The sequence below is a fragment of the Clostridium sp. AF50-3 genome, assembly GCF_003477445.1.
GTDB lineage: Bacteria > Bacillota > Clostridia > Lachnospirales > Lachnospiraceae > Otoolea > Otoolea fessa.
Map to the genome: position 1 here is coordinate 57,672 of NZ_QUDH01000012.1, position 44,794 is coordinate 102,465.

Genomic DNA, 44,794 nt, shown 5'->3' on the forward strand with positions numbered 1-44,794 from the left:
CCGGCGTTCCGGGCGGAATCTTTTTTCGCGCAAAAAAAGACCCTCCCGAAATTCCGGGAAGGTCTGTCATAGGATCATGCTTCCATGTTGACGCCAAGCTGGCGCATTGCCATGATGATGTCGCGTTTGCTGGTTATTCCGAGGCCCTGAAGCTCGTCCAGTTTCCCATGCAGAAGAGCGACTGTTTCCGCTGTCCGCGGCAACTGATTTCTGGTACAGTACCGGTGGATGATGTTATATGCCCGGGTGGAAAGTTCCAGATGTTCCAGTGGAATCTTCCGGAGTTTGCACCGGAGGGCGTCCTCCAGAGGCTGTTCGTCAAGCTCCCTGGTTTTTGCCTGCAGCTCCTGAGTACGTGCCTGCAGTTCCTGGACTTTTTCATGGATCGTACGGTCCAGCTCCTCTTCCTTTTTGAGGATTGCCTGGTCATATTCTGTCTGTGCCGTATGCAGCTCCTGCAAGGCTTTTGTATAATCAGCCCCCAGGCATAATTGCCATCTGAGGTACGGATTCCTGAGTTTCCGGAGTGTAGCCGCGAGGATGTGACGGACTTTGTTTGCCGTAATGCCCATCTGTGCTGCAACTTCTTCGAGTGACAGCATTTCTTCGTACTTCAGCCGGACCACCTCCCGCTCTTCCTTGGACAGGCATTCCGCTGCGATCTTACGGTAGATCTCATCGAAGCCTTCCGGTACCGGGGTGATTTCGCCGACCGTATTACGTAAGAGCTGCTCCTGCCAGGTGCTCCAGTCATCCCAGGTGACCGTGACTGCCGCTTTCTGGCCATCGCGGTCCGCGTCGATATCCTGGCTGACGAAGCGCCGGAACCATTCGTACTGCAGGTTTTCCTTTGCGCATGCCGCCGTAACCGGCACTCCATCTTCCGTGACCGCGCGCAGCGCGCGCTCCAGGCGCCTGACCTTATCAAGCCCGTTCACATAAAGCTGCATCTGTATTTTTCCCATGTCTTGCTCCTTATCTTTTCTTCTTTTAGTCAGGACCGGACTGTTACATGCGGATACGGGATCTCGATCCCGGCCTCGGAAAAGTCCCGGATGATGCGCAGACGGATATTGCTGGCCGCGCGGAAACTCTCGTCCACTGTCTCGGTCCAGATGGTCGTCTTGACCGTGCAGCCGGAATCATTCATCGCCGAAAGCAGGACGGAGATTTCTTTTTCCCCGTTTCCCTTACTCTTATCGACGACTGCCGGCTCCGCAAGGACAGCTTTCTCAACAATCTCGATCGCACGTTCTAAGTCACTTTCATACGAAACCGAAACTTCCAAAAACGTTCCAACGACATTGCCATCAAAGTTACTGTTCCTGAGGACCTGTTTGTTGACCACACTGTTTGGTACCAGGATTCGGCTGCCGTCGTATGCGCGGATCACGGTATGACGCATCGTGATCGTTTCCACGATGCCTGCGATCCCCATATCTTCCAACACGATCCGCTCCCCGGTATCAAACGGTTTCGCGAAACTTAAGACCATACCGGCGATCACATCTGCCAGGACAGCCTGCGCCGCAAATCCGATCACGGCTACCATCAGGCTGGCACTCTGGAAAAGTGTCAGGGCAAATTCCCGGGTCATGGAAAACTGCATACAAAAGGCCGCGACCGCAGCGATTGCAATGAGACCCTTGGCGCAGGATACCGCAAAGCGGACGTGCAACGAATTCCTGCGTTGTTCCAGGCGCTTGCCGGCAACCCTCGCGACATTCCAGGAAGCCAAGAATACTGCAAGGATGAGAACGCTTCGTAGCGCCGTCCTGCCGGCAGGGGACATCATCAGTTCGTGCACGGCGTATCCCCCTCTTCTTCTGTTCTCTTTGTTTTCTCAAGTTCCGGGATTTTCGGGATCCAGTCTTCCTCGCATGGTTTCAATAATCCGTCCGGTATATATTCAGTCAGCGCAGAGTGACTGGCCGGCGCCATGTCGATCAGGTGCATGTCGTCACTGCCGTCCGGGTTTACCCCGTTGAACATGACATCTAAGGACCACTGGCCTTCCAGGTCCAGATATGGCAGTAATGCTTCTACCTTACTGACGACTTTTTCCTTATACTTTTCGTATTTTGCCATCAGCACCGGCTCATGTGCGGCGTACACGATGTAATCGTGGACCTTATCCGGATTACGGTAGTCATCTTCCAGAGAAAAGCGTTTTTTCATGGTCTTCGGATCCCAGTACGGGGCGATTCCGAGGACCTTCTTTTCCGTTGCGTCAATAAAAACGCGCATCTCCAGCCTGAGTGGCAGTCCGAAATAGATTTCCGGTACTGTCTCTTTTGGCTCAATATATTCCCGTACCGCCCATTCGACCGTGGTCTGCATGCCGTAAATACATGGCGTGTTTGTTGAACCGGCCAGTGAAACTCCCTTGAAATGATTATACAGAAGATACTCGCCGAGTTCATGCACCTCTTTCGGTCCTGCTACCCTGGCGTTGCGGAAATCGAATTTCGAGGACGATGTCCCGGTGCGGACAAAATACGTCTCATTCTCATCCAGCCGGAACACCCTGTAACAGTAATCATCCACGATCTTTAACGTGGTTGGTGTGTGAGTGGCATATTCTATTCTGGTGAGCTGTAAGAGCGTTAACGGTACCTTGATCACGGTCGTCTTCGGGATCTTGAAATAGTTCTGTTTTTTTACTGCCTCCACCAATGCCGGCAGCCAATGCCCCATGGAATCCTGATTTCTGTCGATGATGGCGTACATCAGGCCGTCCAGATCCAAAAGGTCAAGTCCTTGCCGGAATTTGTTATATGCGTAACGCCTTGTTTCCAGCGGAAGTTTCTGGGACTTGGATCTTAAATACATGGAACACAAAAACTTTCCGTTTTCATCCTCTTTGACGGCACAGTCCCTTTTCATCAGATTTGCGGTGCATTCCGGGCGGAGCGGCGCCGGCACGGCCATGACTTCTTCCTTCGTGACCATTTCATGGTCCGGCAATGCTGGCGGGTCGGATATGGACGCATCTTTTCCATCATAGCGGTAAACCGGGGTCAAGGAAACTAGCTCCGTTACAATTCTTTGAATCAGTTCTTCCAGATCCGCCGATACTTCCCGGTCCATTCCTGCTGCCGTCTGCTTTGCATTTGGCAGTCCGTCGTAAGAAACGTTCCAGCCGCTGATCACTTCCCTGTGATAAGCTTTTTCGAATGCTTCCAGCGCCTCCGGTGTTGTCCTCAAAAACGCAGCCAGGTCATCTTTTCCGGTTAAGGATTCGTCCTTGTGGCTCGAAAGAACCTTTGTGGCCATGTCGATAAATCCTTCCATCCATACCTGCAGCCCGCCGGATGGCGGTGCCTGTTTCTTCTCTTTTTCTCTATTTTCCCTCATGATTTCTTCTCCTTATTATTTTCCCCTTGCGTATGAGAAAAGACTCCCGGGACTGCGGCTGCGGTCCTGGGAGTTCTCTGTTTTTCAGTTACAAACGGATTGTGGCAAAGATCATATCAATTCTGCATCCGCACCAACATCCTCCATAATCGCCAATGCTTCGTCTGTATCGAACTCATCGACCATGTAGCGGTTATCACTGTCGAAGTCGTACTCGATTCCGGCTTCGTCCAAACGATCATTGATCTCCTCTAACAGTTCTGTTTCTGCTTCTCTGACATAAATTCTATCCATGTTATTCTCTCCTTTTTTAATGTTCAACAAACGTAAAATCGGTCGGTATCAGCTTCACTGGCCAGCGGTAATGCCCGTCGCTCCAGATAGTACGGGAGCCGGCGCTGCGTTTCTGCAGCGTGATGGTGTCTCCCTTATGGATCGTTCCGCCGCCGTAGTCATCGTCGGACTGAAAGCGTATCCATGAGAATGCTGGCAGCCCGTTTAAGATTTTTCGGCTTTTCTGCCTCCTATTTGCCTCTTTGGCATGCTCCATGCATGATTTTCTCCATGCAAGCGCTGTTGCATTTTCCGTGTCACTCAAGCATTTCAAAATCCCGACCGGACACTCGTTTGCTGCCGGTCCCACACTCTCGTCCATATCCTTATAAGAAAAGTTATAATAGGTCCTGTTGTTTGAGAGTGTTAAGAAAACGACCGCGTGTGTCTTCTGCTCTTCTTCCGGGATCAACTCAAACAGATCGCCCTTTCCTGTCCTTCGCATTAACGGACGGATCGCCGCATAATACGTGGATCCGACCATGGCAGATCTTACGACAGCAAAATGGCCTGCGTTTAATCCTTCCAGCCAGTATGCATCACATTCCCGTTTCCGGTCGATCTGCCCTCTCCTGTCATAATATTTTGCGTGGTAACTTGTCCATCCCATTTTTTTCTCCTTTCTCGATACCTTTATGAATGCTTACGCGTTCAGTATGTAATTTTGATTGACGGTTTGCCGGTGTATTTGATACGGTTTGGATAGGAATGCGTCCGGGTCCGGCACACCCAAGGAGAATTGTGCGTTTTGCGTCCAAAATGGACGAAAGACCCGCAGAGTTGGTGTTCCGCGGGTCTTTTTGCTTATGGAGTTGGTGTTTCGGGCTTTTTTCCTTCTTTCGGATGTTTTGCGAGTGCTGCCGGCTCTTCCCGATGTGTTGTGTCAGATGCCGGGACCGGTTCTCGTCTTTCCTGTTTTTCTTCCTGTTCTTCTTTCTCTGCTTTTCCGGCCAGGGCGCTCACGACCATGGACATTGCGTTCAGTAAGATGACCCAGAAGATTGCCACAAAGGTGACTTTTGATTTCTGTGCGAATAAACGGCCCGCATATGGGATCGAATAACGGTATGTTCCGACGATCTGCTCCTGTTTTACAGAATTTGCATCTTCCACTTCATTTGCATCACCCTTTGTAACATATCCGTCCGGTCCTTCTTTTACGATGCGGTGGGTGACGTATTTTTTTGAGCCGGTCTCGCCAATCTGATAGGTAACCACATCGCCGACCGCGACGTCTTTATCATGGGTGTCGATAAATGCCACCGCTCCCGTATGAATCTGCGGTTCCATGGATCCGGATTCCACGATATACGGCATAATGCCGGCAAATTTCGGAACGATAAAGGCAGCGGCAACTATGAGCACGATAACGCTGACAGTTAACCCCAGTAAAGAAAAGATTTTGGATAATAGTTTCACGTTTTTTCCTCCTCTTATCGATCGCTACAGTCGTTGATAGCGCCCAATATGACGCCGTCCCCGCCTGATACGATCTTCTGATATATTTCATCGTCCGGCAGGTCATTCACCTCCGGTCCCAGGAAATAGATCAGATGCTTCCGTCCGGGCTTCCATTCACACCAGACGCTTCCTATTTTTTTATCATACTCTTTTACGATATAACGGGGCTCCTTGTTGGAAGCATAAATCGCGTGTGCGAGCGGCGCATTGCGGACCGCATGCTGCTCTGCGTTCCGGCATGTGATCTTAACATAGTCATCCAGCATGTCGAAGGAATATTCCTCGTCAAATTTTATGCAGGCCTCCTCTAAGGGCATTTCATATGCCGCAATGGTTCTTCCGAGGAGAAAATTTGCCGTTTCGCAAAAACGCTGCGGCGCATCCGGTGCCTCCGCTTTTTTGAGATCAAAATATGCGTCCGGAAGCTGCCTGTGTTCCGCTTCATAAAGCGTTCCCTCGATCCAGCGTTGCTGGCTTCTTTTCCGGATCCCGAACAGATCCAATCGTTTCTTGCCTTCCAAAATTCAGACCTCCTTTCATCCAATACAGTATGTCGCACGTAGGATTTGGTCTGCATTTTTGCGGATAACACTTTTTGGTCAAAAAAAGACAGGCAGAAATAAAATCTGCCTATCCTCCATAACATATTCTATCTGGTAATTTGCCTTATCGCTTGCCAAAATGCGCTTGATTTCCGGTAAGCGTGGCAAACGCATCCCCGTACCTACGGGGCGGATCTGTAAGACTTGCGGCAAAGAGTGTCGCACGCAGGTTCATCCCCGTGTATACGGGGCGGATGTGGATATGAAAAAGAAAGACTTGCAGAGATTAGGTTCATCCCCGTGTATACGGGGCGGATATACAGAAGCCTTAATCTGGTCTTGTTCTGTGTGGCTCATCCCCGTGTATATGGGGCACATCATCCTGTGGTATAATAGGATTGGCTATTTGTGAGATACATCCCCGTGCATACGGGGCAGATTTGCGTAGTGTTATCACTATCTGAGCGTGCCAAGGTTCATCCTCGTGTATACGGGGCAGATTCTCCCACAACTGTACACCCTGTTCCTTCCATGGGTTCATCCCCGTGCATACGGGGCAGATGCGACCAGCGGTCCGGACAGGCAATAGTCCTCCGGTTCATCCCCGTGTGTACGGGGCAGATACTAAATTTCCCAAAAGTCTCTGAGCTACAAAATCGCCAATCCCATCTTAAACGCCCATGGTAGAATCAGTGTGCGTCATCTTTTCTGAATATGTTTTTGCGGATAACACTTTTTGGTCGAAAAACGGACAAAATGATAATCTCAGCCTTCCATACATGCTCCATCACAATAAGATGACCGATTCACTCAGATTTTCTGATAGCAATACATTTTTTCTTTGGCATCTGCTCGAACAGGCTTTCATCTCCAGTTTTCTCAAATTCGTCAAGCATTTTGCAGATTGTCTTTTCTGCGCTTGTGATTCCAGTACTACTATCCGCAATAATACCTGCATCACAAAGCTCCTGTAATACTTGGATCTGTTTGTCCGTATAGTGATGCGGTAGAATGAACTGATCATACCATACAGCGCCATATCCCGTATGTTCGATCAGCCAATGCAATGGTGCCGCTCTCATTGGCATCATGCGGTCAAGTTTATCCCTCGATTCGTTGGCAACTTCGATCAACTTATAAACATGCCCTGGTATAGCATATTCGATGTTTCCATCTGGAGCGATTACTGCCTCGCAATAGCAAATTCCGGTGTGTTGCGCGATAAATTCGCTTGCTGTCATAGCCGGCCTCCTTCTGATTTTTTCACTGCAATTTTCGCAGGCTCGATAAGACTTCCAGCAATAACTTCTGATGGGTATATCCATGCTTTTGCTGAATTGCAATCCATGTTTCGATAAATCCCTTAGGAAGCCCGAGATGTCTGGAGTAAGTATTCAGGATCTTGCCTGATGGGTGCTTCCTGCCATTTTCTACTTCGCTGATGTACGAGGCTGAAATTCCAAGTGTTGCTGCCGCGTCCCGTATGCTCCAATCCATGCAGATTCTGAGTATTCTCAAAACGTCTGCCTGTGCCCCTGCGGTAATAAATTCTTCGTGCGTCATAATTATTTCCAATTCCTTTTCTCATCTTAGTGTTTCGCGATCAATTGGCATCAGTATGTGCGATAAATCCAATATTATTTTTTGCGGATAACACTTTTTGGTCAAAAAAAAAGGCAGACGGGAAACCGCCTGCCTTGGTGTTGTAGTTGTTCAGGGCCATTTAATCTGTATCAGTTTTAGGATAATATGGACCATACCATATCCAATCCCGGAGAAAAATATCAATCCGTCAGTTGCGGATATTCTCCCTTTTTTCTTCTGGAAAAGGCTTAACCCTATTACATCTACAATGATCAAACAAACATATAAAATCACATCCGTAGTCACCGCTATTTTCCTCCGCGTTTTTGAGAATGTTTAATTTTCCAGATATGCGTCGATTTTTGCAACCAACAGATCGCAAAGACTCAGAATTCCTGCAGTTCCATGGTTTAAATCGTCGTCGTCATACACCTCATCAGAAGCCTGGTTTGCGAGATCGGCAAGGTTCTGCAGAAGCATTCGCATGTCTTTTGTTACACAATTATCTGGAGTTGATTCTACGCGTTTTTTTGTATTAAATGTCTGCTCTGTATTGGTGTTCATCTTTTTTCTCCTTTTTAAAAATGGCTCTCTTGGTCCAATTCCGTTTTGCACAGCTATCAGCCAAGGATCTGCATCTGGAATCCACCATGACAGAATCCGTATTCATTGGAGAGCCAATCGGACACATCATCTGATAAAGCGTGTTCGTTAATGGATCCATCCTCATTTTTATAATCTACTACTCGGAATCTATCAAACACGGTCACTGTTTCCGGAAGATCCAATTCATCATCCTCATCTGGATCGTAGTCATCATCGGACGTATCCCATTTGATGTCGTGGATATATAGGTCCAAGTAAGCATGCTGCGGATCGGTGTGCGAATTAACTGTCTTTTGGAACAGTAACTTGATCGTCTCACCTAAATCTTCCGCACTCATTTCATCCACCTGGATGGTAACATCCGCGGAAACGGTATGAAGAGCTGCCCGCTCGTGATGAACACAAATAAAGGCTTCTGTTTCCGTGCTTCCGCGCTCCATCATTCGCTTTATCAAGACGCCGTCCGCGGCGTCAGTCATGATGATATACAAGGGTCTGTCATGATACCATTTTCTTAATATCTGGCAGCCGATCCAGTCAGTCACATATAAATCTGCCATGCCAAGCTGTAATCTGGTCACACAGTACTGACGTCCTTCAGTCTCCGCGTAAGACGCAACTTCCCATTCCGGAATCAAACTCATTTCTTTTTCCGTGAAAACGTTATATGCGTCTTTGTCTTTCTGGTCGCACGGTTTTGTTGTATAAGGCCGCGCCAGCTCCCAGCTGTACTTATCGTGCAGATACTGTGCTGCTTCCACATACGCGACGCCTGACCGTTTAACTAAAACAACCAGAGGTCTTCCATTGTGATAATGCATAGCACTTAATTTGTTCACAAGTGGCTGGGTTTCATCGAAATGATACTGGTAATGCTTCATCAGCATTTCTTGAAATGTCGTATACGGAAATGCCGCCGCCGGGAAACTATCAGGGGTATGCAAATAATCGCCTTCCACGAATTCTTCTCGTACCGCTTCCAAAAGTCCGTCGTCCGGATCCTCGCTCAATAAATCATCGACAACCCACTGAAGTTCCTCCAATACGGACTCCGGGTAATTTTCCTTTGCGAATGCCATCCGCAGGAAAAAATATGCCATGGATGAAAGTGCTTGCTTTGTCATTCCTTCTTTTCTCATTTATTTTTTCTCCTTTCTCAATACCTTATATATAGGTTCAATGACAGTATGCGGATAAGACAGGCTAATTTTATGCGAAAATGGCGCTAAGCGGCTCCGGATTTGCATTGTCGCACACATCGCATCCGAAAATATATAGTGACGCCCTCTCATGGCTAAAGTCACGAGCATTCTTGTGCCATGCTGGTAAAGCAAAAAACAGGACCGTCAAATGACGATCCCGTTCTGGATGGGTAAAATTTCTATTCTTTCTCCGATTCCGGAAGCACAGCCTGGGCCTGTGTGTCTGCAAACATCTGCTGCATTGTCTTGTTTCCACGCGTCAGACGTTTAATTGTCAGATCATCCAGCTTATTATTTGCAAGCCGCAGATTGTTCTCTGAGGACAACAGATTATCCTTTACTTTCTGCAAATGATCGATCGTTTTGTCGATTTCATCGATTGCCTTAGAAAAACGATCGCTGGCAAGTGTATAGTTACGACCGAACTTGTCCTTGAAATCCAGAAGTTTGGCTTCGAAGTTTGTCACATCAATATTCTGCGCTTTCTGCTCCTCAAGTTCCCGCTTATAGGCGATGGAGCTTCGTGCCGCATTACGGATGATAGTAATGAACGGAATCAAGAACTGAGGACGGATTACATACATCTTCGGATATACATGGCTCATATCCACGATTCCGTTGTTGTAGAATTCATTGTCCGCTTCCAGCATAGTTACCAGGACGGCATATTCGCAGCCTTTTTCCCGGCGGTCCTTATCCAGTTCCTTGAGGAAATCTGTGTTTTTATGCTTGCTGGCTGTGGTCTCGTTTTCATTCTTCATCTCCATCATGATGAAACGTATTCCATTCCGTTTTCATCATAGTCACGGAAAATAAAATCTCCCTTACTACCACTGGCAGAGACTTCGTTGTCTTTCTCGAAGTATGCATTCTGGAATCCGATGGCGCGCACCTGATTAAACGCTGCCTCACAGTGCTGCTCCAAAGTCTCTCCGATCATCTTAGTGGACTGACGGGCCTTTAAATCACGGTAATATTCCACAAGCGCGTCCTTATCTTTCAGCTGTCCTTCATAGCGTGCCACAAGCTCCTGCTCATGCAGTTTTGCCTGTGCTTCGGCTATTTCATTTTTGGCCTTCAGATTGGCAACCACTTCCTGCTGTTTTGCGAAGCGTTCATTCGCTTCGGCCTCGGCTTTGGCAACTGCCAGCTCCGTGTCTGTTTTTGCGGAGCGGACCTGTTCATGCAGTTTTGTAATTTCCAGTTCTTTCTCTGAGAGAATGGCACCGTATTTCTGCTCCGCTTCATTGGCAGAAAGCTTCGCGGCAGTTTCTGCATTTTCCTTTGCTGCTTTCAGATCGCTGCGCAGGTTCTGCATCTGGGAATCCAGTTCATGCTCCTTTTCACGGAATTCCATGGCGGCCTGTGCTTTTGCAAGCTCCACAGCTTTTTCACGTTCTGTTTCCATGACGCGTTTCTGCTCTTCCAGATCCGCCTGGAACGCGTCATCACGGATCTGCTTAATGATTGCTGCATATCCGTTCTCATCAACCTCAACAGCTTTTCCGCAATGCGGGCAGATAAATGTATATTCCTTCATTTTTTTCTCCTTTCTCAATACCTTATATATAGGTTCAATGACAGTATGCGGATAAGACAGGCTAATTCTATGCGAAAACGGCGCTAAGCGGCTCCGAATTCGCATTGTCGCACACAATGTATCTCAAATGCTTATTTTTCAAATATTTACATATCCGTAATGCCATATTGAATTATTGATATATGTTATTGTACGTTTACAAGGAACTATAAATGAGTTTAAAAATGAGTATTCTGATATTAAATATGTAATACAGACTATACATTGATTTTTTGTGCAATGACAGTCAATTATACCCCCGTTTTTTCAGGGCTTTTTCCGTTTTAGATTTGTTTCGTAAAATAACTATTTTACGAAACAAAACACCCAGTTTTTGCCCGGAATCCACTTAATTTTTGCTATTGTGTCTCGCTACCCTCTTATTTTCTGATAATTTTCCTGAGCGATTTCTGGTGTTCACAACGTCCATGAGCCCATTCTGGCCTCTAAAAATCGCTCTCAGCGTTCTATGTATAGACAATCATTGTATAGCATTGTATAGAATATATTTTTCTTACATTTGACTCCAAACCCGGCTTATGCTATAATATAAAAAAAGGAGGGCACCCCCATGGCAAATACAGAACAAAAACCCGAAAAAGAGTTAAAACAGGTCAATTTCCGCGTCGATCCGGACACAGCGAACGCATTCCGGGAATTTTGCACGTTAAACGGCATGAATCAGGCGCAGGGCTTCGACCATGTCATGCAGGTATTAGAATTAAACAGCGCAAAGACGGTATGTGCAGGACGCGCAGTGGAAATTGAGGATTTTGAGCAGCACACGAAGGCACTGCTCTCCTCTTACTTAAAGAGCTTGGAATTATGCGACCGAGCGGAAACACGTGCAAGGGAACGGTTTGACGGGGAATTAAAGCAGAATGCCCGCACGATTGCAGACTTAAATAGGCAGAATGAGGAGTTACGCGCATCATTGCTGAAAAGCCAGGCTGATCAGACGGAAGCTGAAAAGAGAAATGAAGAATATAAAGACCGGCTCCTTTACTCAGACCGGGCGCTTGCGGAACAGAATCAGTCCATGCAGATCTTAAAGGAACAGGTGGAACAGATGAGGACTCAGGTGGAGGACCAGAAACAGCTTCAGGCGGAGCTTTCTGCCCTGCGCAGTGAAAAGGAAGGTCTGGCTGCAAGGACGAGTGCCGCCATATCCCAGGTAGAACGACTGAATGAGGAAATTACTTCCCTGCGTAAGGAAAAGAATAAGTCGGACGTTACTCTCAAAGAGCAGGCAGCAGACGTTTTAAGGCTCACGAATGAGTCTGAGCGTCTGAAAAAGGCCCTGGCAAAAGCAGAGGGAGAAAAAGCAGCGGCGGACAGTTTGTTAAAATCCATGGAAGCTGATAAGAAGAATGAGATGGAACGGGCAGCCCTTCAGGCTCAGTTGGAAAAGGAGCGCGCCGTGGCAGCAAAGGAAAAGGAACTGCAGAAAGAAATGATGGCATTAAGGCAGGAGTCCATGCGACTTTCCGCGGAGCTGGACTATATCAAGCAGCACGGGAACCATCAGGCGGCCCGGTAACAGATGTCATGGATCTTAAGGGAAAGAAAAGGAGGTATGGCTTATGAGCCACTCCCGGTATTTTGCCGGACGTGATGAGAAAAACGAGGAAAAGCTGGCACACCTGTTAGCTGCTCTCCCACCCTACTGCAAGGATTATTTCCGAGGCATCCGTCCCGCCACGACCTCGATGACCCGCGTGGCATACGCGTATGACCTATCCATGTTTTTTACATTCTTAAGAAACAGTCCGGATGCGTCCCTGCGCGCCATATGCGAGGCTGAAAGGCCGGAATGCCTGTCAGCCATTACCAAGCAGGATGTGGAATGTTACCTGGAATATCTGGAAGGGAATGGCGCATCCCCGAATGACGGACCCCGTAACCGGACTCAGGGGATCCGACGCAGATTTTCCTCTTTAAAAAGTTTCCTTTCGTACTTCTGCGAAGCTAAAGCGATTCCTGTAAACCCAACGGATGCGACCAGAATGCCAAAGCTCCGGGAAAAAGAGATTATCCGGATGGATCAGGATGAGATGCGGGAATTCTTAACAGAGCTGGAAAATGGCACTGGGCTTTGCGGGAAGGAAATCGCGTACCATGGGCGGTTCCAGGTGCGAGATAAAGCGATGTTATCCTTAATGCTCGGGACCGGAATCCGTGTGTCGGAGTGCGTCGGCCTCGACCTTGAGGATATCGACCTGACGAAAAATGCCGCCCACATCCAAAGAAAAGGTGGCAGGGAAGCAACGGTCTATTATAATGACGAGGTTAAGAAAAACCTTCGGGTGTACCTTGAGGAACGCACCGGGCAGCAGGCCGCGTCCGGGCATGAGAGTGCCCTGTTCTTATCAAGGGAACAGCGCAGAATCTCCGTGCGCGGTGTGGAATATCTGGTCAAAAAGTACGCGTCTGTCGTTACTCCGGATAAGCGCATTACCCCGCATAAATTAAGGAGCAGTTACGGTACGGCCCTGTATGCGAAAACTAATGATATTTACCTGGTCGGCAGCGTTCTCGGCCATAAAAACATCAATGTCACTGCAAAGTTCTATACGGATATTGAAGAAAAGAAGAAAAAGAGCGTGAAAGACCTGGATCTGCTGAATTAATTTTTGACGCTTTAGCGTTTTAAAGTGAAAGACACAAAAAATGGGCATTGCTCATTTAGGATAACCAAGCGGGAATCCTCGGCCATTCAATGACCGAGTCGTTCACCAAAATCAGGCAAGAGTCGCAATACCATTGCACACAAAAAGACCCCCATCTGACATAGTCAGGTGGGGTTAGCTTATTGTATAACCGTTGTAGTTACTGGAACGTATAATAAATATTCGGTTTTCAGGAGCATTCCCGCAAGATTATAATTTTCTGTTATTTCTAATGCGTAATCTTCTCTGCTTACATCTTCCTTCACCGGAATATCTTCCATATCTTTCCCGTCAATGCTAACGATATACTGCGTATCTAATTTTAGGATGTGGCAGTCTGTCCGCATCGTTTTCCTTATCTGATATGGCTCAGCAAATACAAATAACACAGAGCATATCAGAAGAAATAATCCTGGGAAAAAGAATGCCGCAAAATACACAGATTTCTTCTTCCGAATCCCAAGCAACACCAAAATAATGCCGATTACCATGACTGTTATAAGCATGATCACATTTTTCCAGATTATAGTTCCCATGACGATATCCGCCTCCTTTCGAATCATTGTTGTACAAACAGTATGTCGCACGTTGGGAAAAATATTTTTTGCGGATAACACTTTTTGGTAAAAGTTCAATGTACAGCAGCTTTCCGTACGGGACAGCCGGCTGGGCATAGCCCTCGATCAGTTCTTGCCCGTTTCCCGGATCGGTGTACGGTCTGGTCGGGCAAGAACGAATGTTCGCGGGTATACCTGCGCCACCATAATAGCACACCATACACAAGATTGTCTACTCCCCCCCATTTCAAAAAAAGGAAAGTCTCTTGACGAAACTTTCCTTTGTATGTGATTGCTTATGCTTTCTGATTCGTCCGTTCTTCCGAGCGTTTAAGACGATTATCGTAAAACTACGGACCGGAAGAATTCATCCAGTGTTTTTAAATCTCGCTTCTCCTGTTCCGGATGGTTGTTCAACCACAGCCGGATCCGTTCATCGATACTGGAAGCCAGCTCGCAGGTCAACGTATATGGTGCATCCTTATGGCCACTTTTGCACAGCTCCAGCAGCTTCCTGCACTCTTCTGCGTCCTGCGTGCCTGGCAGCACAGTCTGATTGATTAATGTCACGATATCGACCGGTGGTGCCGCATGGTACTGCATCGTATAAATAGCCTGCATGGCGGTCCGCATGATACCGAGGCAGTTCTTTGTCTGTTTCCTTCCGGATCTTATTTCCTTCCGGAACGATTGGAGCGTCCCCATCTTCGCATAAAGGATTGGTTTTTCCGCAAAGTACGGACGTGCGGCGTTTTTTAACTGTTCCATAAATCCGAGACGGTCCAGGATCACAGGCGACTGTATCCATTCCCAGAACGTGGCATTGGACTTTGCAACATGTGATAAGGTGCGCTTTAATTCCCATCCGCTGATGTCAAGATCGCCCTCCATCACATCAATGGAATCTTTCGGCGATGAGAGACTTAAGTACCGTTCCATCGGATATACGTAGATCAGCCGGATATCGTGATCGCTGTCTTCGGATGCATAGCCATATGCATGACTTCCATATTCCACGGCTGACAGGATCCGCATCTGATATTCGGTTTCCAGCTCGCTCAATCTGGCTAAAATTTCCTCTTTCTTCTTGCTTTCCATCAGCATTCTCCTTTCTTTGCGGCATCTCTCATGACGCTGCCCAATTCCAGTGAGGTGCCGATCACAAAATCCTCTTTTGACCAGAATACAGATTCCTTCAGTCTTTCATTTTTAAACATGGAATCCAGTGCCTGGTCCAGCTGCGGTTTTGGAATTTCTGCCTTAACAGCTTCCACTGTACGGGCTCCGCTTTCGTACAACCACTTGGAAAGGTACCACGTTTTGCAGTGGAATCCGTCCGCGATTTCAAACAGTCCGACATATCCAGCTTTGACCGCCTGCTCCCAGGCTTTTTCTGTTACCATCAGGGAAAGCAGATCCGTCATCAGGGATTCCAGCTCGTAATCAAGCGTATACGGTTCTCCATTCTGCGCGATTTTTTCTTCGTGTTTTTCCGGATGTGCTGCAATGATCGCCTGACGGAGTTTCTGCTCGCTGTATCCTGGCTCCATATCAAGGTTATCCTCGACACAACCATTGGCATCCTGGCTCCAGAATGCGATCTTTTTGTTTCCGAGGTACAGATCACCCTGCGCCGCGGCTCCTTCCTTTCCTTCAAAATATTTTAATTTTTTGACTGTTAATCCGTTAATACTTGCCATCTTTTTCTCTCCTCTTCTTTTGTCCTTTTTTGCTCCTTACCAGTTCTGTTCCGCACTGCACGCATGATCTGGGATCATTTCCACGTTTTTGCCGCAGTCATCGCAGACCCAGTTACCGTTCTCATCTTCTACCAGGTATGCGCAATCCAAACAGCGTTCTTTTCGCTGTTTGGTGACTTCCTCCGTCAGGATGATGTCCGGATTTAAGATAACGATGGAGTCACAATCCCATGACCGGAGCGCATTTCCGACAGGACCGCTGCCGGCCTGTCTGAACTCGTCCCCGTACCATGCCAGTTCCACAGCATCAATCCCGAGCCGGACACATTTTTCGAAGTCCGGCAGGTACATTCCGTATACCGCTGGGTTCGGATTCTCGCGCATCGGGAGAGCGGTAAGGTCTTTCATCGAGTGGATTGTGTATACACTCGCATCCGGCAGGAGCGTAAAATCAAAATGCTTCCGGAGGGATTTTGTCTGGTAGTGCGCACATCTGCAGAACTCTTCCCATCCGTGGCTTGCATCCACGCGTGATGCCCACAACCCGCCATATGGCTTGCTGCGGCTCGGATCATTTACGATCTTTCCAAAATATTCCGGATGAAAGGTTTCGGATCCAAAATGTCTGTATGTGATATGCTCGGTTCCCATTTAGTTTTCCTCCTTGTCTGCAAATTCCTGCGTAGCTGCTAAGAAACTCTGTACAAATGGACCAGCCAGGAATTTTTCTGTGGCATCATCGTATTTCCCGTTGCCATAGTCATGCCAGTAGTCTTTGTGCCTCTTCAGTAACTCCGTTCCGGTTTTCCGCGACAGCAGGTCACCGGCAGAAATGTACAGGCTGACGTCACAGTTATGCTCTGCCTTTTCCGGATTTTTGATGAAAATGAGATCCTGCTCTTTGTCGTAAATCCCGTAGATGCTGACCGCGAAATCCTTTAAATACGGTAATTTCTGCAGCAGCAGCTCCTCGATGACTTTTCCGGCAAATCTGGACTGATACGGACTTGTCATCAGGACGATGGTTCCATTATCCATCACGGTACGTGACCAGCCGCTCCTATTTTCTGTAAATTCCGTGCGTGTATGCTTCACAAAACGAATGCCTAAAGATGTTTCATCCCGGTGTCCGCGAACTGCAATTTCTTTTGCCATATCGGATTTTGCCGCATGGTGTTTGCACGCAATCAGGATCTCTTTGTCCGAGAAGTAGTCATGCAGATAGTTGTAGCTCGCAAAGAACTCCCGCATGAATGCGGTATTGTAGGTTTTATCCTGCATACGTTCTTTAACGATTGCCTGATGCTCCCGTTCCCTCGCTTCTTCCTGCAGTCCGACCGCGTCTTTGACCAGGCGCTCCATTAATTCCTCATCGGAAATCTTCATCCATTTTTTGATATAATCAAGATCAATTCTCATAATATGTTTTTCTCCTTTGTTCGTTTGTTTTTCTTACTGCAACAGTGCCTTATCGATGATCTGGAAATTGGCCCGATGGATATACAGGGCTTTCCCGTCAACCATGAGTTTGGTTGTCTTCGGGAGGTCATCGCAAACCTTCCAGTACACCTCATCCCCGGAATATGCACAGATCGGGTCGCCAAGCTGGGACTGGATGACCACAACCCGGGATTTCCCGAACAGGTTCCGGTACCGGTTTACGATCCCGGCGACCGCGGTGTTATCCGCGATCCCGGATGCCGTACTGGTGATCGTCTCCGGAGCCTTAAAATCCACCTCCGGTTCCAGTCCGTCTTCCGCAAAGATCATGGTGCTTCCGCAGCTTTCCACTTCCCGGCCGTCAATAATGACGGTCACGACGCTGGACAACGTCTGGACATAACCCCAGCCACCCGATGTATACGTGTATTCATCCACGATATTCGACTTCAGGTTGATCTTCTGCCCGCTCATCGTCATAAACTTATCTCCGTCGTTGGAATAAAATGCTGCCTGATAGGTGTTTCCTGTGATGGTCCCGTCCAGCTCATTCTTTTTCTCCTTGAATAACGCGCATCCGGATAATCCGACGCAGGTTAATGTGAATGCCAGAATGAGCAGCCACTGTTTCGTATATTTTTTCATGCCTGTTTCTCCTTCTTTTTCTTTTTTTCCTGAAGCTTTTGAAGCATTGCCTCCACGGAACTTAAATGCGCTGCGTCCATGCGTTTTCCTGTACGGTTCAACATCAGGAAGCACCGCAGGATCGTTTCCTCATCCGGGCGGATCAGGTCCGCAACCGGAATGGTACGTTCTAAGAATACATGCCGGTCACGGGCGCCAAGGTCATTAAAATAATAGCCATGGTACGGGTACCGGTTCTCGTAATAACCGCGGAGCGCATCCAGGCGCTGCTTGCCGTCCAGGATCTCGTAAAGGGATCCGGATGACTGGCATACTTCGTAATCCCGTTTAGCAAAAACCAGCTCTCCGATCCGGATGTTGGAAAAGATGCTGTCGATCAGAAGTTCCTTATCCTCCTGCTCCCAGACATACCCTCGCTGATAATATGGGTCCATATCCACACCGAAATGGTAATACCTGGTCAGGACTCCTTCTATGGTATACGGGCTGAAAGACAGCCTGATATCGCGGTTTCGCTCCAGTGCGGTGACGACTTCTGTCAGCGGGCGGATCTGCGTCCACGGAACCGCATAACATACGGTCTCGCCCGTTTCTGTCCCGGTTTTCTGCTTGGTACACCGGATCACGTAGATCTTCCCATCCGATAAAACTTCTTCCACAATGCTTTCTTCCATGCTCCCGTACCGGATCCTCTCCCCGACATCAAACCGGTAGGACGGTTCACCAAGACGGGGAAGAACGTCCTGCAATCGGGAAAGATCGGTTTTGATCTGGTCCGCACGCTGTTCCTTGAATGTTCCTGTTTTCGCTTTTGCCATAATGGCCTCCTTTTAAAGTCAGGGGCGTTCCAAAGAGGCGCCCCTTGCATTCGTCTGCTTCCAGCATGAGCCGGACCGTTTTTTAGTCGATCACCGCTATATACCGTTCGCTGACTGCGGGTCCATACAGGCTTTCCCTGATGGGCTTATGCCGCTCGCGGTAACGCATATTTCGGATCGCGCTCTTTTCAGAAACCGCCCAGGTATATCCCAGGCTTTTCCTGGATTCGGTGACTACGCCGTCCCCGTAATGGTACACAAGGGTACGGAAAACCTGGTATCTTTGTTTCTCCATGCCGGTTCCTCCTTACGTATGCCTGTCTGCTTCCTCCCTGCGGTCAAAAAAACCGTGGATCAGGCTCAGAACATAATTTTCGCGTTCAATGTCCGATCCCGCCTGTTCCAGATTATCTTCGATCTCTTTCGTGATACGAAAACCGAAATCTGTTAACAGCTTTTTCTTGAGTCGGATATCTTTCGCTTTGCTTTCTTTCTCTCCTTTGCTCATAAACTCCTCCTAAATAAACGGGAAGCCCTGGTCTGCCTGTATACCGCTTTCCGGTGCTGCCGTAGCGATCGTAAGCACGAACGCACCGGCCAGACTCTGCTGCAAGGTGTGGTGCACGCAGTTAAACGCGCATAACTCCTGATAGAGCCTTTCTTTTCTTGGCAGTCTGCAGTCATCCTGGAAATACTGGAACCTTGGTTCCTCTCTAAACGGCATTGGAGAACCTGCCAGCTTGTCGAATGCTTCTTTTAAGGCATCGAAATGCTCATAAAAATATCGCTGGGAGGCGAGGTTTCTCTCATCCCAGTGTCCGCCACGCTTTTCATCGCAAAGATACGTATACGCCATGGAGATGGCGCATGCGCAGGATAAGATCGCAAAGTTATATGCGGCATTCGGGTTCGCATTCACAGTCTCCACCAGTTCCTTTGGGCGGAAGCTGAAGCTGTTTGAGATGGTTTCCAAGGCAGGAATCAGTACGGCCGGATGTCTCCAGCCTGTTTCCTCATGCCAGTCCACCTGTTCCAATTGTTTCGTGAAATCGTTTACTTCCATATCATTTTCTCCTTTCTCTTTTCCTTGTTTGATATGTACGTCTTCAGTATGCGGATGCGGGTGATGAAAAAATGGTAGAAAGTAGGAAGAGGCGTTCCGGGAACGGAATGTTGCCTGAATTGGCATGGAAGAAAAGCTGAGATGAAGGCAGTTTGTCAATTTGGCAGAAAAAGAGAGGGCTGACGGGTGCCAGTCCTCTCTGCAAAATCGATTGTGTTATGAAGTTGGAGTAAAGGTTCCATAGCTGTCCCATGTGCCGGCACGTTTGGTGAACGTCGGGTGGGATGGGCTCTTATCAAACATATGATAAAAATCTGTAACATTTGCTATTTTCCAATCATTAATAGCAGACGCATTTACCAAATTCTCGCATTGATTGAACACGTAACGCATGTTAGTAACACTACTCGTATTCCAATCTTTGATAGGTGTCAAATCAGTAATGCTTGTACAATTCTCAAACATACCAGACATGTTAGTGACATTTTCTACATTCCATGTTGCAAGCCCTGTCAAGTCTGCGAGCTTGCTACATTGAGAGAGCATAGCACTCATATTGGTAACATTACCTGTATTCCATGTTGCAAGCCCTGTCAAGTCTGCAAACTTGCTGCATTTAAAGAACATATAACTCATATCGGTAACACTATTTGTATTCCAGTTTGCCAGAGACGCCAGGTTGGTAAGCTGGCCGCAGCAATCGAACATAAAGCTCATATTGGTAACATTACCTGTATTCCATGTTGCAAGTCCTGTCAAGTCTGCAAGCTGGCTGCATCCGTGGAACATATATCTCATGTTGGTAACATTACCTGTATTCCATGTTGCAAGTCCTGTCAAGTCTGCAAGCTGGCTGCATCCATAGAACATCGAACTCATAGTTGTAACACTATTTGTATTCCAGTTTGCTAGAGATGCTAGGTTGGTAAGCTGGCTGCATCCACGGAACATATAACTCATATCGGTAACACTATTTGTATTCCAGTTTGCCAGAGGCGCCAGGTCGGTAAGCTGACTGCAACCCGAGAACATAGAACCCATCTGAACAACATTGCCTGTATTCCAGTTTGCCAGAGGCGCCAGGTCGGTAAGCTGACTACATTGAGAGAACATAGAATACATCTTAACAACATTGTTTGTATTCCAGTTTGCTAGAGATGCCAGGTTGGTAAGCTGACTGCATCCATAGAACATCTCACTCATATAAGTGACATTATCTGTGTTCCAATTTGCAATTGGGGTCAGATCGGCAAGCTGGCTACATCTACAGAACATGTCATTCATATGGGTAACGTTCCCAGTTTGCCAATTTGCGAGTGGAGTTAAATCTGCAAGTGCTCCACATCCATAAAACATAAACGACATTACTTGAACATTTTCCACGTTCCAATCAGCAAGCGGTTCCAGGTCTGTAAGAAGGGCACAAGAAGCAAACATTTGATTCATATCATTGATCTTATTAGTCTGCCAGTTCGATAATGATGCGATATCTTCTAACGCAGTACACCCCATAAACATAGATGACGTTTGAATTAATTTATTAGTATTCCATGTTGCTAATCCGCTTACATCAGAGAGATTAGAACAAGCGGCAAATAAATATGGCATGGTAGATACATTTTCAGTATTCCAATTTTTAAGAGCATTTATGTCCGTTAATGACTCACATTGATGAAACGCACCTGACATAGTTCGCAATGTTTTGAAATTCCAATCTTTTATCGGTGTGATATCGTTAATACTGCTGCAGCAATCGAACATATTATCTATATATTCCGTGTGCTCAACATCCCATTCAGACAATCCACTTATATCCCTTAAATTTGGATATGCATATTTTGGAGTCGATGAATATTTGCCAGTTGTCATGTTCATTCCGCCACTAGACGAGCTACAAAATAACTGTATTAAATTTTGAGCATAGACTTTTTCTGCTTTTGACCACCACTTTAGCGCCGTTCCGTCTCTCCATAAATAAATTGGAGCTTCAGAGTCTTCCGTAGATATAAGATGCGCTTCATCTGCCATGACATCTTCGTCCGGCATCACTAAAGATCTTTGGAATGCTGTAATTTCTTCTGTCGCAATGGCAATATCAGCCATCTTTTTGCCGAGACCTGTGTTTCTGCTGGATGTCAGCAGAGTCGCTGTCAGAGCTTCCCACTTTGCGTATACGGTTATATCTTCCGAACAATCTTCCAGTACGAATTCTTGTCCGTCACTGCACGCCGCATCCGTATACCATCCCGCGAATTTCTTGGTTACATGGCTCGGTTTCTTTTCTTCGCCTGTCACGATAGCATTGCCGATTCCTTCTCCTTCTACGACAGCGTAGAATCCATAATAATTGCATCCGCTGTTATCCGACCGGAAAAAGATCTGCACCGTATCTCCCTGGATGGTAAATTCTTTTGTGGTCGTTGTCGTCCCACCCAGTTTTCCACTTTTAGACTGGCTATAGTTGCTTTGAGTCGGTGTGATATCCGAGCCTTCGTATAAGCATACCCAGTCGTAGTTGGGGCTTTCTGTCTGGTACGTGATAGTCACTTTCAGGCTCTCTGCTCCCGGGATCGTGGCAACCTGATTTTTCGTCACGTTATTCCCGTACGATCCGGAAGTCTGCACGCCGTCTGCGTCGACATTATCCGTTTTTACTGTCTTGGTGATATGCGCCTTATCACTCTGCGCGTAAATCACCTGGTTTAACGCACTGGAGGTATCTTCGCCAAAATATCCCCCATTTGCGTTATAGGTTACCGTAAACGGCTGCGGCGGGATCTGTAAGTTTACTTCCACGCTGAAGCTTCCGGATACTGTCATGCCATTTTCCGTATAGGAAACGTTTACGGTATAACCGGCACCCGAAGAGTTGTTGTTTCCGGTCACCGTGGCTGGGTCCAGCTCCAGATCTGAAAAGCGAATGGTCTTACTGCTTCCGTCATCATAAAATGCTATTGCTTCCACGTCATCTGCAGTGAATTTGTAACTGTTTTCGGTCTCGGACTCGATCATGGCAGGTCCTTTATAAGCCACCTGCAGTCCGGTCAGCTTCGTCTTTGCATTTACTACGTTTGTGGTATTGCCGGTATGACTGAACTTCTCGTACTGTGAAATGCTGTTAGCAAACGTTACTTCCGCCTCCTTTTCGGATGTGAGGACTGCGGTTGCCGTATCACCGGCTACCGTTACGTTTGCTCCTGCGGTAATGCCATCCAGTTTATAACGTTCCGTATCCCGTTCCCGGATTGTATAAGTTCCGGCTGGAATCCCGGAAAGAATGACGTTTCCAGTGGTGGCGCCTTTTACCAGTGTGATGCTCTTATTCCAGGTATGGGCAGTGCCGTTTACATCCGTGCCAGCGATCTCAAAAAGGAATGTCGCGTTTCCAAACGGCTCATACCATTCATTGATCTCCTTCCGGATCGTGATCTGCACCTGTTCCGCCGGATCATAGCAGGTCAGCGCCTGCGTGGTCGTACAGTTTGCTTCATTGACTGAGAAACGGACCTTGTCCCGGCTGATTCCGTATCCGGCTGGTGCCTTGGTTTCTTCGAAGTAGTAGCTGCCCCACTCCAGACCCGTTACCGTGATGGCACCGTCTCCGTCCGTGGTAAGTCCTTCTTTTACCAGGCTTCCGTCGTTTTTATACAGATTAAACTGCGCATCTTTTAACTTCTTCGTCTTTGTGGCTTCATCCATCTTGGTTAAAGTCGCGGAGCCTAAAATCTTTTCATCTGCGACCCGCACGGTCTGGACCGTGTCTGCATTGGAGGCATCCACCGTAAAAGATAACTGCGCATCTGATTTCTGATAACCCTGCGGGGCTTTCGTCTCCAGGAAATAATAATCACCCCAGGTCAGCTGATCGACGATAGCCGTGGCTCCGTCCGCCCCGGTTACCAACCCATCCTGTATCAGGGTGTCTGCGGTTGCGTTTCCCGTCAGCCCTGTATCTTCTGCCTTCTGATAGAGAGCAAATTCTGCGTTAGAAAGCGGCATGCCGTCCGAAGACAGCTTGATCAGTTTCGCGGAGCCGGTTTTTCTGTCATCGGTCTGGCTGATCTTTACTACGGTATCTGCGGTGGTCGCATCCAGGTCCGTTTCCACCGGTTCTGCCGCCAGGGTGTATCCAGCCGGAGGCACAACCTCGGTGAAACGGTAATGGCCAAACTTTAAGTTTCTACCGTCAGTTCTCCGGCCGCGTTGGTCTTTAAATATTCGTATAACTTCCGGTAACTGCCGTCCGCTTTTCTTACTGCCACGTCGTAGTAGGCATTTTTAAGCGTCTTGCCGCTGACTGCGTCATACTTGGTCAGACGGATGGATGCGGCCTTTTCTGCGTCTTTTGCGGTAACAGCTGTATGGATCGTATCAGTTTCCGCGTCATACTGGGCCTTTCCGATCTCAAAGGATACCGGGGCTTCATCCATTTCGTAGCCTGTCGGTGCCTCGGTCTCTTTCAGGTAATAGCTTCCCCATGGGAGTCCGTTTACGGTCAGGGTTCCGTCTGTGCCTGTGATACAGGAAGATTCCTGTCCGGAGGTGCTGTAGGCATAGCTTCCATCCGAACCGGTAAGGAATACCTGGGTACCGTCTGCCTGGTAAAGCTGGTATACTGCCCCGGCGATCGGTCCGCGGGTCTCATCGTCCGCGTCCAACTTGGTCAATGTCACGTTTCCCGGGATCCGGCTGTTTTTGATCTCGATCGTCTGTGGGATGTCGGTCACGGTAAAGGTATGCTTTCCGGTGATCTTCTGATATCCGGCCGGTGCCTGTACCTCTTCCCATGCGTATGTCCCCGCGCGCACGTTGTTCATCACAATGCGGCCCATGGAGTTTAAATCCTTTTCTCCATCGTCAAACAGTGCGGCACCATCCGGTCCGTAAACCTGGAACTTCGCGCCGGTTAGGGCAGCGAAATGCTCGGTTCCGTCCTCATCGGTCTTCGTGAGATTATCCCCGTCCACCTTCTGGAGGACCAGTTTTCCGATGTTGTCCAGGAGCTTTACCTGCGTTTGCGCAGAGCTTAAGGTATAGGTTGTCTCATACTGCCCGGTCAGTCCGTACGCGTCGTACTGCACCGTGTACTGGTTAACGGCACGTTTTTCGATGAGGTTCCGGTCTTTCGGCGCGCGCATGTTGATGAGCACGTATGCCATCTGCCTGGTCTTCATCAGTCCGTCCGCCATATTGGAAGTGTCCAGAACGACAGCGATGCTCTTTACGGTCGAAAGATCCACCGGTGCGTCTGTACTCCAGCCGGAAGCACCTAAATCAAATTCCTGATTTTTGTCCGTAGAATAATATACGGTCGGGACCAGCCCCATCTTTTCTGCCTGCGCGGTATCCACACTCCGGAAGGTGCCCTGCCAGCCGCTGGCGATGGTCTGGTAGCTGTCCTTATTTTCCCCTGTCTGCGCGATCTTTGCACCCTGCTCGATCCGGTCAAAGAATACGATATTCTTTGCGTTGGAAGAACCAAGGCCGAAGTCCAAGCGGTAGGAGTAATCGGACTTTTCCTGTTTGACTGCATCTTCCGCGTCATTATAGAGCCTTGCCACGGTATCGGTCACGAAACCGGTGGAATAACCACTCTTGACATATTTGGATACGTATTCCCTCCACTCAGTCGCGTCTTCCTTGATGGTCACGCGTGTGGCGTAGTAGGCATGCTTTTCTTCGGTATCCCCATCCTCGTCCAGGTCATAGTGATCCGTACGGACAGAGCTTCCACTGATCTTTGCGAGGCCTTCATCGTGCGCGATCAGGGCCGATTCCGGCATATAGCTGTTTCCAAGGGATAGAAAATCCGCGTAAGTGAGGCTTACCGGGAATGCCATGGATACGGAAGTAAGCTGCTCTGATGCGAGCGGGGCATCCGAGAAATCAAAATCCGCCACGATCGTGGTCTTCCCGTTCCACTCCGTCTGCCGGATGGAAACATGGGATGCAAAATCATCCGTCTCCCCTCCGGTGTATGCAGTGCCGCTTCCGGTCACGGTAACCTCATCCTCATCCGGGTCTGCTGTCAGGCCTTCCGGGAGTACCGCATAAAGTGAGAACTTCTTTAAGGTACCGCTCTCATCGGATTTTAAGGTGCCGGATGCATGGATGACGCTCTCAAACCCGTCTCTTCCGCCTCCGGCGAATTCATCGGCTGTTACCCCGGTTTCCAGTGCTGTTACCGGGTCTCTCAGCCAGACATTGGAATAATCACGCAACATCCCTTCCCCGAATACATCCAGGTCACGGTCTGCCAGGATTTTTCCATAAGTGCCGCCATAGTCATCGACCGTCTTAGCACAGTCATTTTTTAAGACCCCGTTACCATCCCGGTACAGGGACCGCATGTAAGTGAAGTTCACCAATCTTGCAGAATGGTCCACACGCTCGGATTCCTCTTTTGCCTGCTCTTCTTGCCAGTTTAAATGCAGGCGCACGCCGGTCTGGAGCTGGAACGAGTAGGAGCCGTCGATGTCCTTAACAAGGACGTAGACTGCCTTGACACCGTCCGGAAGCTGATGGACCGTGCCGGCATCCGTCGTTCCGGTCGCAATAAGCTTATACTGATCCGGTGCTTCATCCTGGCTTTCAGCTCCGTATACTTCGTAGTCGTATACGGTCTCGCCGCCATTTGGTAAAACCCGCACAAAAGCCATGTCATATTCGTGGTCTTCCAGGGCCCGCATGGTACCGTTCTTTAAATAGACAGCGATCTTGTCATCGCCAAGGGCTAAGCCATAACGCTGACTTTCGGAAATGCCGCTTCCGGTGACCGTAGTCTCCTTGATATCCTCATCTGTCTGTGCCGCTGCTTTGCGCGGCGCATTGGAGACGGTTGCCTTTCCCACGCTGTCATCAGACACGGTAACGTCTTCTGCAGCATCCGTTTCCGCCGCAAAGCTCTTGATGGCAAAAAGGCCCATAACCTTGCTCCAGAGGGAAGTGTCCGCCTGGCTTAAGGTGATATCCGGCAGGTAGTCCTCCTCTTCCTCCGCATCGGAATCCGTCGCCGTGATGACGTCCGCCTCTTCCGGATACTTCTCGCCGAATGTGACGGCGTCAGAAAAATCCGCATTTTCGGAAACCAGATCATGCTCATACCAGGAGAGGTCATTCCAGTTTTCCGGAAGTTCTTCCGGATCCGTTTCCGGTTTCTTTCCCATCAGTTTCCGGTACCACGGTTTCCAGAATGTATCATCCTGTTCCGTAGAGGATGACTCCTTTTCGTCTTCCGGGTCAGGGTCATCATTTTCCCCTAAACGGTCCTCTCCAGTTTCTGACGCAACGGCTATCTGCGCCTCCGATGCGCTTGCAACAGCCATACGTCCACGTCTTGGTGCGCGGGCACTCCGTCCGGACGAATAACTCCGGTCGGAAGTGCCGGACAGGACGAATGGAATGACCGCGCCGCTATAAAGGCCGGTCGCGTTCATGCGGTCGGTTTCCTTTACCGGAGCGTCATGCCGATTCGTCCATTCGTAGATCTCATGCTGATAGTTAACAGACCACTGGTTGTAGACATAACCGGCATGACTGAAGCTGTAGCCGTGCAGGGTAAAGGTATCGTCCGCATCGACGCATTCATTTTCTCCCGCGTCCACCGTCCAGTTCTCATCATCCTCATATAACCGGTCCAGATGGGCATGAAGGGTCACCTCATTGCCTTCCAGAGTTTCTTTTTTAAATCCGATCCGGTAGGAGACCGTGTAGGTGTGCCGGTTTCCGGATGAAGTCAACTCCACCAGATTTCCGTACCGTTCCGTAAAAAGGTCGAAGGTCAGGTCATCTCCGGATACGGATACCGGGATTTCCTTATACCGGGTTCCTTCCTTGACGATCACATCATCACCAGACGTACCGGCTCCGGATACCGTCATGGCCAGGGTAGATTTATAAATCCCTCTTGCTAACCAGTCGTTATCAAACGATACGGAACAGTCGTACCAGATGTAGTCCTTATTTTCTTTTTCATACGCCGAGCCGCTGATGGTCTGCCGGGTCATGTTGATCCGGTAACGGTCCGGCGTGGACGTGAAAGCAAAGGATAACGGTTCCATCTGGATGCCTCCCGCATCCGCAACGGAAAAGTACGGGGATGACTCCATGGCGTACCCGTTCTCACAGTCTCTTGCTTCCAGGGTCCATAAAAGCTCAAAACCGCCGGACACGGACTGTCCGGATGATACGGCAAATTTGTTGGTAAAACGGTAGGTATCACTCATCGGATCCCAGTCATAGTTCCATTCGGAATCGCCCTGGTCCGCCGCCAGCTTATCTGCCTTGACGGTGCCGGAGCGTTTCACGCCGCCGATTCCCGGGATCACGAAGGAAAGGCTCCCGGCCGGATAATCCTTTGCAGCATGATCCATCCGGTAGGTTACCACGATTTTGGGCTGCCTCATCTCATCGGACGTGGCGTTCCATGTGTAGTCTTTGGAAAGTGTATTCCAGGCGACGTCAACCTTCCAGCCATTCAGGTAGTTCTGGTAGACCGGTTCTTCCGCGATGGATTCCAATGAAAGGTTCATCAGGATCATCACGACGGAAAGGATCCAGGCCAAAAAGCGCCGGAATTTCTGTTTTGTTCGGAACATTTCTTATCCTCCTTATTTTTGTAACGGCGGTTTTCCTGCCGCCATCTGCAGGCGCATGCAGCCGGATATGCAGTCCGCACCGGCATCCGGCTCACCCGTATGGCTCTTTGATCGTTGGCATAACAGCACCCCTCTTTCCCTGTCATATAGCAGAAGCTTCTCATTCAGTATGTCGCATTTTGCGATTTTTCCTGGCGCATCAAAAAAAGAGCACTCCCGGATTTCCGGGAATGCCCTTTCTTGCTTCTTTTCTTATTTTTTGTTTTTTCTTATGCTAATAACAATTTGAGTCGCTTCTTTTCTGTTATATCTTCTGATTGTGAGCGCCGGATCTTGACAAACTGTCTGACGATGTCCGGCATCCGTTTCGCACAGTCGCGGATCTCTTCCTCGTGTCTTGCGGTCACGACTGCGTTAGAAAGAATGGACGTTAAGTCTGTAAAGGCCGGCACGTCGGATGTGTCTGCTCTTAAGATGACATTGATCAAATACCATTCCGCTTCCGGGTCTGTCATTTCTTTGTTTTCCCGAATCTTTTTCCGGATTTCTTCCTCTTTGCCAGACCACGCGGCATCCGCCGCTTTTGTGGTCTCCCGCAGCCGGGCAAGGTCCGTGGACAGTACCGCAGAAACCTTTAAGATCTCAAAGGTCCCGTACGTTCCCTTTAAGCTCATCGGCTGGAGGAAGGTAAGGCGCGTTAAGATCTTAACCATGCCCTTGATCTCGTCGGCATTGACCAGCCGGTACCGGCCACAACCATCCGTCTTTTTGATCGCCGTATCCAAAGCAATGGCGGTGCCACGCATGGCCTGTGCGACTGCGTTGGCCGTGATGTAGTGCTCATTGGCAATGATAAATTCCAGGATGTCACGGGCCAGTAGGGAATCAAAAAAGATCTGATACCGGGTCCGGAATTTTCTTTCCTCCTCTTCTGCCAGACGGTTTAATTCCGCATCGATCGCTTTTATGTGTTTTTCCAGGTTTTTCTTCCATGCCGGGACGGAAACCTGGAAGGGAGGTGTCTTAAACTGGTATCCCCATAATGTAACCCGTCCTTTTTTGATGGTCAGCGTGGTATCCCCGTATAGGATGCCGGCACAGCCCTTTTCACATTCCACGCTGTCATAGGCCGCGAATACTTCGCGTGCGTAATTGCGGCACCGGTCCTGAAGCTTGCTCTTTTGGCATTCCTTAAAGTGCCGGTATCCATCGCTGTCGGTAAGCTTCGCGCCGGATGTCTGAAACGCGATAGATCCTGTCGCGTTTTCCATGACCGGGTATCCGTCCGAAAACCGGAAGGTGCACCGGACTTCTTTACTTTTAAAACAGGGATTGCCGTCGATCCACGGGATCAGCCATGTCCGGTACTCTTTTTCCCGCTCTCGTAATAATTTCGCATCGTCGTTTTCTGGTTCTGGCGTTATGGTAAACGCCACTGCTTTTAAGGCGTCCGAAAGTGCTTGTTGTCGCCCGGAAAGTTCCTTTAACAGATGCTTTTCCGTATTGGCCGTAAAGGGATCGTCCAGGGCGGCCGGGTTTTTGATGGTAGTAAGCTTTGTGGCAATACACTTGACATCCTTTAAATCCTGGTAAACAGTTACCTCCGGCATCCCGGTCTCCGAAAAGACCCGGTACTGGAAGTCCATGCCCTGATAGGATACCACAGCGGTCACATCCCCGGATGCGCGGGTAACTTTGACCTGCATGCCCTCATACCCCTTGGATAGTTCCTTTAATTCCGAAAGAGTGCATTTTGCGATCTCTTTTCGGAGAATGGATTTCTGGGACTTTAAGAAGGATTCCCGTAATCCCTGGCTCCGGCGTTTTTTGATCTCATGGACCCGGTCTGCCAGCCGCTCTGCTGCTTCCATAAGAACAGACCGTAAAAGTGGCAGATTTCCTACGCATGGGCGCAGGCGGTCCGCCTGCAGAACGATGGATGCCTTATCATCCTGACATTCCTCGGAATGGAGCACCAGCCGGCGCTCCTTGCCTTGCTTGATCACAGCCAGGGTAAACGGCCACTCCGGCTTTTCAAGTTTTTCCCGGATCTTCGCGCTTGCTTCGTCAAACGGCTCCAGGCTGTGGATCATCTCTGCCACTTCCGCCTGCCACCCATTTTTGTCCGCATTCGCTTGTGCGGTCGCAACGGAGATATTGCGGAGTTCCCTGACGGCCTTGCCTTCCCGCAATTCACTCTTTGGCACAACAATCATAGGTCCGCCTGATAGCAGAATCTTTAAGTTTCCGCTTGAAGACTTTCCGGCTCGGATATCTGGCCCCAGTTCTCTCCCCTGCTCCCGTAATTTCCCCTCAACGATCCGGTAAAGTTCGGATAAGATTGTTTAAACTGGTCATCGACAGCCAGTATAAAATGTTTTGCCATATGGTCACCTCATTTCCATGATAAATCCCAATAACTGCTGAATGTTGACCGTTTCGTACATCCTGGCGTAATGTCCGTACACGGACGCAATGGAATCGCCCTGGTCCCATTTATCACTCACATCCGTATTAAGCCAGTAGGCATGCTTTGCCTTCCTGCAGATATTGCGGATGTATTCCTTTCCCGGGTCGTTCTTGTTATTCCTTGCGTCCCCAATGAAGATCACCATGCTGTCCTTCGTGATGCGGTTGCGGTGGCGCTCCCACATGTCCCGCAGCGGGACTTCATAATTGGAATACTGTCCGGCGCGCGGAATGAGATCCAGAACCTCCCGCACGCTCTCTTCCACATTTCCCGTCTCAAAGATCCCGGAAATATCATAAAGGGAGTTCACGAACGCGAACGCACTGCATCCGCGCGGGAAGATTTCCTTTAAGATGCCGATAAAGGTCAGCATGAGCTCCGATGCCGCTTTGCAGGAGCCTGATACATCGAGGATCAGGACAAGATCTGCCTTTCCGCGCCGTGGGAGCTTATAGATTAAGTTCATGGGCTTTCCGCAGGTCCTTATCGCTTCCCGGAGTGTCTCCTCCAGATTCATGGAAAGCCTCTGGTGGTTGTTGATATTCCTGGTCATCCGGGTTTTAAACGCCAAGAGGTTCTGTCTTAGATAATCACGGACCAGTGCCTTATCGGCATCACTTAACCGGTTGAACGGTTTTTCCGCGATCTTTTCCACTTGCGGTGCCAGGACTTGCACGCTTCCGCCCCCGGTGAATTCAGCCCGGTGCAGGATGGACTTGTCTTTGACCGTAAGGCTGTCTTTACTGGTTTCTGTTTCCTGCTTTTGCTTCCTTAATGCGTCATCGATCCTCTGGCAGGCGGTTCTATATTCCGCTTCCGCCTTCGTGATCTCTCGTCTCATGGTTTCAATCTGTTTTTCCGTGCTTTTCTGCGCGTTTTCAATCGCTTTTTGCAGGTCTTCCGCTTTCTTTGTCTGTTTCGTCCGACAGGCTCCGGCCTTTTTCGCCAGATCCATGGCTTCCTGCGCCTGCGCCAACTTCCCGGCAGCCAGGTCTTTCCCGGCTTGGTCCATGAGACTCTTCGCAAGGGCTTTTAAATCCTCATCCGCGAGTTCCTTTCCAGAAAGGAACGCTTTTAGGATCTTCTTTTCCGGGTCCGGAAGTCCGGATACTCCGCATTCCGTCTTTTTCGTGCCCTTTTTGGCTGGCTTCTTCTCCTGCTGTGCCTTCGCGAGGACATCTTCCCGGATCCGCTCTTTTTCCTTTTCCAGGTCACTGATCTTTTTTAACCGGTCCTGTGTGAGGACATCCAGGGCTTCTTTCCGCTCTTTTTTCTGCGCTTCCTGTTCCTGTTCCGTGACCGGCAGGATCTTCTGCATGACATATTCCCGGAACAAAGGTCTTATCATGCTTGCTTGCTCCCCGGTTTTTGCGAGACAGACGGTGGAGGCTGTCACGACCTCCTCTTCTTTTGTGATGTCAATGCCTGCTTCCCCGATGGATTTTACCAGTCTCGCGAGCTCACTTTCCGATACCGTGAATCCGTGGTCCTGTAAGTACGAGCAAAACCCGGTGAAAAATTCAAGAATGCTTCCATCCATGCCGCATCCCTCCCCCGTTAAAACAGGTGTGCTGCGATCAGCCGCTGCTGGTCCTCACGGTTTTTGGCGATCATGCAGTAGGAAGCCGGGATCACGGACTTATCCAGATGCTCGTCTATCGTGGATAAGTATTTGGCCCAGTTACTGTATTCAGAAATGGATGGCTGCTGCTTTAAGGAGAGACCGCGGATCTTTTCTGCGCAGTTTGCCACAGATGCCGCAATCTCCGGAACGACGCCGGCCTGCATACGCAGGATCTCCAGTAACTCGTCCGGGGTCTTCTGCTGGATGAACAGGTAGTTACAGCGGCGTTTTAATGCCTGTGACAGGTCACGGTAGCAGTTGGACGTCAAAAAAACGACTGGACGCATATCAGGCGGACAGATTACCGTGCCGTACTGCGGGATGGAGATACTGAAGTTTTCCAGGACCTCAAGCAGAGTGTATTCGATCTCCTCGGAAGCTTTCTCCACCTCATCCAGCAACAGGACATAACGCTTTTTCCCACTGATTGCCTTTAAGACCGGGCGTTCGATCAGGAAATCCTTCCCGTAAAAGTTGATGGTGCTTGCGGTATCCAAGGATTCCTGGAGCGTTTTCCGGAAAGGCATCCGTCAGCGCGCCCTGGATCGCCTGAATGGAGAGTAACTGTTTCTGGTAGTCGTAATCGTACAGGATCTTATCATATGTCAGACCGTCATAGAACTGGACGCGCAACAGTTCCAGTCCCAGCATGTCTGCGGTGGCGTATGCAAGGGACGTCTTTCCGACGCCCGGATCCCCCTCCACTAATAACGGGGTCCCGCTCATCGCGCCGGATACCGCAAAATCAATATATGGATTTGATATATAGCCGTGCTGCTGCAGGGCTTCATGAATTTCAGATAATGTCATAACATTTTCCTCCGTAGTGCTTATGGTTTTTAGTATATCATTAGTATGGCCCCGGTTGGGAGTGGATTTTTTGCGGATAACACTTTTTGGTAAAAAACCACAAAAAGGACGCTACTGCGTCCTCAGTGGAGCTGTTCTGTTCCGAATGTGGAAGTTCTGGCGCCGTGCTTCTCGTGATGTCATGGATAGTTTTGTGCCGCCCATGCTGCGGTTATTTTCTTTTGGCTGTTCAGGCATCCCTGTGTGTACGGGGCAGACTATGATGCATGAGATGCCAAGGAAAAAGCCGTGGGTTCATCCCCGCGTACACGGGGCAGACTATTCTCCAAGTACATTACTGGCAAGTCGAGCCGGTTCATCCCCGTACGCACGGGGCAGACCTACGAATTTTCGATAATGGCAGTTTGGGTTCTTAGACTCATCCCCGCGTACACGGGGCAGATACACTTTTTGGTCAAAAAAGCAAAAAAACGCCAGACTCATCCCCGCGTACACGGGGCAGATACTAAATTCCCCAAGAAAATCTCTGCTACTGATGATCAGTTGCTTCCACCTTATAGTTCCATGACGGAATCAGTATGCGTCATCTTTTTGGAATGTATTTTTGCGGATAACACTTTTTGGTCAAAAACAAAAAAGGACGCCGCTGTGTCCTCCGGTGGAGCTATCCTGCTCCAAATGCGGATATTCTGACGTGGCGTCTCTCGTGGCAAATGTCATGGATATTTTTGTGTCGTTTCCGTGTTGCGGTGTTTTTTTGTTGGCTATTAAGGTATCCCCGTGCACACAGGGCAAACTTACCGCTGCGTCCGACAGTACCGGAGGTCACCGGTTCATCCCCGTATATACGGGGCAGACGCTCCCTCCACAAAATGAATGGCTTTCTTCATAGGTTCATCCCCGTGCATACGGGGCAGATTTTTCATCCTAAAATACAGGCGTTATGTTCTGAGATTCATCCCCGTACGCACGGGGCGGACGCACAGGAAAAACTCAAATTGCAGCAGGAGATAGGTTCATCCCCGCACACACGGGGCAGACACTAAATCCTCCAAGGAAGCCTCTGAGGCTGTGGAGCAGCTGCTCCCGCCTTAAAATCCCATGACAGAATCAGTATGTATCGTCTTTTCGGAATGTATTTTTGCGGATAACACTTTTTGGTTATTTTTGATGTTTTTCCAAAAAAAGAGATGCCAACGGCACCTCTTTCTCGATTTGTTTTCTGATCATGACATTCTTTTTTGTTTGTGTTCTTCCAAAGTGTCCCTCTATTAGCGCATGAGCGTCTCCATGCGACAGTACGATTCTATGCGCTTGCTGCAATCGAAGATTCGTACGTTTAACGATGGCTGCAAGCGTAAGAGCTTGTATGCTTCACGTCTTGCTACATCGATCGTATCATAGTAGCCCAATAAGGATGCCTCTCCATCATCTCCGACGACATCGACCCGGTATCCTTCCCACTGGAGATCGTCCCAATTATTCTGTATGAAATCATTTGCGACGTATACAAGATTCGCAAGCAGCTTGCCCATGTCTGTCATTGCCTGCAGGCTGGTATCTGGCGTCATAAAGCATCCAAGATTGATGATTTCATGTTTTGGCTCGAAATATTCCAGCCCGATCTCCAGAAAAATATTTCCGTCTCTACCAAATTCCAGACGATTCCAGAACAGTCCGTCTGCCTGCCTGATCGATCGTATGTTAATAGCCGGCATCACAGACCGCAGACACTCTGGAAACTCGACCAGCCCACATAGTACATTAAATAACTCCTGATTGGTATATGGCTTTTTTCTATCACTCATACTATTCCCCTTTCTTTTTTCTCATTCTCTGTGATATCACCCGGGTTTTTGTATCGCCCTGGCATGACTTTTCATTGCTACATTTTCATGGTTTGTTTTTCCATTCTTTTTTTCCTCCTTCGATTCCTTTTATTTTTGTGACATATTCAGTATGGCTTTGTTGGAGCGAGGAAAGGACGTATTTTTGCAAATGAAAACCGGGCCCTGTTGGGACAGGGTCCGGTGGTATGGCGAGATCTGGAAAGGTGTGCGGCTGGGAGAGAAAAGCCGCCAGAAACCTGCTGGCGGCAATACGTTTTAATGATTACTTTTATCGTTGTTACATCTCTGGCAAAGCATCTGCAAATTGTCATCTACCGTTCTTCCGCCCTGAGACCACGGAATGATATGATCGCCCTGCATTTCATTGTATGCATATTCCTTATCGATGCCATTTTTTCGCAGTAGGGGCACTTATGATGCTGATGTTCATAAGTTCTACGTTTTTGAGCATCTGTGAAAGCCCGAATGGAAAGATACTTCTCGTCATATTTTGTGCGATCGGACAGTACATATGGGACGATGCCCGCATTCTTTGTTACGTCATCATTCATGAGCAGACGTTGTACATCTGCCTTTAAAACATTGGAATTATACTGCTTGCCATGGAACTTGTTGTAAAAGGTACTCCATTCCTGTGCATCCGTAACTCCTTTGCGTTTAACGGAGAATAACATTTTGGCCCAGTTGATTACCGTTTGGAAGTAAAGCCACAGGTCGTTTGCATCCACATCATGCTGATAAACTGCCATATACATCTGCCCAGATTCCAGCTGATCTCTGTCCGCAATCCATGTAAGTGCCTTTTCCAAATATTCCTGGCGGATCGGATTTCCCTTGATACAACCTTCTGCCATCGCTCCAGCTACGCAGTTTCACTTAGAAAGGTAGTTTTTTTACATCAGCAAGCCACGGGCCGGTGTATGCCACATTCAGAAGCTCCTGGTTTGTTAAAGTCTCGCCTGCAATATTGATGATCTTGAATCATTCTAGCTTTTCTTTTTCCGTACCTTCGCAAATGTATACTGTTAGTTCATAATTAAGGATCTGGTCGCGTTCCGTATCCGTAAGGTTCTGAAAGAATTTATCTATTCTGAAATTTTCTTGTGGCCTCATCGAAATGCTTCCTTGATTTCCTATCTTGCTTTCGTCTTTCGGCTTTCAGCATTGTTTTGGTTATGACAACATCATATTTAAGCCGATTTGTATGCGAAGTGAATGTGGCATTCGTTTTGCCATTTTTATGCTCTATTTGAACCTCTGTAGAGATTATATCAGTAAATCCAAACGAAAAAGCTGGGTACATTCGAGGTTTTGGCGTGTTGTTATCAAAATATTGTCCATAATGTTCTGTAGGATGTTTTTCGTCGTAAGTCTCAATGATAATAAAATCAATCTCTTCAAATATATTTAATTCATTCCAGATCTCGTTTGTTATCGGAAGTCCGTTAATTTTTTGATGCGAATATGCTTCATTAAATCTCCTTGGTATCCGCTCAAATCCTTGCAACTTTAATGGAAAGTGACATAATAACGATTGAAATCTTGACATCTTTTGCGACCAGTCTGTTTCAAAATAATAGTCAAATGAAGGTATAGGAATTTCAATTAGAAATCCCATCAAATTGTAGCTTTCTCGGTCAGGATAATTCTTACTTTTCCGAATATGTCCATTCCATTTAGGAGATCTGCCATGAAGGCCTACGCGAAGATTGTCAAGGAATGCCTCGTACTCATAATGCTTCGCATATCTATAAAATCTAGGAGAAGTTCACTCGCTTCGGTAGCTGCCTGTTCTACCATTTCATCATTCCACGTACCATTAACAGCGAAAGGATGGTATTTCTGAAATAATTCATCTTTAGAATTATTCAGAATAGTATGTCCGCCACTAATATGTGAACTATTTTTATCTTGTACTCGATAAACGTCTGCTCTAAAATGTTCCAAACCAATTTTTCTATTATTTTTATCTTTTAGGACAAAATCAGGACGATCATTATGGGATACCAATTCTAAATGACTCAAAAATGGAATATCCTGTTTCGCCATATTAAAAATTTGCAATTCTTCCTCTTGCTTATCCATCATCCACCTGCTTCTTACGAATGAATAATCTGCGATACTTCTTTTTCCCATTAAGTGACGGACCACTACCGTACCATCTAATGGCATCAGTACCATCAAGCCAAATAATTTCAAATTGGTCAGGATTATAGTTGTCTAAAAATGTAATTGGTACACCCATAATACCATCGAAATTAACAGGAATATTTGCTGTTTTATCAACGTTGATAGCGTCAAATTCATATTTGTATTCGGGCTCTTACGCCACAGCCGTAGTACCGGATACACTCTTAACTTCGCAATCAGTATGTCGTACACATGACAATTCCTTGCTACGTTTTCCTTGCGTGGACCTTCCGTATAAATTACGAAAGGTCATATGGAAATTCAGATTGTTCAGCGGGTATGGATAGTGACCAATTCTCCGCTCGCAGGCAAAAAAACCTCCTCTGATTATTCAGAACTTGGATTTATTTTTTAAATCGTTATCAATTCGTTCCATTAAAAACTTCTTTGTAGTTGCGTGATAATCGGCACATCCAGTTTTCATGTCAATGGCTTCCCACCATATACAATGGTCAGGTTCGTAATAACCACAATTACTAATTCTGAATCCTTTATACTCATAGATACCTTTTGATATTTTTACAGCTCCCATACTTTTATTCTCCTAATAGATTGCATATGGATAATGATATTTTTTCGCATAGACCACTACACGCCTTCATCTCCCCCTTCGACTTACTCCAATTCTTCCCCCTCTTTTTCTCTCCTCAGCGCTTCCAGCCGCTCAAAGACATTCTTATTCCCGAATCCACCCATGACAGGCAACATTTCGGAAGGTGCCTTCCATGACTCGCTGAATACGGGAAGCGCTTCTCTTTCTTCTTTTCCTTCCAGTTTTGTAGAAAGGCTTTTATCATCATCCTCCGTGGATGTAGCCAGCGTCAGTCCGGCAAGGAGTCCTTTCTGCGTCTCTCCAAACAGAGATCTCGCCGGCAACGTTCCGGATAACAGCTCCGGTTCCTGTATCCGGCGCTCGATCACGCCGCGCTTTCTGACAGCCATGTTCTGATTGGAAAGTTTCCTTAATTTTGACTGGATGGCGATGGTTGTTTCGCTTAATTCCTCCGTATCTTCTATCTTCGTGTCCTCTTCTGGTACCAGATGGTACGTCCAGTCATAGTGACAGATCAAGTCAAACATCAGGGTCAGGTTTTAGAGACGATGCCCTGGTCATGGAGCCCCGTCGTCACGTACCGTCCTCCGTCATCCGTATGGATGTAGTTGTTGTGCCAGAGGTGCATCTTTCCGTCTTCGTCAACCCGGATCATCCAGGAATCTTTGTTGCAGGAAGCCTGGTATTCCGTTAAGGAAAGCACGTGAAGCTTCAGTCCCTCGTCCTCTACGTAGTGGATCCACCGGCTGATCCCGATGTGGTGTCTGCGAACTAAGTGTTCCACCGCATCCACTTCTTTGGAGATCGGGGCACACGCGACCCTTGCATACAGGCGGTACGCGCAGCGCGGGCAGTATCCCAGTTCTTCCGGCCCGGTCGCGGATGCCTGTAAGTCCTTCGGGTTGATCTTTTTCAGTTCCGGACAATCCCGGTCATGGATCACCCCGTTTGTTCCGCCGTAGTAGAATAAATTTCTTGAGTCATCTAAAAGGCTCTGTTTTCTTCTGGTCCATACATCAACCGGCTGTATTTTTTTCTGTTTCGCTTTCGGACTTGGCATGAATTGCAGGTCCAGGCATGAGCCCGGGTTAACCGGAAGACCGTGTTCTGCCATGGCGCTTGCAATACTCTTTTTTATTTCTTTCCAGAATTTTCTCCAGACCCCTTCCGTGATGTATAGCCGGTTTCCTGCTACATCCGCCCGGCATTCCAGGATCCGCACTTCCTGTATGGTATGCATGACCACGATGAGTCCGTAAATTTCCAGCCGGTCTTTCATGTCCGCGTAATGCGGGAGCTTCCGGATGGAGCCCTGGTACGGGACGATCGTGATATCAAACAGGTCTTCCGCCCAGATGATATTCGGATAGCGTGTGTGATTCAGGGCCCATTCTGCCTGTGTTTCGTAGAGTTTCTTTTCCGATATCAATTGACATCTCCTCCTCTCTGATTTCTTTCAGTATGTCGGATGTTGCCGTGAGGCTCTTTTTGCGGATAACACTTTTTGGTCAAAATCGGCAAGCCGGAATTCGACTTTTCGTCCTTTATGGTATTTGTTTGGCCGGATCTGCCTGTTCTATCGCCTGTTCATACGTGGGAATTTTCGGTACGCACGGGAAAGCCATCAGCGTTTTGCTCCGTGATTGCCATACTGAATGGGACTTGAAACGAACAGGAGGGGTTTCCAATGAACTACATTATAAGAACTGCCGCCGTCCTGGCGTGCGCTGTCGGTCTGTGTGCGACACCCTGCACAGCTTACGCAGCAGGGACGGCAAATTCCGCGGTCGGACCCGGCCGGGTTGCATCCGTGGAAACGAACTATCCGGATACGGAGGAAGCGAAACAGGCCCTTGCCATCTTGACGGATCTGTACGCAAATGAAACGGACGAAACCATGCGCCGGATCGCGGTGGATACATCCTTAGCTGCGATCTGTGGGACTGACCCGAGAAACGGCACAGTCAACACGACAGACGGTCGACTCGGTATCATCGGAGTTTATCCCAAAGATCCGTCCTACTTTTACCGGGTCGTGTACTCTGCCTTAAACGCACGGACGCCGTATCTTGTATCAGGCGAGCGTCTGATTATTTTGGAGGGCGAGCAGCCGACCCACGACATTGCGCCCCTGGCACAGTTTTATGAGAGTGCCAAGGCCATGAAAGCCGCTACTGCCGGTATGGGTGACTATCAGAAAGCATCCTACATCCATGACGCGATCCGGAACCGGCTGACCTATGAGGTGTCAGAACAACGGCAGCTGGCTGTGGATGCATGGGCGTCCGGGAAAACGGCCTGTTACGGGTACGCGGGGCTCTTCTACCTGCTCGGTACTTACTGTGATCTGCAGGTAGATCCGGTGGTCGGGATGACATTGGATAGTTACCATGCGTGGGATACCGTTATGATCGACGGGGTCAAGAAGATCATCGATGTGACCTGGGATGATACGGCGGAAACGAGCGCGTATTTTCTACTGGATGAGCACGCCCTTGACGGACAGCGCACCGCCTACACCGGTGATTTCGAGACTATGAAAGCGCTCTGTGTCTCAAAAAAATGATAATGTTCCGTGCGCAAACTCCGAGCCGGCATCGTCGCCCGGGGTCCGCCCGCGGTGAAAGCGCGGCCAACGGAGTTTCTTAATCGGAAGGTTCCCTTAACGGGAGCCTTCTTTGTTTCTTTTAGGGCGGGGGTTCCGTTTGGTCTTTTGTCCGTACCAATACCCAGAACGTTTTTCATACTTGCGCTGGTGCTCGTCTGTTCGCTGGGCTTCAATGTATTGCCTGACAGTCTCCATGGAAACGCTCCCTGTGGTTGCCACAAAATAGCTTCCTGACCAGAGTGGTGCATCTCCATAGAGATATCGTTGTATCACCTCGTTGTATTCCGGAACAGCTCTGGTTCCCTTGGACAGCTGTGTTTTCAGATTCCGGAGCACCAGTGATACTGTCTGCTGGGGCGGCAGGGAAATCAGCAGATGAATGTGATCCCGATCAGTTTCCCCGGAAACCAGTTCCCCACCATATCCGAGACACAACCGTTTTGCATATCCGACCATGAAATCCCCGATCTCATCTGTAATGACCGGTTTACGGTACTTCGTCACAAAGATGACGTGATATGTCAGCATATAGACGGAATGCCGTGTTTTGATGTAATCATCCATAGAAAACCTCCCAAATCTTATATTTTCATAAATATGTTCATCGAACTTGTGTTTGGTATCATTATAGGGTATAATAAATACATAGTCAACAAGGCATTTCGGCGATATGCCGCAAATGTCGTTCGATAATCTGTTTCGGAAAGGAGGACGCCACATGAAGATCATTACCAGTTACAACATACCCATCCTGCAACAGGCCAGGGTCACCGAAGATAACCCCTGTGTTTACGGGAAAGTCGATGACAGACTGATGGCTGTCTGCAGTGCGTGCTGTCTGGATGCTCTGAAATACTGTGTGGATGTTTTCCTTACGGAATGGGATTACCTTGCCGCGTTTCCTACGACAGCGAAACCAGGGAAGCCTCACCGCAAACGGATTGCGGATACCCTCATTCATTCCACAAAAGACAATCAGGCAAAATACCCGGAATTCGACCGGCGGTTTTTGAACATGCCGGCCGGAGTCCGCCGTGCGCTCATCGCGGACGCGCTTGGTGTCGTCAGTTCCTACCGGTCGAATCATGATAACTGGGAAAAGACTCCGGCAGATGAGCGGGGAGAAGAACCATCCATCGGCTATCCGACCCGTTACGAGTTGACCTTCTATAAAAGCGAACGCGGCATCGACGAACTCCCGGATGGAGCTATCCGCCTGAAACTGTACAATGGAACATCCTGGGAATGGTACCGCTTCCGCATGAAGCCGTCAGACGCAAGGTATATCCATGCTTTGTCACAGACTCGAAGCATGATGTCTCCAGTTGTCATCAAGAAAAACGGGAAGTTCTTCCTGCGTTTCAGCTTCGAGGAAAAACAGGAACTGGTTGACGACAGCAACCCGCTGAATTATCTGGTGATGGCAGTAGATCTCGGAATCAACGCTGCCGCATCCTGGTGTGTCATGGATAAAGTTGGTACTGTCTTCGGCAAAGGAGTGATCCATCTGCCGAATGAAGAAGGCCGGCTGAACCATGCCATTAACCGGAAGCGCCAGTATCAACAGGCTGGCAAAAAGAGCCATTGCGTTTACCGGTGGGTTGATCAGGCAAATGAGCGTCTGTCCATCGAAACCACCAGAAAACTGATGGAAGTGGCAGCACTCTATAACGTCGACTGTATTGTGTTCGAACATCTCGATACTTCCGGCAGAAAGAAAGGCGGACGGTACCGGGAGCGGATTCATTTATGGCGCGCGAAGGATGTCCAGAAACGCGTCGAACTCCAGGCGCATCGCAACAGCATGCGGATTTCCCGCGTGTGCGCATGGGGAACTTCCAGGTATGCGTATGACGGGTCCGGTGTTACGGACCGGAAAAGCGTATACCGCTGGGTTCATGGGGAAAAGAAGTACAATTACAGTATCTGTACGTTCCAAAACGGCAAGATCTACAACTGTGACCTTTCCGCTGCCCAGAACATCGGGGCAAGGTTTTTCCTCCGGGAATACGCAAAATGCGAAGATTGTCCGAAGATACCAAAAACCCCACAGCGCACCATGAAGACACTGTGGGATCTTGTAAGAGTTTATAAAGGCTGCCAAGCAGCCTAATCCATAAATGGAACTGTTCATAAAATCCTATGGCTCATATAAACCTGGTAACCGGAATGAAAGAGTCAGGTGTCCGGGACAAGGCAGAAGTTCCTGTCCCGGACTGCGATGCACCAGCACCTGCCTGCCATTGACCATGGTGTGGGTTCTGCTTCTTTGGAACAGACACCTAAGCTATGGCCGTATTGGTTGGCAATGGAACTCCCGTCCCCTAAAGGGGCAGGAAGCCACTGATCGTTCACGGGGTTCACCGGAACGCTCAGCGGAGGCATCACGGATAGAGCGAAAAACGGTTAGACGAACGCAAAAAACAGGCCGTCCCATTCGGGATCAGGCCTGTTTGTCTGTTATTATTCCACTGCCAGTCTCATCTGACCGATCTGGAAGCTATTGTACGGGTAGAAGAATCCTTCTCCCCATCCGTCGCAAAACTGCGCGCTGATATAGTCATCGAGAAACGCTCGGACCTTCTTAGTCATGACCAGTGTTCTTGGATGCGTCTCAGTGATGATCTTAATGTACGGATTGCCATCCTCATCCTTTTTTCCTGCAAACTGCATACGAATGGAACGGATCTTATCCTTGACTGTATACCCTAAGCATTTTTTCGCCATGTCATCGTCCAGATACTGTTCCAGACGTGCTTCATTGAAGCTTTCGATCATTTTTTCGATCGCTTTTTCGAAAATCGGATCATCTGCCTGAAGCTGTCTTTCGATTTCTCCATTTTCGTTCAGACAAAGAACATGGTAGTCACTGGATAGTGTGATGTATTTGCTCATATTGTTTCCCTTTCTGCCGCGCTTTTTTAGATGCGCGTCATCCTTTCTTATATGTTTTTCATCCTATCCCTTGTATTTAGCAACCGCATCTTCCCAGTTAGCTATGATACAAACCTTGTCTGCTTCCTCTGCAATGCGTTCTATTTGTTTAGAAGCAATACAAGGAGTATCCTTTAAAGCTCTACCTATTATTAATTTAACATCATCTAAGGTTTTCCCTTTTCTGAGCTTTAAATTACATCTTCTCAATTTATCCGGCAATGTCTTTTTACAAACATTACCGTAATTAAAAAACCACTCTGCCCATAATTCTTCTGCAAATATTTCTTGTGGCAATCTCATTTTGCACCTCTCATTCTACTTTCTTTTTCAATATACCATTTCCCAAAAATGTAATATAATGTCATCGTCCAGATACCGCTCCAGACGCGCTTCATTGAAGCTTTCGGTCTTTTTTTGTTTCTCGGGAGTGTTCCAGGCTTTCCCTTTGCTTTTCTGCTATCAGCTTAATTCTTCGATGAGCTTGTCTACTGCCGCGCGAAAGCCGCTGATGGTATATTCAGCTTCCTTTTCGATCCGTGCATAAGACATATCGCAGTTTCCCACGATTTTCCCGTCAGCCGCAACATACAGCATCTCCACTTCGATCGCTCCGGCATCCGGGTCGGAATTTCCGGAAAGAACGATGTGCGCCGATGTTGGATGGATCATCTTTTTCGGATCGATCGCCAATTTTACTGCACGTCCTTCCGGGATCAGGCTATAGCCGTCCGGCTTTTCCTTGCAATCGCTGTAGAATGACAGGCCCTTCAAGATAGACCGGTCATAATCCTGCGGATCGTGCCACTCATCGATGGATAACGCTACGCCGCAGAATTCCTGCTCTTCCATGTCCGGGTACTGCTTTAACAGTTCTATGGCCAGTTCCTCCTGATTTGCTTTCCCGTTGGTTGCGACAAAGAAAGAGCGCGGCAGTTTCCCGTATTTCCTTGCCTGCGCAAAAAAGTACCGGATGGCATCCACATTGAGGGATGGCTCCCCGCCGGTAAAGGCAACCTGTCCGATTACATCTACCTGGCCCAGGACCTGTTCGATCGTCTCATGGCTCATATCCAGATCTTCAGCATTGCCCCGTAGACAGTGTGCGCATCCCATATTGCAGCGTCTGGTTACTTCCAGGCATAAATTTCCTACAAAAATTTCGTTTCTCTTCATGTTTTTTCTTTCGCCTCTCATTTCCTTTATTTGTTTTTTGGGTACGATAACAGTATGTGTTTCCGGTGCGCTGTTATCTGGGCGAAAATACATTTTCAATTGGTACTAGCGATTTCCTTTCATAGAAAATGCCCACATAAAAACTGGCATGCTTCAGCTCAAGAAAACGCCGTAAGCGGTCTTTCCTATAAAAAAAGTGCAATCTTCACTTATTTTTCAGTTATACCGCATTCATCGCCGTCCGACTGCATCGGACGAGGTTTCCTGTGTGACGTCCTCTCATGACTAAAGTCACGAGCTTCCCTGTGAGAATTCCTCACGGAAAGGTATCGTTCCCATAGATTGAGACTTCCCTTATTTTCCGGGCATCACCATTCCCTAAGAATGGATATAGACCGGGTTTTACGGGTTTGGGGGATGCGTTCG

Annotated in this window: 45 protein-coding genes; 4 read left to right on the forward strand and 41 right to left on the reverse strand. The window is 48.3% G+C overall.

Going from position 1 to position 44,794, the window contains the following annotated elements:
* Positions 1-74 precede the first annotated feature (74 nt).
* The 13 genes from DW085_RS13245 to DW085_RS20640 all read right to left on the reverse strand — a co-directional run bounded on the left by DW085_RS13245 (position 75) and on the right by DW085_RS20640 (position 10,625).
* On the reverse strand, positions 75-965 hold the full coding sequence (locus tag DW085_RS13245) for a sigma factor-like helix-turn-helix DNA-binding protein (protein ID WP_118493100.1): 891 nt from the start codon (positions 963-965) through the stop codon (positions 75-77).
* A gap of 29 nt (positions 966-994) precedes the next feature.
* Positions 995-1,807: a mechanosensitive ion channel family protein gene (locus DW085_RS13250; protein ID WP_118493102.1), complete on the reverse strand. Its 813-nt coding sequence runs from the start codon at positions 1,805-1,807 to the stop codon at positions 995-997.
* Positions 1,795-3,357: a hypothetical protein gene (locus DW085_RS13255; protein ID WP_118493104.1), complete on the reverse strand. Its 1,563-nt coding sequence runs from the start codon at positions 3,355-3,357 to the stop codon at positions 1,795-1,797. The genes DW085_RS13250 and DW085_RS13255 overlap by 13 nt, the downstream gene beginning before the upstream one ends.
* Before the next feature lie 111 nt (positions 3,358-3,468).
* A complete protein-coding gene (locus tag DW085_RS13260; protein WP_118493106.1) occupies positions 3,469-3,651 on the reverse strand; it encodes a hypothetical protein in 183 nt (60 codons plus the stop codon).
* A gap of 16 nt (positions 3,652-3,667) precedes the next feature.
* A complete protein-coding gene (locus tag DW085_RS13265; protein ID WP_118493108.1) occupies positions 3,668-4,300 on the reverse strand; it encodes a hypothetical protein in 633 nt (210 codons plus the stop codon).
* A 194-nt stretch (positions 4,301-4,494) separates the two neighbouring features.
* Entirely contained in the window at positions 4,495-5,109 is a 615-nt protein-coding gene (locus DW085_RS13270) for a signal peptidase I (RefSeq protein WP_182430880.1), read from the reverse strand.
* 14 nt (positions 5,110-5,123) lie between these two features.
* On the reverse strand, positions 5,124-5,672 hold the full coding sequence (locus tag DW085_RS13275; RefSeq protein WP_118493112.1) for a hypothetical protein: 549 nt from the start codon (positions 5,670-5,672) through the stop codon (positions 5,124-5,126).
* Between the two features lie 827 nt (positions 5,673-6,499).
* Positions 6,500-6,934, reverse strand: a complete 435-nt coding sequence (locus DW085_RS13280; RefSeq protein ID WP_118493114.1) for a hypothetical protein — start codon at positions 6,932-6,934, stop codon at positions 6,500-6,502.
* Positions 6,935-6,956: 22 nt separating this feature from the next.
* Complete coding sequence (locus tag DW085_RS13285; RefSeq protein ID WP_118493116.1) at positions 6,957-7,256, reverse strand: helix-turn-helix transcriptional regulator; 300 nt, start codon at positions 7,254-7,256, stop codon at positions 6,957-6,959.
* Positions 7,257-7,613: 357 nt separating this feature from the next.
* On the reverse strand, positions 7,614-7,841 hold the full coding sequence (locus DW085_RS13290; RefSeq protein ID WP_118493118.1) for a hypothetical protein: 228 nt from the start codon (positions 7,839-7,841) through the stop codon (positions 7,614-7,616).
* A 56-nt stretch (positions 7,842-7,897) separates the two neighbouring features.
* The gene (locus DW085_RS13295) at positions 7,898-9,022 is read right to left on the reverse strand and encodes a hypothetical protein (RefSeq protein ID WP_118493120.1); all 1,125 of its coding nucleotides are present in this window, start codon (positions 9,020-9,022) and stop codon (positions 7,898-7,900) included.
* A gap of 242 nt (positions 9,023-9,264) precedes the next feature.
* Positions 9,265-9,855, reverse strand: coding sequence for a DUF2130 domain-containing protein (locus tag DW085_RS20635; protein ID WP_347475092.1), 591 nt, complete (start codon positions 9,853-9,855; stop codon positions 9,265-9,267).
* Complete coding sequence (locus tag DW085_RS20640) at positions 9,852-10,625, reverse strand: DUF2130 domain-containing protein (RefSeq protein ID WP_347475093.1); 774 nt, start codon at positions 10,623-10,625, stop codon at positions 9,852-9,854. The genes DW085_RS20635 and DW085_RS20640 overlap by 4 nt, the downstream gene beginning before the upstream one ends.
* A 610-nt stretch (positions 10,626-11,235) precedes the next feature.
* Here DW085_RS20640 and DW085_RS13305 point away from each other — a divergent pair.
* Both DW085_RS13305 and DW085_RS13310 read left to right on the forward strand, forming a co-directional pair.
* Positions 11,236-12,204, forward strand: a complete 969-nt coding sequence (locus DW085_RS13305) for a hypothetical protein (RefSeq protein WP_118493121.1) — start codon at positions 11,236-11,238, stop codon at positions 12,202-12,204.
* A gap of 43 nt (positions 12,205-12,247) precedes the next feature.
* Positions 12,248-13,294, forward strand: coding sequence for a tyrosine-type recombinase/integrase (locus tag DW085_RS13310; protein WP_118493123.1), 1,047 nt, complete (start codon positions 12,248-12,250; stop codon positions 13,292-13,294).
* A gap of 179 nt (positions 13,295-13,473) precedes the next feature.
* On the opposite strand, the gene DW085_RS13315 is transcribed toward DW085_RS13310, so the two are convergent.
* The 24 genes from DW085_RS13315 to DW085_RS13435 all read right to left on the reverse strand — a co-directional run bounded on the left by DW085_RS13315 (position 13,474) and on the right by DW085_RS13435 (position 39,079).
* A complete protein-coding gene (locus DW085_RS13315) occupies positions 13,474-13,869 on the reverse strand; it encodes a hypothetical protein (RefSeq protein ID WP_118493125.1) in 396 nt (131 codons plus the stop codon).
* A gap of 360 nt (positions 13,870-14,229) precedes the next feature.
* A complete protein-coding gene (locus DW085_RS13320; RefSeq protein ID WP_182430881.1) occupies positions 14,230-14,988 on the reverse strand; it encodes a nucleotidyltransferase domain-containing protein in 759 nt (252 codons plus the stop codon).
* Entirely contained in the window at positions 14,988-15,590 is a 603-nt protein-coding gene (locus tag DW085_RS13325) for a hypothetical protein (RefSeq protein ID WP_118493129.1), read from the reverse strand. The genes DW085_RS13320 and DW085_RS13325 overlap by 1 nt, the downstream gene beginning before the upstream one ends.
* A gap of 36 nt (positions 15,591-15,626) precedes the next feature.
* Positions 15,627-16,241 (reverse strand): hypothetical protein, encoded by a 615-nt coding sequence (locus tag DW085_RS13330; RefSeq protein WP_118493131.1) that lies wholly within the window; start codon positions 16,239-16,241, stop codon positions 15,627-15,629.
* Positions 16,242-17,009, reverse strand: a complete 768-nt coding sequence (locus DW085_RS13335) for a hypothetical protein (RefSeq protein WP_118493133.1) — start codon at positions 17,007-17,009, stop codon at positions 16,242-16,244.
* A gap of 33 nt (positions 17,010-17,042) precedes the next feature.
* Positions 17,043-17,675, reverse strand: a complete 633-nt coding sequence (locus DW085_RS13340) for a DUF5052 family protein (RefSeq protein ID WP_118493135.1) — start codon at positions 17,673-17,675, stop codon at positions 17,043-17,045.
* Positions 17,672-18,493, reverse strand: a complete 822-nt coding sequence (locus tag DW085_RS13345) for a DUF262 domain-containing protein (protein WP_118493137.1) — start codon at positions 18,491-18,493, stop codon at positions 17,672-17,674. Before DW085_RS13345 ends, DW085_RS13340 begins: the two co-directional genes overlap by 4 nt.
* Before the next feature lie 82 nt (positions 18,494-18,575).
* Positions 18,576-18,788, reverse strand: a complete 213-nt coding sequence (locus DW085_RS13350; RefSeq protein WP_118493139.1) for a hypothetical protein — start codon at positions 18,786-18,788, stop codon at positions 18,576-18,578.
* A gap of 12 nt (positions 18,789-18,800) precedes the next feature.
* The gene (locus DW085_RS13355) at positions 18,801-19,001 is read right to left on the reverse strand and encodes a hypothetical protein (protein WP_118493141.1); all 201 of its coding nucleotides are present in this window, start codon (positions 18,999-19,001) and stop codon (positions 18,801-18,803) included.
* 9 nt (positions 19,002-19,010) lie between these two features.
* Positions 19,011-19,556 carry a hypothetical protein gene (locus DW085_RS13360; protein WP_118493143.1) on the reverse strand — a complete coding sequence of 182 codons (546 nt, stop codon included), beginning with the start codon at positions 19,554-19,556 and terminating at the stop codon, positions 19,011-19,013.
* Positions 19,557-19,772: 216 nt separating this feature from the next.
* Positions 19,773-23,663 (reverse strand): BspA family leucine-rich repeat surface protein, encoded by a 3,891-nt coding sequence (locus DW085_RS13365; RefSeq protein ID WP_118493145.1) that lies wholly within the window; start codon positions 23,661-23,663, stop codon positions 19,773-19,775.
* Between the two features lie 65 nt (positions 23,664-23,728).
* Positions 23,729-28,153 (reverse strand): SpaA isopeptide-forming pilin-related protein, encoded by a 4,425-nt coding sequence (locus tag DW085_RS13370; RefSeq protein WP_118493147.1) that lies wholly within the window; start codon positions 28,151-28,153, stop codon positions 23,729-23,731.
* A gap of 269 nt (positions 28,154-28,422) precedes the next feature.
* On the reverse strand, positions 28,423-30,369 hold the full coding sequence (locus DW085_RS13375) for a hypothetical protein (RefSeq protein WP_118493149.1): 1,947 nt from the start codon (positions 30,367-30,369) through the stop codon (positions 28,423-28,425).
* 174 nt (positions 30,370-30,543) lie between these two features.
* A complete protein-coding gene (locus tag DW085_RS13380) occupies positions 30,544-32,163 on the reverse strand; it encodes a VWA domain-containing protein (RefSeq protein WP_118493151.1) in 1,620 nt (539 codons plus the stop codon).
* 17 nt (positions 32,164-32,180) lie between these two features.
* Entirely contained in the window at positions 32,181-32,744 is a 564-nt protein-coding gene (locus DW085_RS13385; RefSeq protein ID WP_182430882.1) for an AAA family ATPase, read from the reverse strand.
* Positions 32,638-33,057 (reverse strand): AAA family ATPase, encoded by a 420-nt coding sequence (locus DW085_RS13390; RefSeq protein ID WP_118493155.1) that lies wholly within the window; start codon positions 33,055-33,057, stop codon positions 32,638-32,640. The genes DW085_RS13385 and DW085_RS13390 overlap by 107 nt, the downstream gene beginning before the upstream one ends.
* 1,271 nt (positions 33,058-34,328) lie before the next feature.
* On the reverse strand, positions 34,329-34,865 hold the full coding sequence (locus DW085_RS13395) for a hypothetical protein (protein WP_118493157.1): 537 nt from the start codon (positions 34,863-34,865) through the stop codon (positions 34,329-34,331).
* Between the two features lie 353 nt (positions 34,866-35,218).
* Entirely contained in the window at positions 35,219-35,761 is a 543-nt protein-coding gene (locus DW085_RS19880; RefSeq protein ID WP_118493160.1) for a hypothetical protein, read from the reverse strand.
* Positions 35,762-35,988: 227 nt separating this feature from the next.
* Positions 35,989-36,525, reverse strand: coding sequence for a hypothetical protein (locus tag DW085_RS13410; RefSeq protein WP_118493161.1), 537 nt, complete (start codon positions 36,523-36,525; stop codon positions 35,989-35,991).
* A gap of 80 nt (positions 36,526-36,605) precedes the next feature.
* Positions 36,606-36,995 carry a hypothetical protein gene (locus DW085_RS13415; RefSeq protein WP_182430884.1) on the reverse strand — a complete coding sequence of 130 codons (390 nt, stop codon included), beginning with the start codon at positions 36,993-36,995 and terminating at the stop codon, positions 36,606-36,608.
* Entirely contained in the window at positions 36,985-37,200 is a 216-nt protein-coding gene (locus tag DW085_RS13420) for an adenine-specific methyltransferase EcoRI family protein (protein WP_118493165.1), read from the reverse strand. Before DW085_RS13420 ends, DW085_RS13415 begins: the two co-directional genes overlap by 11 nt.
* A gap of 228 nt (positions 37,201-37,428) precedes the next feature.
* On the reverse strand, positions 37,429-37,629 hold the full coding sequence (locus DW085_RS13425; protein ID WP_118493167.1) for a hypothetical protein: 201 nt from the start codon (positions 37,627-37,629) through the stop codon (positions 37,429-37,431).
* 83 nt (positions 37,630-37,712) lie between these two features.
* Positions 37,713-38,177 (reverse strand): hypothetical protein, encoded by a 465-nt coding sequence (locus DW085_RS13430; RefSeq protein WP_118493169.1) that lies wholly within the window; start codon positions 38,175-38,177, stop codon positions 37,713-37,715.
* 5 nt (positions 38,178-38,182) lie between these two features.
* Positions 38,183-39,079 carry a hypothetical protein gene (locus DW085_RS13435; protein ID WP_118493171.1) on the reverse strand — a complete coding sequence of 299 codons (897 nt, stop codon included), beginning with the start codon at positions 39,077-39,079 and terminating at the stop codon, positions 38,183-38,185.
* 258 nt (positions 39,080-39,337) lie between these two features.
* On the opposite strand from DW085_RS13435, the gene DW085_RS13440 reads away from it, so the two are divergent.
* On the forward strand, positions 39,338-40,216 hold the full coding sequence (locus DW085_RS13440; RefSeq protein WP_118493173.1) for a transglutaminase domain-containing protein: 879 nt from the start codon (positions 39,338-39,340) through the stop codon (positions 40,214-40,216).
* Between the two features lie 96 nt (positions 40,217-40,312).
* On the opposite strand, the gene tnpA is transcribed toward DW085_RS13440, so the two are convergent.
* A complete protein-coding gene (tnpA, locus tag DW085_RS13445; protein WP_182430885.1) occupies positions 40,313-40,822 on the reverse strand; it encodes an IS200/IS605 family transposase in 510 nt (169 codons plus the stop codon).
* Between the two features lie 154 nt (positions 40,823-40,976).
* Here tnpA and DW085_RS13450 point away from each other — a divergent pair, with 154 nt between their 5' ends.
* Entirely contained in the window at positions 40,977-42,371 is a 1,395-nt protein-coding gene (locus DW085_RS13450) for a hypothetical protein (RefSeq protein ID WP_118493177.1), read from the forward strand.
* Positions 42,372-42,721: 350 nt separating this feature from the next.
* Here DW085_RS13450 and DW085_RS13455 read toward each other — a convergent pair whose 3' ends face one another.
* The 3 genes from DW085_RS13455 to DW085_RS13465 all read right to left on the reverse strand — a co-directional run bounded on the left by DW085_RS13455 (position 42,722) and on the right by DW085_RS13465 (position 44,368).
* Positions 42,722-43,153 (reverse strand): hypothetical protein, encoded by a 432-nt coding sequence (locus tag DW085_RS13455; RefSeq protein ID WP_118493179.1) that lies wholly within the window; start codon positions 43,151-43,153, stop codon positions 42,722-42,724.
* 63 nt (positions 43,154-43,216) lie between these two features.
* Positions 43,217-43,495 (reverse strand): hypothetical protein, encoded by a 279-nt coding sequence (locus DW085_RS13460; RefSeq protein WP_118493180.1) that lies wholly within the window; start codon positions 43,493-43,495, stop codon positions 43,217-43,219.
* Between the two features lie 159 nt (positions 43,496-43,654).
* Positions 43,655-44,368 carry a radical SAM protein gene (locus DW085_RS13465; RefSeq protein ID WP_182430886.1) on the reverse strand — a complete coding sequence of 238 codons (714 nt, stop codon included), beginning with the start codon at positions 44,366-44,368 and terminating at the stop codon, positions 43,655-43,657.
* Positions 44,369-44,794: the final 426 nt, after the last annotated feature.

Bases quoted from the DNA above. Each gene is read 5' to 3' on its own strand.
- DW085_RS13355 (WP_118493141.1), bottom strand. From the start codon at position 19,001: ATGAGCAAAGGAGAGAAAGAAAGCAAAGCGAAAGATATCCGACTCAAG.
- DW085_RS13245 (WP_118493100.1), bottom strand. From the start codon at position 965: ATGGGAAAAATACAGATGCAGCTTTATGTGAACGGGCTTGATAAGGTC.
- DW085_RS13260 (WP_118493106.1), bottom strand. From the start codon at position 3,651: ATGGATAGAATTTATGTCAGAGAAGCAGAAACAGAACTGTTAGAGGAG.
- DW085_RS13295 (WP_118493120.1), bottom strand. From the start codon at position 9,022: ATGAGAAAAGAAGGAATGACAAAGCAAGCACTTTCATCCATGGCATAT.
- DW085_RS13310 (WP_118493123.1), top strand. From the start codon at position 12,248: ATGAGCCACTCCCGGTATTTTGCCGGACGTGATGAGAAAAACGAGGAA.
- DW085_RS13395 (WP_118493157.1), bottom strand. From the start codon at position 34,865: ATGAGTGATAGAAAAAAGCCATATACCAATCAGGAGTTATTTAATGTA.
- DW085_RS20635 (WP_347475092.1), bottom strand. From the start codon at position 9,855: ATGATGGAGATGAAGAATGAAAACGAGACCACAGCCAGCAAGCATAAA.
- DW085_RS13370 (WP_118493147.1), bottom strand. From the start codon at position 28,153: ATGTTCCGAACAAAACAGAAATTCCGGCGCTTTTTGGCCTGGATCCTT.
- DW085_RS13430 (WP_118493169.1), bottom strand. From the start codon at position 38,177: ATGTTTGACTTGATCTGTCACTATGACTGGACGTACCATCTGGTACCA.
- DW085_RS13280 (WP_118493114.1), bottom strand. From the start codon at position 6,934: ATGACAGCAAGCGAATTTATCGCGCAACACACCGGAATTTGCTATTGC.
- DW085_RS13325 (WP_118493129.1), bottom strand. From the start codon at position 15,590: ATGGCAAGTATTAACGGATTAACAGTCAAAAAATTAAAATATTTTGAA.
- tnpA (WP_182430885.1), bottom strand. From the start codon at position 40,822: ATGGATGATTACATCAAAACACGGCATTCCGTCTATATGCTGACATAT.
- DW085_RS13335 (WP_118493133.1), bottom strand. From the start codon at position 17,009: ATGAGAATTGATCTTGATTATATCAAAAAATGGATGAAGATTTCCGAT.
- DW085_RS13380 (WP_118493151.1), bottom strand. From the start codon at position 32,163: ATGGATGGAAGCATTCTTGAATTTTTCACCGGGTTTTGCTCGTACTTA.
- DW085_RS13285 (WP_118493116.1), bottom strand. From the start codon at position 7,256: ATGACGCACGAAGAATTTATTACCGCAGGGGCACAGGCAGACGTTTTG.
- DW085_RS13390 (WP_118493155.1), bottom strand. From the start codon at position 33,057: ATGACATTATCTGAAATTCATGAAGCCCTGCAGCAGCACGGCTATATA.
- DW085_RS13375 (WP_118493149.1), bottom strand. From the start codon at position 30,369: ATGATTGTTGTGCCAAAGAGTGAATTGCGGGAAGGCAAGGCCGTCAGG.
- DW085_RS13265 (WP_118493108.1), bottom strand. From the start codon at position 4,300: ATGGGATGGACAAGTTACCACGCAAAATATTATGACAGGAGAGGGCAG.
- DW085_RS20640 (WP_347475093.1), bottom strand. From the start codon at position 10,625: ATGAAGGAATATACATTTATCTGCCCGCATTGCGGAAAAGCTGTTGAG.
- DW085_RS13360 (WP_118493143.1), bottom strand. From the start codon at position 19,556: ATGGAAGTAAACGATTTCACGAAACAATTGGAACAGGTGGACTGGCAT.
- DW085_RS13440 (WP_118493173.1), top strand. From the start codon at position 39,338: ATGAACTACATTATAAGAACTGCCGCCGTCCTGGCGTGCGCTGTCGGT.
- DW085_RS13350 (WP_118493139.1), bottom strand. From the start codon at position 18,788: ATGGAGAAACAAAGATACCAGGTTTTCCGTACCCTTGTGTACCATTAC.
- DW085_RS13330 (WP_118493131.1), bottom strand. From the start codon at position 16,241: ATGGGAACCGAGCATATCACATACAGACATTTTGGATCCGAAACCTTT.
- DW085_RS13410 (WP_118493161.1), bottom strand. From the start codon at position 36,525: ATGGGATTTCTAATTGAAATTCCTATACCTTCATTTGACTATTATTTT.
- DW085_RS13305 (WP_118493121.1), top strand. From the start codon at position 11,236: ATGGCAAATACAGAACAAAAACCCGAAAAAGAGTTAAAACAGGTCAAT.
- DW085_RS19880 (WP_118493160.1), bottom strand. From the start codon at position 35,761: ATGGCAGAAGGTTGTATCAAGGGAAATCCGATCCGCCAGGAATATTTG.
- DW085_RS13460 (WP_118493180.1), bottom strand. From the start codon at position 43,495: ATGAGATTGCCACAAGAAATATTTGCAGAAGAATTATGGGCAGAGTGG.
- DW085_RS13345 (WP_118493137.1), bottom strand. From the start codon at position 18,493: ATGGCAAAAGCGAAAACAGGAACATTCAAGGAACAGCGTGCGGACCAG.
- DW085_RS13315 (WP_118493125.1), bottom strand. From the start codon at position 13,869: ATGGGAACTATAATCTGGAAAAATGTGATCATGCTTATAACAGTCATG.
- DW085_RS13465 (WP_182430886.1), bottom strand. From the start codon at position 44,368: ATGAAGAGAAACGAAATTTTTGTAGGAAATTTATGCCTGGAAGTAACC.
- DW085_RS13255 (WP_118493104.1), bottom strand. From the start codon at position 3,357: ATGAGGGAAAATAGAGAAAAAGAGAAGAAACAGGCACCGCCATCCGGC.
- DW085_RS13455 (WP_118493179.1), bottom strand. From the start codon at position 43,153: ATGAGCAAATACATCACACTATCCAGTGACTACCATGTTCTTTGTCTG.
- DW085_RS13340 (WP_118493135.1), bottom strand. From the start codon at position 17,675: ATGAAAAAATATACGAAACAGTGGCTGCTCATTCTGGCATTCACATTA.
- DW085_RS13290 (WP_118493118.1), bottom strand. From the start codon at position 7,841: ATGAACACCAATACAGAGCAGACATTTAATACAAAAAAACGCGTAGAA.
- DW085_RS13415 (WP_182430884.1), bottom strand. From the start codon at position 36,995: ATGATGGATAAGCAAGAGGAAGAATTGCAAATTTTTAATATGGCGAAA.
- DW085_RS13450 (WP_118493177.1), top strand. From the start codon at position 40,977: ATGAAGATCATTACCAGTTACAACATACCCATCCTGCAACAGGCCAGG.
- DW085_RS13320 (WP_182430881.1), bottom strand. From the start codon at position 14,988: ATGGAAAGCAAGAAGAAAGAGGAAATTTTAGCCAGATTGAGCGAGCTG.
- DW085_RS13425 (WP_118493167.1), bottom strand. From the start codon at position 37,629: ATGGGAGCTGTAAAAATATCAAAAGGTATCTATGAGTATAAAGGATTC.